At 68.5% G+C, this 57,122-nt stretch carries 45 protein-coding genes (2 of these 45 cut by a window edge); 24 read left to right on the top strand and 21 right to left on the bottom strand.

Features of this window, described 5'->3' with window-relative positions; all coding sequences use genetic code 11:
• On the bottom strand, positions 1 to 1,206 hold the 5' portion of the coding sequence (locus ACZ5LB_RS16770) for a bifunctional metallophosphatase/5'-nucleotidase (protein ID WP_464603349.1). The gene continues 405 nt to the left of window position 1, outside the view; the window shows 1,206 of its 1,611 coding nt (coding positions 1-1,206); the start codon lies at positions 1,204 to 1,206; its stop codon lies off the left edge, out of view.
• 113 nt (positions 1,207 to 1,319) lie between these two features.
• On the opposite strand from ACZ5LB_RS16770, the gene ACZ5LB_RS16765 reads away from it, so the two are divergent.
• The 7 genes from ACZ5LB_RS16765 (at position 1,320) to ACZ5LB_RS16735 (ending at position 6,245) form a co-directional block, all read left to right on the top strand.
• Entirely contained in the window at positions 1,320 to 1,787 is a 468-nt protein-coding gene (locus ACZ5LB_RS16765; RefSeq protein WP_464603348.1) for a DUF6941 family protein, read from the top strand.
• 65 nt (positions 1,788 to 1,852) lie between these two features.
• Complete coding sequence (locus tag ACZ5LB_RS16760) at positions 1,853 to 2,854, top strand: ThiF family adenylyltransferase (protein WP_464603347.1); 1,002 nt, start codon at positions 1,853 to 1,855, stop codon at positions 2,852 to 2,854.
• 4 nt (positions 2,855 to 2,858) lie between these two features.
• Positions 2,859 to 3,596, top strand: a complete 738-nt coding sequence (gene ftsE, locus ACZ5LB_RS16755) for a cell division ATP-binding protein FtsE (RefSeq protein WP_464603346.1) — start codon at positions 2,859 to 2,861, stop codon at positions 3,594 to 3,596.
• Between the two features lie 267 nt (positions 3,597 to 3,863).
• Positions 3,864 to 4,148: a 2-amino-4-oxopentanoate thiolase subunit OrtA gene (ortA, locus tag ACZ5LB_RS16750; RefSeq protein WP_464603345.1), complete on the top strand. Its 285-nt coding sequence runs from the start codon at positions 3,864 to 3,866 to the stop codon at positions 4,146 to 4,148.
• Positions 4,149 to 4,207: 59 nt separating this feature from the next.
• On the top strand, positions 4,208 to 4,798 hold the full coding sequence (yihA, locus tag ACZ5LB_RS16745; protein WP_464603344.1) for a ribosome biogenesis GTP-binding protein YihA/YsxC: 591 nt from the start codon (positions 4,208 to 4,210) through the stop codon (positions 4,796 to 4,798).
• Positions 4,799 to 4,915: 117 nt separating this feature from the next.
• Positions 4,916 to 5,224 (top strand): hypothetical protein, encoded by a 309-nt coding sequence (locus ACZ5LB_RS16740; protein ID WP_464603343.1) that lies wholly within the window; start codon positions 4,916 to 4,918, stop codon positions 5,222 to 5,224.
• Positions 5,225 to 5,237: 13 nt separating this feature from the next.
• Positions 5,238 to 6,245, top strand: a complete 1,008-nt coding sequence (locus tag ACZ5LB_RS16735; protein ID WP_464603342.1) for a hypothetical protein — start codon at positions 5,238 to 5,240, stop codon at positions 6,243 to 6,245.
• Here ACZ5LB_RS16735 and ACZ5LB_RS16730 read toward each other — a convergent pair.
• A complete protein-coding gene (locus ACZ5LB_RS16730) occupies positions 6,199 to 8,265 on the bottom strand; it encodes an ATP-dependent DNA helicase (RefSeq protein ID WP_464603341.1) in 2,067 nt (688 codons plus the stop codon). The genes ACZ5LB_RS16735 and ACZ5LB_RS16730 overlap by 47 nt on opposite strands.
• Before the next feature lie 156 nt (positions 8,266 to 8,421).
• Here ACZ5LB_RS16730 and ACZ5LB_RS16725 point away from each other — a divergent pair, with 156 nt between their 5' ends.
• Positions 8,422 to 9,861: a glutamine synthetase family protein gene (locus ACZ5LB_RS16725; protein WP_464603340.1), complete on the top strand. Its 1,440-nt coding sequence runs from the start codon at positions 8,422 to 8,424 to the stop codon at positions 9,859 to 9,861.
• Here the strand turns inward: ACZ5LB_RS16725 and ACZ5LB_RS16720 are convergent.
• On the bottom strand, positions 9,858 to 10,550 hold the full coding sequence (locus ACZ5LB_RS16720; protein WP_464603339.1) for a Crp/Fnr family transcriptional regulator: 693 nt from the start codon (positions 10,548 to 10,550) through the stop codon (positions 9,858 to 9,860). The genes ACZ5LB_RS16725 and ACZ5LB_RS16720 overlap by 4 nt on opposite strands.
• Before the next feature lie 111 nt (positions 10,551 to 10,661).
• Entirely contained in the window at positions 10,662 to 13,172 is a 2,511-nt protein-coding gene (locus ACZ5LB_RS16715; RefSeq protein ID WP_464603338.1) for a 2-oxoacid:acceptor oxidoreductase family protein, read from the bottom strand.
• 348 nt (positions 13,173 to 13,520) lie between these two features.
• Here ACZ5LB_RS16715 and ACZ5LB_RS16710 point away from each other — a divergent pair, with 348 nt between their 5' ends.
• The 3 genes from ACZ5LB_RS16710 to ACZ5LB_RS16700 are packed head-to-tail and all read left to right on the top strand — an operon-like array spanning position 13,521 to position 16,756.
• Positions 13,521 to 15,326, top strand: coding sequence for a 2-oxoacid:acceptor oxidoreductase subunit alpha (locus tag ACZ5LB_RS16710; RefSeq protein ID WP_464603337.1), 1,806 nt, complete (start codon positions 13,521 to 13,523; stop codon positions 15,324 to 15,326).
• An 8-nt stretch (positions 15,327 to 15,334) separates the two neighbouring features.
• Positions 15,335 to 16,216 (top strand): 2-oxoacid:ferredoxin oxidoreductase subunit beta, encoded by an 882-nt coding sequence (locus tag ACZ5LB_RS16705; protein ID WP_464603336.1) that lies wholly within the window; start codon positions 15,335 to 15,337, stop codon positions 16,214 to 16,216.
• Positions 16,217 to 16,228: 12 nt separating this feature from the next.
• Positions 16,229 to 16,756, top strand: a complete 528-nt coding sequence (locus ACZ5LB_RS16700; RefSeq protein ID WP_464603335.1) for a ferritin-like domain-containing protein — start codon at positions 16,229 to 16,231, stop codon at positions 16,754 to 16,756.
• A 344-nt stretch (positions 16,757 to 17,100) separates the two neighbouring features.
• On the opposite strand, the gene ACZ5LB_RS16695 is transcribed toward ACZ5LB_RS16700, so the two are convergent.
• The 6 genes from ACZ5LB_RS16695 to ACZ5LB_RS16670 all read right to left on the bottom strand — a co-directional run bounded on the left by ACZ5LB_RS16695 (position 17,101) and on the right by ACZ5LB_RS16670 (position 25,360).
• Positions 17,101 to 17,712 carry a MarC family protein gene (locus tag ACZ5LB_RS16695; RefSeq protein WP_464603334.1) on the bottom strand — a complete coding sequence of 204 codons (612 nt, stop codon included), beginning with the start codon at positions 17,710 to 17,712 and terminating at the stop codon, positions 17,101 to 17,103.
• 14 nt (positions 17,713 to 17,726) lie between these two features.
• Positions 17,727 to 21,002 carry a PAS domain S-box protein gene (locus ACZ5LB_RS16690; RefSeq protein WP_464603333.1) on the bottom strand — a complete coding sequence of 1,092 codons (3,276 nt, stop codon included), beginning with the start codon at positions 21,000 to 21,002 and terminating at the stop codon, positions 17,727 to 17,729.
• Between the two features lie 106 nt (positions 21,003 to 21,108).
• Complete coding sequence (locus ACZ5LB_RS16685) at positions 21,109 to 22,155, bottom strand: prephenate dehydrogenase/arogenate dehydrogenase family protein (protein WP_464603332.1); 1,047 nt, start codon at positions 22,153 to 22,155, stop codon at positions 21,109 to 21,111.
• A gap of 41 nt (positions 22,156 to 22,196) precedes the next feature.
• Positions 22,197 to 23,270: an OmpA family protein gene (locus ACZ5LB_RS16680; protein ID WP_464603331.1), complete on the bottom strand. Its 1,074-nt coding sequence runs from the start codon at positions 23,268 to 23,270 to the stop codon at positions 22,197 to 22,199.
• A 45-nt stretch (positions 23,271 to 23,315) separates the two neighbouring features.
• Positions 23,316 to 24,305, bottom strand: coding sequence for an aldo/keto reductase (locus ACZ5LB_RS16675; protein ID WP_464603330.1), 990 nt, complete (start codon positions 24,303 to 24,305; stop codon positions 23,316 to 23,318).
• A gap of 2 nt (positions 24,306 to 24,307) precedes the next feature.
• Complete coding sequence (locus tag ACZ5LB_RS16670; RefSeq protein WP_464603329.1) at positions 24,308 to 25,360, bottom strand: NAD(P)-dependent alcohol dehydrogenase; 1,053 nt, start codon at positions 25,358 to 25,360, stop codon at positions 24,308 to 24,310.
• 160 nt (positions 25,361 to 25,520) lie between these two features.
• Here ACZ5LB_RS16670 and ACZ5LB_RS16665 point away from each other — a divergent pair, with 160 nt between their 5' ends.
• Both ACZ5LB_RS16665 and chrA read left to right on the top strand, forming a co-directional pair.
• Complete coding sequence (locus tag ACZ5LB_RS16665; protein ID WP_464603328.1) at positions 25,521 to 26,084, top strand: TlpA family protein disulfide reductase; 564 nt, start codon at positions 25,521 to 25,523, stop codon at positions 26,082 to 26,084.
• A 52-nt stretch (positions 26,085 to 26,136) separates the two neighbouring features.
• Positions 26,137 to 27,261: a chromate efflux transporter gene (gene chrA / locus ACZ5LB_RS16660; protein WP_464603327.1), complete on the top strand. Its 1,125-nt coding sequence runs from the start codon at positions 26,137 to 26,139 to the stop codon at positions 27,259 to 27,261.
• Positions 27,262 to 27,346: 85 nt separating this feature from the next.
• Here the strand turns inward: chrA and ACZ5LB_RS16655 are convergent, their stop codons facing one another.
• The 7 genes from ACZ5LB_RS16655 to ACZ5LB_RS16625 all read right to left on the bottom strand — a co-directional run bounded on the left by ACZ5LB_RS16655 (position 27,347) and on the right by ACZ5LB_RS16625 (position 36,128).
• Positions 27,347 to 28,051: a mechanosensitive ion channel family protein gene (locus ACZ5LB_RS16655; RefSeq protein WP_464603326.1), complete on the bottom strand. Its 705-nt coding sequence runs from the start codon at positions 28,049 to 28,051 to the stop codon at positions 27,347 to 27,349.
• Positions 28,048 to 29,328: a glycosyltransferase family protein gene (locus ACZ5LB_RS16650; protein ID WP_464603325.1), complete on the bottom strand. Its 1,281-nt coding sequence runs from the start codon at positions 29,326 to 29,328 to the stop codon at positions 28,048 to 28,050. The genes ACZ5LB_RS16655 and ACZ5LB_RS16650 overlap by 4 nt, the downstream gene beginning before the upstream one ends.
• The gene (locus ACZ5LB_RS16645) at positions 29,318 to 30,160 is read right to left on the bottom strand and encodes an HAD-IIB family hydrolase (RefSeq protein WP_464603324.1); all 843 of its coding nucleotides are present in this window, start codon (positions 30,158 to 30,160) and stop codon (positions 29,318 to 29,320) included. The genes ACZ5LB_RS16650 and ACZ5LB_RS16645 overlap by 11 nt, the downstream gene beginning before the upstream one ends.
• A gap of 4 nt (positions 30,161 to 30,164) precedes the next feature.
• The gene (locus ACZ5LB_RS16640; RefSeq protein WP_464603323.1) at positions 30,165 to 31,379 is read right to left on the bottom strand and encodes a glycosyltransferase family protein; all 1,215 of its coding nucleotides are present in this window, start codon (positions 31,377 to 31,379) and stop codon (positions 30,165 to 30,167) included.
• Between the two features lie 15 nt (positions 31,380 to 31,394).
• Positions 31,395 to 33,563, bottom strand: a complete 2,169-nt coding sequence (locus tag ACZ5LB_RS16635; RefSeq protein ID WP_464603322.1) for an HAD-IIB family hydrolase — start codon at positions 33,561 to 33,563, stop codon at positions 31,395 to 31,397.
• Entirely contained in the window at positions 33,560 to 34,321 is a 762-nt protein-coding gene (locus ACZ5LB_RS16630) for an HAD family hydrolase (protein ID WP_464603321.1), read from the bottom strand. The genes ACZ5LB_RS16635 and ACZ5LB_RS16630 overlap by 4 nt, the downstream gene beginning before the upstream one ends.
• 346 nt (positions 34,322 to 34,667) lie before the next feature.
• Positions 34,668 to 36,128: a glycoside hydrolase family protein gene (locus ACZ5LB_RS16625; protein ID WP_464603320.1), complete on the bottom strand. Its 1,461-nt coding sequence runs from the start codon at positions 36,126 to 36,128 to the stop codon at positions 34,668 to 34,670.
• A 222-nt stretch (positions 36,129 to 36,350) separates the two neighbouring features.
• Between ACZ5LB_RS16625 and ACZ5LB_RS16620 the strand changes: the two genes are divergently transcribed.
• Positions 36,351 to 38,093 carry a chloride channel protein gene (locus ACZ5LB_RS16620; RefSeq protein WP_464603319.1) on the top strand — a complete coding sequence of 581 codons (1,743 nt, stop codon included), beginning with the start codon at positions 36,351 to 36,353 and terminating at the stop codon, positions 38,091 to 38,093.
• A 12-nt stretch (positions 38,094 to 38,105) separates the two neighbouring features.
• Here the strand turns inward: ACZ5LB_RS16620 and ACZ5LB_RS16615 are convergent, their stop codons facing one another.
• A complete protein-coding gene (locus ACZ5LB_RS16615; RefSeq protein ID WP_464603318.1) occupies positions 38,106 to 38,543 on the bottom strand; it encodes a MarR family winged helix-turn-helix transcriptional regulator in 438 nt (145 codons plus the stop codon).
• 135 nt (positions 38,544 to 38,678) lie between these two features.
• On the bottom strand, positions 38,679 to 39,155 hold the full coding sequence (locus ACZ5LB_RS16610; RefSeq protein ID WP_464603317.1) for a MarR family winged helix-turn-helix transcriptional regulator: 477 nt from the start codon (positions 39,153 to 39,155) through the stop codon (positions 38,679 to 38,681).
• 369 nt (positions 39,156 to 39,524) lie between these two features.
• Between ACZ5LB_RS16610 and ACZ5LB_RS16605 the strand changes: the two genes are divergently transcribed.
• From ACZ5LB_RS16605 to ACZ5LB_RS16570, 8 genes are all read left to right on the top strand, one after another.
• Positions 39,525 to 40,535 (top strand): chloride channel protein, encoded by a 1,011-nt coding sequence (locus tag ACZ5LB_RS16605; RefSeq protein WP_464603316.1) that lies wholly within the window; start codon positions 39,525 to 39,527, stop codon positions 40,533 to 40,535.
• 16 nt (positions 40,536 to 40,551) lie between these two features.
• Entirely contained in the window at positions 40,552 to 41,877 is a 1,326-nt protein-coding gene (locus ACZ5LB_RS16600) for a hypothetical protein (protein WP_464603315.1), read from the top strand.
• Positions 41,878 to 42,133: 256 nt separating this feature from the next.
• Positions 42,134 to 45,334, top strand: a complete 3,201-nt coding sequence (locus tag ACZ5LB_RS16595) for a serine/threonine-protein kinase (RefSeq protein WP_464603314.1) — start codon at positions 42,134 to 42,136, stop codon at positions 45,332 to 45,334.
• Positions 45,321 to 46,790: an aminotransferase-like domain-containing protein gene (locus ACZ5LB_RS16590; protein WP_464603313.1), complete on the top strand. Its 1,470-nt coding sequence runs from the start codon at positions 45,321 to 45,323 to the stop codon at positions 46,788 to 46,790. The genes ACZ5LB_RS16595 and ACZ5LB_RS16590 overlap by 14 nt, the downstream gene beginning before the upstream one ends.
• A gap of 165 nt (positions 46,791 to 46,955) precedes the next feature.
• Positions 46,956 to 49,934 carry an outer membrane beta-barrel protein gene (locus ACZ5LB_RS16585; RefSeq protein WP_464603312.1) on the top strand — a complete coding sequence of 993 codons (2,979 nt, stop codon included), beginning with the start codon at positions 46,956 to 46,958 and terminating at the stop codon, positions 49,932 to 49,934.
• 33 nt (positions 49,935 to 49,967) lie between these two features.
• Entirely contained in the window at positions 49,968 to 50,981 is a 1,014-nt protein-coding gene (locus ACZ5LB_RS16580) for a TlpA family protein disulfide reductase (protein ID WP_464603311.1), read from the top strand.
• Between the two features lie 256 nt (positions 50,982 to 51,237).
• Positions 51,238 to 51,624, top strand: coding sequence for a BlaI/MecI/CopY family transcriptional regulator (locus ACZ5LB_RS16575; RefSeq protein ID WP_464603310.1), 387 nt, complete (start codon positions 51,238 to 51,240; stop codon positions 51,622 to 51,624).
• On the top strand, positions 51,624 to 53,207 hold the full coding sequence (locus tag ACZ5LB_RS16570; RefSeq protein ID WP_464603309.1) for a M56 family metallopeptidase: 1,584 nt from the start codon (positions 51,624 to 51,626) through the stop codon (positions 53,205 to 53,207). The genes ACZ5LB_RS16575 and ACZ5LB_RS16570 overlap by 1 nt, the downstream gene beginning before the upstream one ends.
• Positions 53,208 to 53,254: 47 nt before the next feature.
• On the opposite strand, the gene ACZ5LB_RS16565 is transcribed toward ACZ5LB_RS16570, so the two are convergent.
• Complete coding sequence (locus ACZ5LB_RS16565; protein ID WP_464603308.1) at positions 53,255 to 53,455, bottom strand: hypothetical protein; 201 nt, start codon at positions 53,453 to 53,455, stop codon at positions 53,255 to 53,257.
• 262 nt (positions 53,456 to 53,717) lie between these two features.
• Positions 53,718 to 55,145, bottom strand: coding sequence for a tetratricopeptide repeat protein (locus tag ACZ5LB_RS16560; protein WP_464603307.1), 1,428 nt, complete (start codon positions 55,143 to 55,145; stop codon positions 53,718 to 53,720).
• Between the two features lie 135 nt (positions 55,146 to 55,280).
• Between ACZ5LB_RS16560 and ACZ5LB_RS16555 the strand changes: the two genes are divergently transcribed.
• Positions 55,281 to 56,495 carry a S1C family serine protease gene (locus ACZ5LB_RS16555; RefSeq protein ID WP_464603306.1) on the top strand — a complete coding sequence of 405 codons (1,215 nt, stop codon included), beginning with the start codon at positions 55,281 to 55,283 and terminating at the stop codon, positions 56,493 to 56,495.
• A gap of 163 nt (positions 56,496 to 56,658) precedes the next feature.
• Positions 56,659 to 57,122: the 5' portion of a hemerythrin domain-containing protein gene (locus ACZ5LB_RS16550; protein WP_464603305.1), read on the top strand. The gene runs 49 nt beyond the window's last position; 464 of the gene's 513 nt are visible here — the first part of the coding sequence; the start codon lies at positions 56,659 to 56,661; its stop codon lies off the right edge, out of view.

Here is a 57,122-nt window from a genome sequence, read left to right as displayed (position 1 = left end):
GGCCTTCAGCTGGCGCCCGTCGATGCGGATGCGGGCCACGGGCTCCTCGGTGGGGGCCAGGGCGTAGAACTGCCGCACGGAGGTGGGGCCCTTGGGGATGAAGAGCCGCGACGCCGGCGCGGGCACGGCGGTGATCTGCGCGCCGGTGGCCTGCCGCACCACGGTGTGCAGGAGGTGGGCCAGGGGCGTGTCCTCCATGCGGCACCAGCGGCCGTCCAGGTCCGTGGCCAGGTTCGTGGCCAGGGTGTTCAGATAGGTGTCGGTGAAGGCCCGCAGGTCCGCGGTGGCCAGCAGGACCGCTGGGTCCGGCTCCAGGTCGGCGCCGGGGGTCGCCAGGCGGGCCTCGCAGGCCGCAACCTCCCACCGGGACCGCGCCCGGCGCAGGACCACCTCAGCCACCCCGAGGGCCTGGCCCCCGGTGCCCGCCTGGAGGATGGGGACGCCGTTGCGCCGGATCGACACCTGCTGGCGCGTGTGCCCGGCCAGGATCAAGTCGATGCCCTTCACCTGATCGGCCAAGCAGGCAGCCTGGTTTTCCAGGTCCGTTCCGCAGGGCGCATCGCCCGCGCCCCCGTGGAGGGCCACCACCACCAGGTCCACCTTCTCGTGCTCCCGCAGGCGGGGGATGAGGTCCCTGGCCGCCTGCACGGGGTCCTGGAAGCTCAGGCCCTCGGTGGTCTCCCGCCCCACCAGGCTTGGCAGGGCCTGGGTCACCAGGCCCAGGATGGCCACCTGGACCCCGCCCACCTCCAGCTTGAGGTAGGGGGTGAAGGCGCGCTTGTCCGTGCCGGTGAAGAAGACGTTGGCGGCCAGCCACGGGAACTGGGCCTGCTCCTCCATGGTCCGCAGGAGCTTGAACCCGTTGTCGAACTCCTGGTGCCCCACGACCATGGCGTTGTAGCCCAGGGCGTTCATGATGGCCATGGTGGGCTCCGGGGAGGCGGGCTTGAGGCGGCTCCACACGTAGTTGATGGGCTCCCCCTGGGTGCCGTCGCCGCAGTCCACCAGGATCGTGTTGGGATTGGCCGCCCGGAGGGTCCGGATCAGGCTGCCCAGCCGCCCCCAGCCGCCCGGGGCCGGCTGGAGGGTGAAGGTGTCCTGGGGCAAAACGTGCCCACGCACGTCCGTGGTGCCCAGGATCTGCAGCCGCACCTCCTGGGCATGCAGGAAGGCGGCGCACAGCAGGATTCCGACGGCACGAAGCACCTTTCCCCCCATGAATCTTGGTCTCCCTAAGATAACCGGAGGAGGCTTCCGGCGCACTTTGCTTGGAGTGGCGGCACACTGGAGGTAGACTTGCAGTTCAACCAGGAGATCCCATGCAAGAAGTTCAGATCAAGGCGCCCAAGCACGAATTCACCCTCCTTTGCGACGACATCCGGCAGGAAATGGGCGGCAAGACCTCCCTCATGGGCCTCTACGACCACCACATCGTGGTGCCCCAGGTTCCCTTCGTCCTTCCCAAGGTGTGCTTCTACACCCGTTTCTCCCGCATGGACGGCATCTTCAAGTTCAGCTTCTCCATCGTCTCCCCCGGCGGCGAGCGCAAGGACATCATCCGCGACAGCGACGTCCAGATCCCCGACGGCGCCAAGGAAGGCACCTTCAACGTCATCGCCTCCCCCTTCGAAGTGGGCGGCGAGGGCGTCTACGAAGTGATCATCGGCCTCACCAAGGGCGCCGACCGCTTCGAGTACATCTACAAGTTCGCCATCTCCGACGGCCAGCGCCTCCAGAGCGACTACGAGAAGGCCATGGCTGAAGCGCAGAACGGCTCCGGCAACTAAACCCGGCAGACGCACGGACCCAAGGGACGGATGCCCATCCGTCCCTTGTTGTTTATGATGGTGGAATGTCCGACCGGTACGCCAAACAGCGCATCTTCCTGGGGGCCCCGGCCGATGCCCGGCTCCGGACCCGGCGCGTGGCCGTGGTGGGCCTGGGCGCCACCGGTTCGGTCATCGCGGGGTGGCTGGCCCGGGCCGGGGTGGGCCTCCTGACGCTCATCGACCGGGATATCGTCGAGACCTCCAACCTCCAGCGCCAGATCCTCTTCCAGGAGGGCGACCTCTTCAGGCCCAAGGCCGAGGTGGCCGCCCAGAGGCTCCGGGAGGCCAATTCGGAAATCCAGGTGGAGGCGGCCGTCACGGACCTCACCAGCGGCAACGCCCGGGAGCTCCTGGCCGGCTACGACCTCATCATGGACGGCACGGACAACTTCGAGGCCCGGTACCTCATCAACGACTACGCCATCCTCACCGGCACCCCCTGGATCTACAGCGGCGCCATCGGCGGCGAGGGCCTGGTGTGGCCCATCGACCCGCCCCGGACCCCCTGCCTGCGCTGCCTCATGGAGGAGCCGCCCCCCAGCGGGGACATCGACACCTGCGACACGGCCGGCGTCCTGGGCCCCACGGTGGGCATCGTGGGCAGCTGGGCCGCCCTGGAGGCCATCAAGCTCCTCACCGGCACCGAGCCCCACAAGGAGTTGGCCCGGTTCGACTTCTGGCAGAACGAGCGCCAGTTCCTGAGCCTGCCGGCCACCCGCTGCCGCTTCTGCACGGACAAGGTCACCGAGTTCCTCAACGCCCGCTGGACGGTGAAGGCCTCCCGCCTTTGCGGCCTGGACGGCGTCCAGATCCGGGTGAACCCCCCGGGCGCCCTGGACCTGGAGTCCCTCCGGACCCGGGTCGAGCAGCGCACCGGCAACACCTGGAAGCTCAATCCCCTCTCCCTCTCGGGCAAGGAGGGCGAACTGAACATCATCCTCTTCCGGGACGGGCGCGCCCTGCTCCACGGGGACATCAGCCCCGAACGGGCCCGTGGCTGGTACACCGAGGTTGTGGGATGCTAGGGGCATGATCACCCTGACCCACGTGGGCAAGCAGTACGGCCGCATCCATACGGCCCTGGCGGACGTGAGCTTCCACATCGACTCCGGGGAGTTCATCTTCCTCACCGGACCCAGCGGCGCCGGGAAGTCCACCCTGCTCAAGCTGCTGTTCCGGGAGCAGGTTCCCTCCACCGGCGAGATCCGCGTGGCCGGGCACCGCCTGGCCTCCATGCCCCACAAGGAGATCGCCGTCCTGCGGCGCAAGATGGGGGTGGTGTTCCAGGACTTCAAGCTCATCCGCACCATGACGGTGTTCGAGAACGTCGCGTTCGTGCTCAAGATCCTGGGCGTGAGCCACGCCGAACAGAAGCAGCGCACCTTCCGCGCCCTCAAGATGGTCGGGCTGCAGCACAAGCTGGCCAGCTATCCCATGCAGCTCTCCGGCGGCGAGCAGCAGCGCGTGGCCATCGCCCGGGCCCTGGTGAACGATCCCCTGGTGCTGGTGGCCGACGAGCCCACCGGGAACCTGGACCCCGACCTGGCCCAGGAGATCATGTCCCTGTTCGAGCGCATCAACGGCCAGGGCACCACGGTGCTGGTGGCCACCCACGACCGGAATCTCATCCAGCGCATGCGCAAGCGCCTCATCGGCCTGGACCACGGCCGGGTGGCCTTCGACTATCCGGCGCCGGCCAGCACGGTGGTGCTGGGTCCGCCGCCCGAGGCGATGCGCCCCCTGGACGGCCCCCCCGCCTTGACATAGCGTCAACGGGCAGGACGATTTCCCCGGCGACCCGGCCCCCGAGGACCGGTGCGCCCCGGGGTCGGCTGGACGATTGGTAAAGCCGCCATTGCACATGCGAAGGTCCCTGGCCCGAATCCCTTTTCAAATGCAAAACATTGGGGGAAATGGTTATCAATTTGTGCCATGATTTTCATTGAAACCAGCTTTCCCGCAGCCGGCAGAAGCCGGACGGTCTGAACGGTTGAATGCATTTGAATCAGGAAAAGCCTTCGAAGAGGTGGTCTGGTGTGCATCGTAGCCAAAGGAACCTGGGTTGAAGTGGAGCGGGTCCTCTCCCGCCCCGGGGAGCGGCTGCCCGCCCTTCCCAGGGACGGCGCGCGGACCCCGCAGGTGGTGAGGGTTTCGGGCTTCCTCCTGGAGGACGCCGAACTGGGCCAGCTGGTGCGCATCCGGACCATCATCGGCAACGAGCACGCCGGCAAGCTCCGCATCGAGAACCCCGGCTACGGGCACAGCTTCGTGAACACCTTCCCCGAACTGCTGCGGTCCACCGCGGGCGGCGCCGCCTGATCCGGTTCCGGTAGCGCCTCCGGTTGTGCCAAGCTGGACCTGGAAACGAGAGAGAACCCATGGCCCAGCCCCTTCGAGATGCGCGCTTCGTGACTTCCGCCGCCACCGTGCGGACCCTGGGGGTCTGCCACGCCGAGGTGGCCTTCGTGGGCCGGTCCAACGTGGGCAAGAGCTCGCTGCTCAACGCCCTGTGCATGCAGAAGGGCCTGGCCAAGACCTCCAAGACCCCCGGCCGCACCCGCCTCATCAACGTCTTCCTCACCGGTCCCGACCGGTGGATCGTGGACCTCCCCGGCTACGGCTTCGCCACCGGTCCTGCCAAGGAACGTGCCGCCTGGCAGGAGATGATCGAGTCCTACCTCACGGGCCGCCGGACCCTGCGCATGGTCTACGTGCTGGTGGACGCCGAGGTGGGCCCCACGAAGCTGGACCACCAGATGCTGGAATGGCTCCATTCCGTGGACCTGCCCTACCGCATCGTGGCCACCAAGTGCGACCAGGTGAAGCCCTCCCGCCAACTGGCCCAGCGCCGGGACGTGGCCGCTGACCTGCACCTGGAGACCGGCGACATCGCCTGGGTGAGCGCCGAGAAGGGCACGGGCATCCCCGACCTGCGCATGGAAGTGGCGGGGCTGCTGGATCTGCTTTGATTTTTATTCATATGAATTGATACATTCATTTAATAATGCCATTTTTATGGCTTTTTGGGCCTATTTTTGACCCTCCGGTTCCATCTACAATCTCCTTTTCAACACCAAGGAGCTTTGATGACCCTTTTTAAGACCCTTATCCCCACCCTGGCCCTGGCCTGCCTGCCGCTGGCCGCCCGAACCGCCGAGGCCCCCGGCCATCGCCGCGTCCCCACCCAGGACCCCGCCCCCGATCCGGCTCCCGCTCCGGACGGCCTGGCCGAAGGCTGCGTGGCCACCGGCTGCCCCAAGGCGGACCAGCACGGCCACGCGCCCGTGAAATGCGAGTTCAAATCCAGCCTGGCCACCGGCTTCCGCTGCATCCTCTTCTGCAGCTACCCGGATTCCCAGTGGGGGAGCATCGTCGATTCCTCCCAGTGCAAGTGACGGCAGGGGCCCCATGGCGATGCTCCCCCCTTCCCACGTATGCCTGGTCCTGAGCCTCCTGTGCGGGGGCGGGCTGGCGGGTCAGGAACCCCCGGCCAGGCTTCTCACGGGCCGCTGCGCGATCGACCTGCCCCTGGACGCCGGCCAGGACTTCGGCCACCGCCGCTTCCTGGTGCTGGGCGACCGCACCTGCCTCATCGACCCCGCCTGGACCTCCCCGGAGGCCCCGTGGCGCCTCGCCTCCCGGTGGCATGAGCCCGGGCCCGCCACCGCGTCGGGGCTCCTGCGCACCCGCCGGAAGTGGCGGGACGGGGCCCTGTGGATGCAGTCGGACCGGAGGATCCTCCGGCGGGATCCGGACCTGGGCCGCTGGGTGGTCAAGGCCGAACCCGCCCTGGAGTTCATGGACTTCGAGGTGGACATGACCGGGCGGATCCTCCTGGTGGCCACCGCCGACCCCCGGACCCGCGCGTACCGGGCCCTCCTGGAGACGGTGGCCCCCAACGGCCGCGACACCTCCATCCTGGCCCCCTACCCCGACCCGGGCTGCCTGGAGTGGGGCCGGAAGGTGCCCCCCGTGGCCGCCGCCACCCTCCAGGCCGGCTACGAGTCCGTGCAGATCCTCGAGTTCATGGTGCTCTTCAACCCCCTGGCCCGCAGGCTGTTCGTGTTCAGGCCCCTGGAGGACCGCCTTCGGGAGGTGAAGCTGGGGTTCCCACCCCGGGACTACCCGGACCTGGCCAAGGCCGGCCCCCTGGAGGACCTCTGCTGGCAGGTGCTCCCCAAGGACGCCACGGAGGCCTGGCTGGTCATGAACCGCCATGGCCCCGGGCTCACGGCGACGCCCCTGGACCTCTTCGAGGCCAACGCCGGCGAGCCCACGGACCTGCCGGACCTGAGCCTGCCCGTCTTCCCCGACGCCACCGGCCGCCTCGCGGGCCTGGAAGCGGCCCTGGCCTCCTTCACTCGCAAGCCTAAAGGGCTCTCAGGAACGCCTCCACCTGCGCCCAATCCCGACTGAGCGGAAAGGGAGGCAGCGCCGCCCGCACCTGGGCGGCGTAGCGCTTGCCGCTGGGATCCTCGTGGGGAAGCATCATGCGCGGGTCCAGGATGCACACGGCCCCCTTGTCCGTGCGGGTGCGGATGAGGCGGCCGATGCCCTGCTTGAGCTTGAGCGTCATCTGGGGCACCTGGATGCCCACGAAGCCCAGGCCCTGCTTGAGGTTGTCCGCCTCCCGCACCCGGGCCTGGAGCACCGGGTCGTCGGGGGGCGTGAAGGGCAGCGCGGTGACGATCACGAGGCTGAGGGCCTCCCCGGGCATGTCCACACCCTGCCAGAAACTGGCCAGGCCGAGCAGGGCGGCCTGGGGGGTCTTCTTGAAGCGCTCCATCATGGCCGACCGGGTCATGCCTTCGCCCTGCACGAAGAAGGTGATGCCCGGCAGGGCGGCTTCCAGGCGGGGGCGGAAGGCGGCCAGCATCTTGCGGCTGGTGAAGAGCACCAGGGCCCGGCCCCGGCTGGCGGTCATGAGCCGGGCCATGGCGTCCAGGCTGGCCTCCACCCAGGCAGGGTCCCCCACCGCGTCCCGGCCGGGGCGCCGGGCGGGGAGGTCCGGGGGAATGAAGAGGAGACCCTGGTTGGGGAAGTCGAAGGGGCTCTCCACGTGGCGGCTCTGGTCGGCCTCCTCGTCCGTGAAGCCCAGGCGCAGCTTCAGGCCCTTGAACCCCTTGCCGTCGCGAAGGGTGGCCGAGGTGAGGATGACCGTCTCGAAGCCCCTGCGCAGGTGCTGGTGGAAGAAGGGCCGCACGTCCACGGGGTTCGCCTTGAAGAGCACCATGTGCGGGCCCTCCCGGGTGATGGTGGAAACCCACCCCGCCGGCTGGGCGAAGATCCGCTCCATGCGGTCGAAGGCGACCCCGATGCGCTCGGCCACCTTCCGCCAGGCCATGTCCTCCGGGTTGCCGTCCACGCGGCGGGCGGCGAGGCGCTTCGCCTCCTTCCAGGCGGCCTGGCCGGCTTCCACCCAGGCCCCCACGGCGTCCGCCAGGGGCTTCAGGTCGAGCCGGTCATCCTCGAAGCCGAAGGTGCCGCTGTCCAGGGGCACCGCGGCCATCAGGGCGGACCACGCATCCTCCCAGGGCCCCAGGTGGGCGTCCATCATGGCGCCCTCGGGCTCCTTGGAGGCCTCGTCCGCGATGTCCCGGAAGAGCATGGTCATGGCGCGGTTGCTCCACTGCTCCGAGCAGCTGTCGGTGAGCTGCTCCTCGACCTCGTGGGCCTCGTCCAGGATCAGCACCGGCGCGTCGGGCAGCACCTGCCCGAAGGCCGACTCCCGCAGGACCCGGTCCGCCAGCAGCAGGGCATGGTTGGCCACCACCAGGTCGGCCTCCAGGATCTCCTGGCGCAGGGCCGTGAGGTGGCAGTCCTCGTAGTGGGGGCACTGGCGGCCCGTGCACCGCTCGGCCCGGGCGTTCACGCGGTCCCAAAGCTCGGACTCCCCCTCCCCGTACCGCCCCAGCTCCTCCCGGTCCCCCGCGACGGTCTCCTTGGCCCAGCGGGCCATGGCCAGCCAGAGGCCGTGGTCGGCCAGCGCGAACTCCGCCGGGGGATGGGCCTCCAGGGCCTCCCAGGCGCTCTTGCACAGGTAGTTGCTGCGCCCCTTGGCCAGCACAGCCTTGACCTCCCGGCCCAGGATGCCCCGCGCCCGGGGAAGGTCCTCGTCCAGCAGCTGCCGCTGGAGCTGCTTGGTGCGCGTGGCCACCACCACCGGGCGCCGCCCCGAAGCCAGGGCCGGCACCAGGTAGCCCAGGGACTTCCCGGTGCCCGTGCCCGCCTCGATGGCCTGCACCAGGGCGTCGGGGCGCGTGTCCTTGCTGCCCCCGCCGTTGCGCCAGGCATCGAATCTCGCCGCCCCCTCCCGGATGGCGTCGTCCACCAGTTCCGCCATCTCCTTCTGTCCCTCCCGGGCCTCCGCCCCGGGAAAACAGCTGAATATGCGGCCTTCCGGCGGCGCGAAGTAGGGATCCATCGGGTGCTGCATGGTTCCAGAATGGCGGAAATTGGGCGAAACCGGAAGCCCTCCCGTTCCAGACCTCACTCGCGCACATTTAAAATAATTTACTTGATTTTTATGATTATCGAACCTAGTTTTATTTCAAGCAAGCCAACTTTAAGGTTTTGCCCAGGAGAATGCGCCATGGTCAACGACAGCCTCAGGACCTTCCTGGAGATTCCCTACGACACCCTGGAGGAGATGAACCTCCACGCCAAGCAGCAGCGCCTGGACCGGGTGCCCCTGGACCAGATCCGCGAGGAGCGCATGGCGTACCTGGCCGGCGAGAAGCGCATCAAGGCCGTGACCGTGGCCTTCACCGACATCGAGGGCCGGCTCCACATGCTGGACTACGACAAGAAATTCCTCCTCAAGTCGTACGACAACCTCACCTTCGACGGCTCCTCCATCCGCGGCTTCTCCGCCCAGGCCGAGTCCGACCTGCGCCTGGCCATCGACTGGCCCGCGTTCTACTGGCTGCCCGCGGACATCTTCGGGGCCGGCAAGGTCCTGGTGTTCGGCTTCGTCATGGAGAAGGACGGCACCCCCTACGCCTCCGACTTCCGGGCGCGGCTGCGGGACATCACCGAGGCCCTCTACGCCAAGGAGGGCATCGTCATGAACGCCGCCAACGAGATCGAGGGGTTCCTCTTCAAGGGCCGCGACGCCGAGCGCCACTATCACGAGACCAACGCCTTCGAGTTCATCTCCACGGGCGGCTACTACCACTCCCTGCCCGGCGACAGCCTGCGCGCCTTCATCGACACCTCGGCGGAAGCCCAGCGGGCCATGGGTTTCTCCAACGAGAAGGACCACCCCGAGGTGGCCCCCTCCCAGTTCGAGATGAACTACAAGTATGCCGAGTTGAACGTCGCCGCCGACCAGGTGCAGCTCTACAAGCTCCTGGCCCGCCAGGTGGCGGCCCAGATGGGCCTCACCGCCTCCTTCCTGCCCAAGCCCGTGGCCGGCGTGAACGGCAACGGCATGCACACGAACATCTCCGCGAACAGGGACGGGAAGAACCTCTACTTCGACGCCGCGGGCCGGGACGGGCTCTCCCCCACGGCCTGGGACTTCGTGAACCGCATCCTCGCCAACGCCGCCGAACTCTGCCTGGTGCTCAATCCCAGCGTCAACGCCTACCGCCGCCTGGACCCGCACTTCGAGGCGCCCAACCAGATCAAGGTCTCCCCCACGGACCGCGGCTCCATGATCCGCATCCCCCTGGGCAACGAACAGTCCGCGCGCATCGAGGTGCGCTCGGTGGGCCCCGACGCGAACCCCTACATGCTCTACTACGCCCTCCTGAAGACGGGCCTGGAGGGTCCCGCCGGCGAACCCGAGGACGGCACCAAGCGCCCCCGCACCCGGTTCCTGCCTGACAACATCTTCGACGCCATCCGGCTCTTCAAGAGTTCCCGGTTCCTGGCCGAGGCGCTGGGCGAGGACATCCACGCCAAGTTCGCCGAGGTCAAGCTCCTCCAGGCCGAGCGCTGCCCCAAGGCCCTGGGCTCCATCGTCAAGGCCTGCGAGATCCAGTTCCACCACGAGGTGACGAACCAACTCCTCTGGAATCAGTTCTAACGATGATCCGGGACCTGCCCCAACCGGCAGAGTCCCGGAAAGTCCGCGATGTCCAGTTCGTTCTTGGTGAAGCGCCGGATGATGCCCTGGTCCCTCAGGCGCCCCACGGCCTTGCTGACGCTGACCCGGTGGAGGCCCAGGAGCCGGGCCAGGTCGCCCTGGGTGAGCTCGGCGTTGATCGTCACTTCCTTGCCCATGGGAGCGCCCCCCAATTTCCAGCGCACGAAGTAGACCAGGATCCTGCAGACCCGCTCGAAGAGGTCCTGGCTGAGGCTGTCCTGGAGCCAGACGCCGTACATCCGCACGATGTGGCCCAGGAGCCCGGCCATCTCCAGGAGCAGCTCCGGGTGCTCCCGGGCGATGGGGCCCTCGATGGTCTCCTTGCGGAAGAAGTGGAGGGTGCAGTTGGTGTGGGCCCACACCGTGGCCTCGCCCGTGGTGCCGGTGGAAAAGCAGCAGGCCTGCCCGAACAGGCACCCCTCGCCCACGCTGTAGAGCACCTTCTCGGGCCCGTTGAGCGTGTAGAGGGCGGTGTCCACCATACCCTCCTGGACGTAGTAGACCCCGTCGGCGGGCTGGTCCATGTCCAGGATGAGCGCCCCCTTGGCGTGCACCTGACGCGTGGCCAGATGCGTCACCTTGCCCCAGGAGGGGCAGAGGTGCTCGAAGATGGGGAACTCGTATTGCATGGCGCCCTCGGAGGGATCCTGCCAGGGCGCGTCCGGAAGCCCCGGACGGCCGCCCGGGGCCTCGACCCCTCCAGTCTTGGGCCCAGGGGGCCCGACTTCAAGCCCCTTTGATCACCGGCTCCCCGCGGTCTCCACCGAGGCCCCGCGGCCGGCGTTGAAGGCGGCGTAGTTGGCGGACCACACCGCGGCCTTGGGGTTCACCTCCCGCAGCGCCTTCCACCACAGCTCCTCGGGGAACCGGTCGAAGGGTTCCAGGGTGCTGAGGATGCCCATGAGGACGACGTTGGCGATCCTTCCGGTGGGGTCGCCCAGGGCCAGGGCCTTTTCCAGGAGGTCCACCTCGATGAGCTTGAAGGGCTTCAGCACGTCCTTGAGCTGCGCGTCGGTGGGGTAGGCCTCCGCGGCCAGGCCCTCGGGGAGGATGCGCGTGTTGGCCAGCAGCACCGTGCCTCCGGGGCGCAGCAGGTCCAGGAACCCGGGCCGCAGGACTTCGCTCTTCTCCATGACGATCAGGCAGTCCACGGTGCCCGGCAGGAGCACGGGGCTCACCACGTCGCCGCACCCGAAGGTGCTGATGACGGGGCCGCCCATCTGGGCCATGCCGTGGGTGTCGCCCTTGACGATGTTGCGCTCGCCGTAGCCCGCGGCCAGGGCCAGCTGCGTGAGGACGCGCCCGAGGAACAGGTTCCCCTGCCCGCCCACGCCTCGGATGGCCAGGGACAGACGCCGGGGAAGCCCCCGCGCGGGGACGTCGGGGATCGTCTCGGGGCCCGGCGGGAACGCCCCGCCGGCGGCGGCCACGCCCAGGTCGTCCAGGGTCACGGCCTTGAGCACCCGGGTGGGGCACATCTGGCTGCAGGCGGGCTCGTGGCCGCCGCATCCGGAGCAGAGGTTGGTCACCTCGGGCACGCCGGCCTCGCCCTTGGCCAGGCCCGGGCAGATCAGGCACAGGTCGCACCGCTTGCAGGCATCGGGATCCACCTGCACCCGCTGCCGGCTGGGCTTGATCTTCTTGAGACAGGCCCCGTCCCGCACCACGATGGTGGTGAACACGCCCGCGTCGGCGTCGGCCAGGGCCTTGCGGAGGGTGGCGCGGATGGTCTTGCGTTCGTAGGCGCCGATCACCTCGACCTTGGCGCCGTGGGCGGCCAGGGACGCGGGGAGGTCGAAGCGGTTGGGCCGGCCTTCGAGGGTGCTCGGGGAGGTGGGCGAGGGCTGGCCGCCGGTCATGGCGGTCCACTCGTTGTCCAGGATGATCTTGACGCCCGGAACGTTGCGGTAGACGGCGTTGCGCGTGGCGTCCATGCCGCTGTGGCACTCGGTGCTGTCGCCGATGATGCTCACGCACCGCGAGGCCTGCCCGGGACGGGAAAGCACGTACCCGGTGCGCTTGCCTTCACTGGCGCCCATGGCCAGGCCCGTGTCCATGGCGTCCATGAAGTAGAGGAGCGCGTTGCAGCCGATGTCGCCGAAGATCGCGTCCAGGGTGCCCTTGCCCTTGGCGTAGCTCAGCTCCTGGGCCATGAGGCGGTAGGGGCAGCCGGGGCAGATGAGGGGAGGCCGCACGACGCCGGCCACGGGCAGGGCCGCCTTGGGCACCTCGAGGCCCAGCAGTTCCGCGATGAGCGCCGGGGTCCATTCCGTCACGGGGCTGTAGGGCAGCTTGCCCCGCACCTTCAGGCCCGCGGCTTCCATGGATTCCTGCAGGTGGCGGTAGCCGTCCTCGATGACCACCACCTCCTCGACGGTGGCCGCGAAACGCTTGATGAGTTCCAGGGGCAGCGGGTTCGAGAAGGCCAGGCTCAGGACGTCCAGGTCCAGGCCGCGGGCCTCCATGACCTCGCGCAGGTAGAGGTCGCACACGCCGTAGGTGACCACGCCGATCTTCCCCGAGCCCTTGTCCCAGCGGTTGAGGGGGCTTTCCTCCACCATCGCCACCAGGCCCGGCATGCGGGTGGCCATGACGTCGAGGTAGGCCTTGCCGCAGATGCTGGGCAGGACGTTGTACCCGTGGAGCCCGCCGGGCATCTGCACCGGCTCCCGGGTGGTGACGGGGTTCAGGCGCACCAGGCCTTCGCTGTGGCACAGGCCCCCGCTGGGCATGACCACCACCTGGGTGTTGAAGGCCCGCGCGATGTCCACGGCCAGGCGGGGCGCTTCCAGCATCTCCTGGTGGTTGCGGGGCTCCAGGACGGGCACGAAGCAGCTCTTGAAGAGCGGGCGCGGATCCACCAGGTGCTGGGTGGAGCTGGGGGTGAAGTCGCTGGCGATGAAGTAGACCAGGGCGCCGCGCTCCTTGATGATACCGGAGCCGCTGGTGAAGATGTCACCGGCCTGGAACAGGCCCGGGATCTTCATCGTCACCACGCAGTCGCGCCCGGCCAGCGTGTGGCCGAAGCCCACCGCCGCCGCCGCCGCCTCGTTCACCGACCACCCCACGGTGATCAGGTCCTGCACCTGGGCCAGGCCCCGGTCGATGACTTCCGAACTGGGCGTTCCGGGATAGCCGTCGGCGGCGTGGACGCCGGCGCGGACGCAGCCCACGGCGAAGGCGAGGTTGCCCTGGAGCACCTCGGCGTGGCCTTCGGGCGCATGGCAAAGCTGGCGGATGGTCTGGGACATGCGAGGCTCCATGGCGATACGTGATTCTTGGCCAAGCGGCCCGCCGGGAATGTAGCTGGGGCTACCAAACACTTAAAAACGCAGAAAGAATCCCTAGTCGTGACCTTGGTCACTAAAAAGATGACCTTTAGATCCTTTGATGGCTTTTCCGGCCCTTCGCCTTCTTACGTAACGACCTTTCAATTCCCTTTCCCCCGCGCAATTTTCTATCTGGCGGCCGGGCCCGGCCCGCATTGCCCGTCCCCGGCCAGATGCCCATTTCCCCGGCCGCCTCCGCTGGTTACCATGGGTCGGACGCATGGAAAACCCGGATCCGACCCGACACCCCCTTTCTGAAGGGCATCAGCCATGAGCGACCAAAGCCCGGCGCACAACCTTGTATTCGGCATGGCCGGCTCCGGCGGCGACGGTATCGTCTCCGCGGGGGATTCCCTGCTCCAGGCCGCGGCCGCCGAGGGCTACCACGGCGTCATGACCAAGAGCTTCGGCTCCCAGATCCGCGGCGGCGAATCCAGCTGCCGCGTGCGCATCAGCACCGAGCCCATCCTCAACCCCGGCGGCAACCTGGACGTGGCCGTGGCCCTGAACTGGGAGGACTTCCTGAAGTTCGGCGCCGAGCTGCCCGTGAGCGGCAACACGGTGGTGATCTACGAGGCGGCCACCCTGATTCCCCCGGAACGCATCCCCCTGGTGGGAGTGGTGCCCCGGCAGGTGATCCCCGTGCCCATGACCCAGATGGCCAAGGACACCGCGGGCACCGAGCGCGCCAAGAACACCGTGGTGCTGGGCCTCATCGCCGGCTGGTTCGGCATCGGTGCGGTGGCCGTCATGAAGGGCATCCGCAAGAAGCTGGCCAAGAAGGGCGAGGAGCTGGTGGAGGCCAATCAGCGCGCCTTCGATGCGGGCCGGGCCTTCGCCCTGGCCAATCCGCTCAAGGTCTGCATGAACATCGCGCCTTCCGAGGCCAAGGGCGCCGCCAAGCTCATCACCGACGGCAACGACATGTGCGCCGCCGCGGCGATCTTCGCGGGCTGCCGGTTCTTCGGGGGGTACCCCATCACCCCTTCCACCGAGATCATGCAGTTCTTCACGGACCACGTGTGGAAGTACGGCGGATCGGTGCTCCAGGCCGAGGATGAGATCGCCGGCATCGGCGCGGCCGTGGGGGCCTCGTTCGCGGGGGTCAAGGCCATGACCGCCACCAGCGGCCCCGGCCTGTCCCTGAAGACCGAAATGATGGGCCTGGCCACCATCGCCGAGCTGCCCCTGGTGATCGTGGACGTGCAGCGCGGCGGCCCCTCCACGGGCCTGCCCACCAAGAACGAGCAGGCCGACCTGTTCGCGGCGTGCTTTTCCGCCCACGGCGACGTGATCCGCCCCGTGCTGGCCCCCACCTGCGTGGCCGACACCTTCCGCATCACCGTCGAGGCCTTCAACATCGCCGAGCACTACCAGACGCCGGTGATCATCCTGTCGGACCAGGAGATCAGCCAGCGCAAGGAGACCCTCGACCCCATCGACGTGAGCGGGTTCGAGGTCATCGAGCGCCTGAAGCCCACCGCCCAGGACCTGAAGGACTACAAGCGCTTCGCCCAGACCGGGAACTTCATCAGCCCCATCAGCCATCCCGGCATGCTGGGGGGAACGTACCTGGCCTCGGGCATCGAGCACACCGAGGGCGGCGCTCCCACCAACAGCGGCACCGTCCACGCCCGCATGAACGAGAAGCGCACCCGCAAGTTCGATCCCCTCAAGGACCGCAAGGACCTCTTCGAGGTGCTGGGCGATCCCGCCGCCCCCCTGGCCATGGTGGCCTGGGGCAGCGTCGCCGGGGTCTGCCGCGAGGCGCTCCAGATGGCCCTGGCCGAGGGCCTGAACGTCAAGCTGATGGTGCCCTACCTGCTCTACCCCGTGGCCGAAGGGGCCTACCAGGACTTCTTCGCTTCCGTGCGCTCGGGCCTGGTCATCGAGCAGACCCACCTGGCCCAGTTCCACAAGCTCCTGCGCATGCATCTGGACCTGCCCGCCGGCATGCGGCCCCTGGCGCGCAGCGGTGCGAATCCCTTCCTGCCCGGCGAGATCGTCGCGGCCCTCCACAATCTCCTCTCGGAACTGCAGCGCAGGCACGAGGGCAAACTTCAGCCCCAGGAGTGAGGTCGACCATGAACGGTAACGCCACCTGCGATTTCCAGCCCAAGGACTACAAGAGCGACCTCAAGCCCATCTGGTGTCCCGGATGCGGCGATTTCGGCGTGCTGCAGGGCATCTACCGGGCCCTGGCGGCCATCGGGAGACCCCCCCACGAGATCGCCTTCGTCTCGGGCATCGGCTGCTCCAGCCGCATCCCCGGCTACACCACGGCGTACGGCTTCAACAGCGTGCACGGCCGCAGCCTGCCCATCGCCCAGGGCATCAAGATGGCCAACCCCGACCTGCTGGTGCTGGCCGCGGGCGGCGACGGCGACGGGTTCTCCATCGGCGGCGGGCACCTGGCCCACATGGTGCGCCGCAACATGGACATCACCTACATCGTGATGGACAACCAGATCTACGGCCTCACCAAGGGCCAGCTCTCGCCCACCTCGCACAAGGGCCTCTCCACCTGCACCTCCCGGCACGGAAGCCTCGAGGAACCCGTGAATCCGCTCCTGTACATGCTGGCCTACGGCGCGGGGTTCGTGGCCCAGGCCGCCCCCACGGACCTTCCGGGCATGGCCGCCATCATCGAGGCCGCCATCCGCTACCCGGGCTTCGCCTTCGTCAACATCCAGTCCCCCTGCGTGACCTACGGCATGGAGGAGCAGCAGCTCAAGGGCCTCAAGGCCATGCAGGAAAACCTGGAGAGCCTCGGCCACGACGCCACCAACCGGCTCGCGGCCATGGACCTGGCCCAGCACTACGGCAGCAAGCTCCACCTGGGCGTCTTCTACCGCAACCCCGAGCCGCCGCCCACCTACGGCGACCTCGTCAAGGCGCGGCAGGAGGAACTGGCGAAGAACGCCCTCCCGGTGGAGCGCATCCTGGACCTCTTCATCAAGAAGTGAACGGGAGCAACCATGACGATCCACGGCATTGATCTGGCCGCCCTGTCCCTGATGGACGCCCTTGACCTCGCCATCCTGGTGGAGGACGAGGCCATGGAGCGCTACCAGGAATTCGCGTTCCAGATGGAGCAGCACCGCACCCCCGAGGCCGCGGCGTTCTTCCGGCACATGATCGAGAACGAGGCCAAGCACGGCCGCGACCTGAGGGCGCGCCGGGCCCAGGACTTCCGGGACGCCCCCTCCCGGATCACCCCCGCCATGATCTGGGACGTGGAGGCGCCCGACTACGACGCCGCCCGCGCCTTCATGACCCCCCGCCGCGCCATGGAGGCCGCCCTCACCTCCGAGATCAAGGCCCACGCCTTTTTCGAAGAGGCCCTGGCCTCCATCCAGGACCCGGCCGTGGCCGCACTTTTCCTGGAACTGAGGGACGAGGAACTCCAGCACCAGGCCCTGGTCCGCGCGGAAATCGCGAAACTGCCGTTGAGCGACGGCCTGGACGACGAGGATTTCGTCGATCCCCCGGCGGCGGTGGATTAGTACTGCTGGTCTTGCGGGGTGAATGGGGTGGCTGAAAGTGGATCGCGCCGGTGAATGGTGGGTTCAGATCATGGTTTCCGTCTTCGCATGAACCTGGCGAATCGGGAATACTGGGCAAAAAAATAAACGCTGGGGCGCTGGGGACTCGCTGGGGCGCTGGGTGAAAAGCCTTGTGTGTGAACGGCTCGGTGCACCTTGTCATTCTTCTTCTTTTCCCAGCGCCCCAGCGAGCCCTCAGCGCCCCAGCGTTTGATCTTTTCGCTGGTTCTTCCGACCTGCCTGGAACAGGCAATGCCATGGAAAATCCTTCTCGTTTCTCACGATCCTTTCTGACCGTCCCCGCCTCAGCCCGCCATCACCTGCCGGGCGAATTTCTGGATTCCGGACAGCAGCATCTCCACGGCCATGGCCGTCAGCACGAGCCCCATGAGCCGCTCGAAGGCCATGGTCACCTGCTCGCCCAGGAAGGCGGCGATGCGTTCGGCGAATACCAGCACCACGGCTGAGATGGCCATGGCCACGCCGATGGCGCCGAGCCACTCCCAGAGCCGGGCCGGGTCGCCGGACACGAGCAGCAGTACGGTGGCGATGGCGCTGGGGCCCGCGATGAGGGGGATGGCCAGGGGCACCAGGAAGGGCTCCCCCTTGCGGGCGGATTCCGCGTGGCCCTCGGGGTGGGGGAAGACCATCTTCAGGGCGATGAGGAAGAGGATGACGCCGCCGGCGATGCCCAGGGAGGTGTCCGACAGGTGCATGAGCCGCAGGACGCCCTGGCCGAACAGGGCGAAGAACACGAGGATCACCGTGGCCAGGAGCACTTCCCGGATGATGACCCGGCGCCGGCGGGCCGGGTCCACCTGGCGCAGGATGCCGATGAAGGGCGGGATGTTGCCCAGGGGATCGGTGACCAGGACCAGCAGGATGAGGGCGGAGGTGAAGGAATTCGGGGAAGGCATCATGGTCCACCAGTCTACCGGAACTGCCCGGGGGGGCTTCCCCCGGCCAGCAGGTCCCGGATCCGGCCCACCAGTTCCTCCAGGGAGTAGGGCTTGGAGAGGGCCAGCATGTGGCCGTCCGTTTCAAGCAGCTCCTGGGTGCGCGAATCCAGGTGGCCCGTGGCCAGGAGGATGGGCAGGTCCGGCCAGCGCCGGCGGATGTGGCGGTGGGTTTCGATGCCGTTCATGCCCGGCATGTTCAGGTCCAGGATCACCAGGTCCACGGGCGGCCCCGACCCCAGGAGCACCAGGCCCTCCGCCCCGCCCGCCGCGGTGGCGACGCGGTGGCCCCGGGCCTGGAGCATGCTGGGCACCGCCGCCCGGATGAGGTCGTCGTCGTCCACCAGCAGCACCGCCAGGGGGGTTTCCGCCGACGGAAGGTCCGCCGGCCCCTGGGCGGGCGCCACCTCCCCGGCCGCCGCGGGCAGGCGCAGGCTCACCGTGGTGCCCCGGCCCTTCTCGGTGGCGATGGCCAGCGTTCCCCCGTGCGCCTTGGCGATGGCGTAGGCCATGGCCAGGCCCAGCCCCGTCCCCTTGCCGATGGCCTTGGTGGAGAAGAAGGGATCCATGGCCCGGGCCGCCACTTCGGGGGGCATGCCCGTGCCGTCGTCCTCCACGGCGATCTCCACCCGGCGCCCCGGCAGGTTCCGGGTGCGCAACACGAGCGTGCCGCCATCGGGCATGGCGTCCACTGCGTTCACGCAGAGGTTCATCAGGATGCTGGCCAGGGAGCCCCGCTCGCCCGACACGGGCAGGAGCCCCTCCTGGAGATCGGCCACCAGGCGGTACTTCTGCAGGGTGGTGCGCTTGAGCAGGTCGAGCTCGTCCCGCACGAGGGCGTTGAGGTCCAGGAGTTCGGGCTGCTGGAGGTTCTTGCGCGAGAACTTGGTGAGCCCCAGGACCAGGTCCCGGCCGCGGGTGGAGGCCTTCTCCACCAGGCCCAGGGCCTCGACCAGGGGGGCGTCCCCGGCGTGGGTCAGCCTGAGGGTCTCGACGACGGCCTGGATGGCCGCCAGGATGTTGTTCATGTCGTGGGCCACGCCCCCGGCGAGGCTCCCCAGGCTGTCGAGCTTCTGCGACTGCTGGATCTCGGCGTCGAGCTTGCGCTGGAGCTCCTCGGCTTCCTTGCGCAGGCTGACGTCCCGGAGGATGTGGCTGGTCCGGGACTGGCCGAAGCGGTCGGTGAAAAGCACCGAGGAGGTTTCGCACGGGAACTTCGTGCCGTCCCGGCGAAGGAAGATCAGTTCACCCGTCCACCGTCCGGTTCGCCTCCGTTCCTCGATGGCCTCGGGAACCCGCGGATCCGTGAGGTCGATGACGCCCTCGCGGCCGCAGGCCCGGAGCTCCTCCACCGTCCGGCCGAACAACTCACAGGCTGCGGGGTTGGCGTCCAGGATGGCGCCGTCCGGGGCCGCCAGGAGGATGGCGTCCAGGCTCCGGTCGAAGAGCATGCGGTACTCGGCCTCGCTCTCCCGCAGGGCGCGTTCCAGCGCCCGGTGGGCGGAGACGTCCCGGGTGATGGAGATGTGCACCCGCTCCCCATCCCAGGTGATGATCCGGGAGGAGACGAGGCAGGTGATGGTGGCGCCGTCGGCCTTGCGGAAGTCCAGTTCCAGGTTGTCCACCCGGCCATCCCGGTCCAGGACCTCCATCCACCGTCCCCGGTCCCGGGGATCCACCCAGGCGCTGATTCCGAAGGACGTGTGGCCCACGACGTCACCCATGGGCCGGCCCAGCAACTGGGCGAAGCGCTCGTTCACCAGCAGGTAGAGGCCGTCGGCCATGCGGCTGATGGCGATGGCGTCCGGACTGGCGTGGAAGATCAGGGCGAACCGCTCCTCGGAGCGCCGGACCACCGCCTCGGCCTCCTTGCGGGCGGTGATGTCGTGGGCCATGGTCATGACGGTGCGGCGCCCGTCCACCAGCGGACCCAGGGCCACGGAGGAGAAATCCCACACGCGGGTCGAGCCGTCCCGGCACCGCATGGGGTATTCCCGGCTGCCCTGCCGCCGGGGTTGGTCGAAATGAGCCTTGGCGGTTTCCAGGATCTCGTCGCCGTGGTCCGGGAAGGCCTGCCCGGCCCATGCCGCAAGGGTGGGCATGTCCTCGCGCGCATACCCGCTCAGCTCCGTGAAGACGCGGCTCACCATGAGGATCTCCCCGTCCTCGGCGTAGATCATCATGGGAAAGGGCACCTCCTCCACCGCATGGCGGAAGCGGCTTTCTCCTTCGCTCCGCACCCGCTCGGCCGCGAACTGCGCCCGGAAGTAGTTCGCCCGGCGGTTCCGCCAGTGGGCCGCGGCCGCGGCGATCACCGCCAGGCCCGAGGCCAGCGCCAGGAGGACCGTGTCCCTCCGCCGCCGCTGGAACAGCGCCATGGCCTCGTCCTCGTTGATGCGCGCCACCAGGAACCAGGGCGATCCGGGGATGGGCCGTACGTCCGCGAGGAGTCGCGTGCCGCGGTAGTTAAGGCTTTCCACGATCCCCTCCCGGCCGAGGATCGCCAGGACCGACGCCCGGGTCCGGTCCGCCATGGGGACCCGCTCGGTGAGGGCGGTGCCGGCGCGTGTCCGCATGTCGTTGAGGACCACCGCATCCTCCCCCTCCCGGCGCACCAGCAGCGTGTCGGCGGTGGCCGAGGGCGTGGGCCAGCGCAGGAGGATCGGATAGAGGGTCCGCGCCGGGTCGATGCGAAGCACGAACAGACCCAGGGTCCGCCCCGGGCGGAGGGTGTCCAGGATGGGGACGAGCAGATGCAGGTGGATGCCCTTCCCGTCCGCGTCCCGGGCGAGATCCAGGAAGCGGGGGCGGCCCTCGGCGAGGGCCTCCCGGGCCTCCCGCTTCAGGCTTTCGGGCAAGGGCGGCAGGCCCTCCGGAACCACCAGCCGCTCCTCGCCTCCGGTGTCCAGCAGGCGGAGTTCGTCGTACTGGCTTTGCTCCGACAACCATCGCTCGAGCGGCACGGTGGAATCCGGCAGGCGGGTTCCCGCCGCCGGCCCCACCAGGCGCGTGAAGGCCGCGATGTGGGACAGGGTCCCGGCGTCGGCCAGGCGTTCCTGGCGCCAGAGGGCGATCTCGCTGGCCTTCAGCTTCCCGACGGTGGAGAGGTGGTGTTCCACCGTGGCCCGCTCCTGGTGCCACAGCCCCCGGATGTGGCGGCCGGCCGCCAGGGCGATGCCCAGCACCAGAAGCCCCGCCAGTGCGAGGAGGGGGATGGGTGGGCGCCATTGCACGGGGGAACGGGGAGCCATGGGTCGGAACACGATCCGGGAATTGGGGTCAGGGGGTACAGGCCCAGGGTACCGTCAACCCGCCGCGGATGCGCGGGATTTCAGCCCCGCCCCACGCGATGCCCCGTCAAGCGCCGTCCGGTCCCTGCACGCGGCGGCTTTCCCGGAGTATGGCCTGGAAGACCCCGTCCACCACGTCCGGATCCAAACCCCCGGCCTGGGCCCAGTCCCTGCGGTCCCGCAGGAGCGCGGCTTCCCGGCCGGGATCCAGCACCGGCGCGCCCAGCACCGCCTTGGCCCGGCCGGCCCGGCGGCTGAGCTCGGCCCGGCGGGCCAGGAGTTCCACCAGCTCGCGGTCCAGGGCGTCGATCATGGCCCGGGCCTCCACCAGGGCCGGGGACCGCTGGCCCAGGTCGGGCATGGCGGACAGGGCCGGCAGTTCGTCCCCGCCCCCGGGCGCGGCCAGGCCCGCGTCGATGGCCTGGAGGGCCTGGAGCAGCCTGGCCCGGGCCTCCGCGGCGAAGGGGTTGAGGTTCTGGATGGAGGTGAAGAGGTGGCTGGCGTCCTCCCGCACCGCGTCCAGGGTGCGCTGGATGGCGTGGAAGGAGGGCGGCGCGAAGGGGAGGTCCGCCCCCGCGCCCACCTCCAGCAGGCCCCTGGCCAGGAAGAAGGTGATGGCGTGGGTGCTGGCCATGAGGCGGTCGTGGTCCGCGGCGCTCTGCTCCAGCACCTCGCACCCCAGGCCCCGGAAGAGCGCGGTCACCCGGTCCGCGGCGTCCTGGAACCCGGGGACGGCGCACACCACCGTGCGCAGGGGCCGCTCGGCCCGGGCCAGGCTCACGGGCCCGAAGAGGGGATGGACGCCCACGTGGGGCCCCCGCAGCCGCTCGGCCATCCATTTCGCCGGGAGCACCTTGACGCTGGCCACGTCGAAGACGATCTGTCCGGGTCCCACCCGGGGCGCCACCCGGTCCAGGGCCTCGGGCAGCGCGCCCACGGGCACGGCGAGCGCCAGGAAATCCGATTCGTCGACCAGGGCCTCCAGGCTCGGGGCGCGCACCTCCCCGGGAACGGGGGCCACGGGATCCAGGGCCCGGAAGGCGCACCCCCCCTGCTCGAGAAGCCCTCCCAGGGCCTGACCGAACTTCCCGAAGCCCAGAATCCCCACGCGCACGGACAGCCCTCCAGACCCCATTGTGACCTGGAAGGCGCCGCTTACTGGACCTTGGTTTCCTGCTTGCGCACCTCGACCTTGGCGTCGGCGACCTGGACGTCGATCTCCACCCGCCGGTTCCGGGCCTGGCCCTCCTTCGTCTTGTTGTCGGCGATGGGCTTGTCGGGGCCTACGCCCACGGTGGAGATCCGGGCCGCGGGAATCCCGCCCGCCACGAGGATCTTCGCCACCGCATCGGCCCGGCGCTTGCCCAGGGCCATGTTCAGGGCCCTGCCGCCCACCGAGGAGGTATGCCCGCTCACCACCAGCGTGTAGTCGCCGGCGTAGTCCTTGAGGCCCGCGGCGACCTTGGCCACCGCCGCGGCGCCCTCGGCGTCGATGTCCGCCTTGCCGTTGGCGAAGTGCAGCATCGCCTCGTCCAGTACGATCCGGGCCGGCGGCGGCGGCGGAGGCGGCGGGGGCGGCGGCACCGGCTTGATCTCCTCCCGGGGCGGTTCCGGGGCCGGCGGCGGGGGCGGGGGCGGAGGTTCGGGCTTGGCCACCGGTTCCGGGGCGGGAGGCGGAGGCGGGGGCGGCGGCGCGGGCGCGGCCTTGCGGGCTCCGCCCCAGGTGTACCCCAGGCCGACCAGGGCGAGAAGCTCGCTGGAATGGCCGCCGTTGGTGTTCACCCGCAGGGCCTTCAGGTCACCCTGCACGATCACCCGCTCGGTCAGGTGGGCCATGAGCCCCACGCCCGCATGGTAGTTCAACTTGTTCTTGTCGCCGTCCACCAGCGGCGCGTGCATGCGCGTGAGGCCCGTGCCCACGGCCAGGTAGGGGTACCAGTTAGGCGCGCCGGGGTTGAGATTGTAGAGCGCCGACACCAGGCCCTGGTACTCGTGGGTGCCCTCGTTCGTGACGCGGACGTCATGGTTGGTGCGCAGCGCCTTCAGGTCCAGCGACCAGGTGTCGGAGAACCAGTGTCCCGCTCCCAGGCCGAAGGTGGCGCCGTCGTTGAAGTAGTTGGTGACCTTCCGGAAGGCCGCCCCGCCCTGGACGGTGCCGTAGGACTGCCCTTCCTGGGCCATGAGGCCGACCGCCGATGCGGCCAGGAGAAGGAGAAGGGATTTCCGCATATCGCCTCCTTGTATGGATTGCCTGCGCAATCATACATCACGTCTTCACCGCCCCGTGATGCGTTCCAGGGCCTCGGGATACCTCGCCCCGTGGACCTCGATCGCCTTCAGGGCGGCCTCCACGTCGCCCAGGTCCCCGGCGGAGAGCTCCAGGTCCACGGCCCCCAGGTTCTCCTCCAGGCGGGCCAGGCGGGTGGTGCCGGGGATGGGGACGATCCAGGGCTTCTGGGCCAGAAGCCAGGCCAGGGCCACCTGGGCGGGCGTGGCGCCCTTCCGGGCGCCGATGCGGCCCAGCAGGTCCACCAGGGCCTGGTTGGCCTTCCGGGCCTCCGGGGCGAACCGCGGGAGGTTGTTCCGGAAGTCCCCCGGGGCGAAGGAGGTCGTGGCGTCCAGGGCGCCCGTGAGGAAGCCCCGGCCCAGGGGGCTGTAGGGCACCAGGCCGATGCCCAGCTCCTCCAGGACGGGCATCACCTGGGTTTCCACCCGCCGCTCCCAGAGCGAGTACTCGCTCTGCAACGCCGTGACCTTCTGGACCGCGTGGGCCCGCCTCACCGTGGCCGCCGAGGCCTCCGAAAGCCCGAAGTGCCGGACCTTGCCCGCCTGGATGAGGTCCTTCACGGCCCCCGCCACGTCCTCGATGGGCACGGCCGGGTCCACCCGGTGCTGGTAGAAGAGGTCGATGACGTCGGTGCGCAGCCGCCGGAGGGAGGCCTCGGCCACCCGGCGGATGTTCTCCGGCCGGCTGTCCAGGGCGGGCCCCTCCGGGGTGGGGGGAACCCCGATGGCGAACCCGAACTTGGTGGCGATCACCACCCGGGAGCGCAGGGGCTGGAGGGCTTCGCCCAGGAGCTCCTCGTTGGTGTAGGGCCCGTACATCTCGGCGGTGTCGAAGAAGGTGACGCCCCGGTCCACCGCCGACCGCAGCAGGCCGACCATGGCGGCCCGGTCCGGCACCTCGCCGTAGGCCCAGCTCATGCCCATGCAGCCCAGGCCCAGGGCCGACACCTCCAGGTTTCCGATCCTCCGGGTGCGCATGGTCAGCTCCTCAGCGACGCGATGTCGATGACGAAGCGGTACTTCACGTCGCTCTTGAGCATGCGTTCGTACGCCTCGTTGATGTCCTGCATGCGGATCATCTCCACGTCGGACACGATGCCGTGCTCGCCGCAGAAGTCCAGCATCTCCTGGGTCTCCCGGATCCCGCCGATGAGGGAGCCCGCCACGGACTTCCGCCCCAGGATCATGGGCACCGAATGCAGGGCCGGCTCCAGGGGTCCCAGGTAGCCCACCAGCACGAGGGTGCCGCTGGGGGCCAGGGTGGGCATGTAGGGGTTCAGGTCGTGGGCGTAGGGCACGGTGTCGATGATGAGGTCGAAGCGCCCGGCCACGTCGGCCATCTGGGCCGGGTCCGTGGAGAGCACGATGCGGTCCGCCCCCAGGCGCCGGGCATCGGCCTCCTTGCCCTTGGACCGGGTGAAGAGGGTGACCTCCGAACCCAGGGCCTTGGCCAGCTTCAGGGCCATGTGGCCCAGGCCGCCCAGGCCCACCACCGCCACGCGGCTGTCCTTGCCCGCCTTCCAGTGGCGCAGGGGCGACCAGGTGGTGATGCCCGCGCACAGCAGCGGCGCCGCGGCCTTCAGGTCCAGCCCGTCGGGGATGCGGAGGACGAAGGCCTCCGACACGAGGATCTTCTCGGAATAGCCGCCCTGGGTCTTGGTGTGGTCGTGGCGGTCCTCGCCGCCGTAGGTGCCGGTGAAATCGCCGCAGTACTGCTCGTCGCCGTCCTGGCAGGGCTTGCAGTGCCGGCAGGAATCCACCAGGCACCCCACGCCCACGGCGTCGCCCACCTTGAACTTCGTCACCTTCTCCCCCACCCCGGTGACCCGGCCGATGATCTCGTGCCCGGGGACGATGGGGTACGTGGACCAGCCCCAGTCGTTGCGGGCCGTGTGCAGGTCCGAGTGGCAGACGCCGCAGTAGAGGATGTCGATGACCACGTCGTCGGGCCGGGGGTCCCGGCGGTCGAAGCGGTAGGGAGTCAGGGCGTCCGTGGGGGACGTGGCGGCATAGGCGCGGACTGGGGTGGGCATGGGTTCCTCCGATGGGTGGTGCACCTCAGAGTTTAGGAACCGACGGCCCGAATGGATTGCCCAAAGATCCGGAGTTTTAGCCTGATCCTCCGGTTGCCGGTCCGGACCCGGATCCCCCCCCGCGCCCGAACCGGGTAAGAATGGTCGGAAGGAGGCGACCATGGCTTCGTTGGGCGAATGGATCGAGGAGAAGCGCACCGAGGGGCTGGGCACCGGGCTCTCCCTCCTGTTGATCGCGATCGGGGTGACCGGGCTGGGCTGGATGGCCGTGCGCGCCTTCCGGGGCGGGGACGCCGGCTCCTCCTTCGTCGGCCGCAACGTCTCCGCCCTCGCCCTGCGGGACGCGGAGGGCCGCACCCGGACCCTGGCCGAGTTCCGGGGCCAGGTGGTGGTGCTGGACTTCTGGGCCACCTGGTGCCCCCCCTGCCGCATGAGCCTGCCCGAACTCGCCGCCCTGCAGGCCGCCCAGGGCCCCGCCTACGCCGTGGTGCCGGTATCCCTGGATCGCACCGGCTTCGGGGCCGTGACCCCCTTCTTCGCCGCCAACCCCACCATGGCCCTGAACGCCATGGTGCCCTCCGACCCGGCAGGCCTGGCCAAACAGGTGGGCGAGATCCGCGCCATCCCCACGACCCTCATCGTCGGCCGGGACGGCAAGGTGAAGCGGGCCTGGATGGGCTTCAGCCCGGGACGTCTCGACCGGGAGCTCAAGGCCGAGCTGTGATCCGCCGGGCGTAATGGGCAGCGGCGCCATCCCACAATCTCCCGGCGGGGACATGAACCCGGCGCAGGGAGCGTCCCCCACCGGACGGCTCAAGGAAGTCGTCCTCCTTTTCCTGCGCCTGGGCTTCACGGCCTTTGGCGGGCCGGCGGCCCACATCGCCCTCATGGAATCGGAAGTGGTGCGCAAACGCCAATGGCTCACCCGGGAGGAATTCCTGGACCTCCTGGGCCTCACCCAGCTCATCCCTGGACCCAACTCCACGGAGATGGCCATCCACCTGGGCAGGCTCCGGGCCGGGTGGTGGGGGCTGGTCCTGGGCGGCGCCGCCTTCATCCTGCCCTCGGCCCTGATGGTCGGAGGCCTGGCCTGGGCCTACGTGCGGTACGGCAGCCTTCCGTCGGCCCAGGGCTGGCTGTACGGGCTCAAGCCCGCCCTCATCGCCGTCGTCCTCAAGGCCCTGTGGGGCTTCGGGGAGACGCTCCTGAAGGATCGGCTCCGCTGGGCCGTGGCCCTGGGCTCCCTGGCCGCCGCCGCCCTCGGAGTCAACGAGCTCTTGCTCATCGTCCTCGCGGGGGCCGCGGTGCTTTTCGTGCGGGAGGGGCTGCGGGGCCGCCGCGCGCTGTCCCTTTCCTGGCTCCCGGCCCTGGGCGTTCCCGCCCTGGGCACCGCGGGCCTGTTCTTGACCTTCCTGAAGATCGGCTCCGTGCTCTACGGTAGCGGGTACGTCCTCCTGGCCTTCCTGCGCGCCGAGTTCGTCATCCGGCATCCCATGCTCACGGAGCGCCAGCTCCTGGATGCGGTCGCCGTCGGCCAGTTCACGCCCGGCCCCGTCTTCACCACGGCCACCTTCGTGGGGTACCTGATGAAAGGCTGGCCCGGCGCCGTGGCGGCCACCCTCGGCATCTTCCTTCCGTCGTTCCTCTTCGTGACCCTCGCCCACGGCCTCATGGAGAGGCTTCGCGGCTCCGCGCGGGTGCGGGCCTTCCTGGACGGCGTGAACGCCGCCAGCCTCGCCCTCATGGCCATGGTGCTCCTGGAACTGGCCCGGGCCGCCGTCACGGACCTCTGGACCGTCGCCCTGGCGATCACCTCCGGCGTCCTGCTGTGGCGGACCCGGTGGAACCCCACGTGGATCCTGCTGGGCGCGGGGGTCGTGGGCATGCTGGCGCGAAGGTAGGGCCAGGGCCGGCGGGATCGGCTCAGCGGTTTTTCAAGATCGGAGGTTCCCCGCCAACCCCACCCGAACGGGTCCGCACGTCCCGCTAGACGTGACGCATGCCGTCGGATCCTTCGCCCTGGGGCTCGGGTCCCCTGCGGGAAAGGAAATCCCGGGCGAGGTCCCGCCCACCGAGCCCGAAGGCGATCGCCAACGCGAGCATCGGCGCCCCGAAAGCGATGCCGAAGGCCAGGGACGCGGTGGAGGCGGCGATGCCGACCTGCTCCAGGGCCATGGTCAGGGAGAGCAGGTTCACCAGCATCCGGACCATCCCCCCGAGCAGGCCCGGGTGGGGCAGGTCCTCGTTCACCGCGAGCAGGAGGGCGGCACGGGCCAGGAAGTTGGCCGACAGGAACCCGATGGCCAGGATGACCAAGGCCACGAAGAACCCGGGCAGGAAAAGGAAGAAGGCCGCCACCATCCGGTCGAGCACAGGCATCTCCATCGCACTTGCGGCCAGGATTCCCCCGGACAGGAAAACGACCCAGAATGCGAAGCGGGCCAGGAGTTCCGCCGGCGACCGCACCAGCCCCGCCCGGCGAAGGGGAAGGCCCAGGCCCGAGCGCTCGAAGCGCTGATCGAAATGGACCAGCCTCAGGCTCCGGAGCAGGACCCTTCGCACGACCACCGCGAAGGCCCACCCCACCAGGATCAAGGTCAGCGCCGCAAGGAAACGGGGAAGCGCGTGCTGCACCTTTTCGTGGAACGCGAACCACACGCGGGACAAGGTTTCAATTAGGATTCGATTCATGGGAGCCTCCTGATTTCGTTCCAGGCCTGGATCAGGTCCGGCTTGAGGGCCTCGAAGACCTGGCAGAGGCCCTCCTCGATCTCCTCCACCCCCTCCGCGCCGGTGTCCCGGGTCTCGAGCACGAAGGAGGCGACCCGGCCCAGATAAAGCGGCGTGAGGGCCTGCAGCAGGTGCTCCCGGTCCATGCCGCCCGCATGGAACCGGAGGGCGAAGGTGTGGATGAGCCGGACCCATAGTTCGGCCGGGAGGTTGAACCCGGCCGCGTCCTCCGCCGCCAGGCGCCTGAGCTGCCCGTTGTCCTCCGGACTCAGGATGAGTCGCCAGATGCCGTCCAGTTCCCGGACGCCCTTGCGGAACAGGTGGAGCATGCGGTCGGCGTTCGCCTGCACCGGCTCCAGGCCCACAGCGTGCTCCAGTCCGAACAGCGGCACCGGCCGGGAACCCTGGATGCCCTGCCAGGTGGCGGCGTGGGTCTCCATGAGTCCGAAGACCGACCCCACCACCTGATGGAGCATGTGGGACAGATCCACGGCGGGGTCCTTGGCATCGTGGATCTTCGCGCCGAGGAAGGCCTGGCAGACCCTGAAGCCGCCGGTGATGGCCGTGGTGGTCATCCAGGCGTCGATGCCGAACCTCGCCACGTCGGATTCCCACACGTCCTGGGCCAGGTACTGGCGGGCCAGCCGCCCCGAGAATCCGAAATCGCCCCCGATGGGCTGGCGCACCCGGAGCCCATACAGGGACCGCGTCAAGGGATAGACGATGCTGTTGGTGATGGTGCCGTCGTACTTGTGGCGAAGGTAGAGCGGGGCCACGAAATCGAACCCTCCCCGGAGCACGGGGGCCAGCAGGAGATCCATCCAGGAAGGCTGGATGCTGCGCAGATCCGCGTCCACAACGGCGCAGGCTTTGGCATCCAGCGCGTCGGCCACCGCGAATACCGTTCTCAGGGCGCTCCCTTTGCCGGGAAGGCCATGGTAGGGCGTGACGATCCGGTGGACCGGGTGGATGGGGAAGGGGGCCAGGAGAAGCGGGTAGTCCTCAAGGGGCGCGCCCTGGACGGCCTCCTGGGTTCCGTCCGTCGAGCCTCCGTCCGAGTTGAGGATCACCGCGCGCACGCCCGGGAAGAATTTGGCGAGGCCCGCCTGGACGGCCCGGACCACGTGCGGAATCGTCCGGGCGTTGTTGAAGCTGGGGATCCCCACCACCAGATCCGCGGGACCGTTGGCGTCCAGCTGGTCCCGGAGCCCCCGGGGGAGGAGGGTTTCACTGTCCATGGCCGCGGCCCCGGGCGATCAGATCCATCACGGCGGCACTCCATCCCGCGGGCCCCACTCCAGGTGCGCGCTGCACGCCGGGGACCGCCTCGACGACCCGCGGATCGTGGGCCCCTCCGGGCCGGCGCACCACCACGGGCCGGGTGACCGCGCCCAGCATCAGGATATCGTTCGGGCTGTCGCCGATCCCCACCGTGAAGAGGTCCATCCTGCTCCGGGACAGGAGTGCCTGGACCCGGCGGACGGCCCGGCCCTTGTCGCTGCCCCCGGCCACGTGCAGGAAACGCCCGCCGCGGACCACCGTAAGGCCATGCAGGCCCGCAAGCAGCTCCAGCTGGGCCAGATCGCCGGGTCCGCCCGGGACGAGCCGGATGGGTTCATCGAACTCCCGCAACGCCGCCCACCTGGCCTCCTCCAGGGGAAGCCCGCATTCATCGGCGATTTCGGAAGCATCCATCTGGGCGAAACCGCGGACCTCCACCTTCAGGCCCTTCCGGATGCTCTCCAGCCGGTCCAGCACGATCGGCCGGGGAGTGCCCAGCCGGATGCTGAGCCAAGCCCCACGAGCCGTCACGGTCTCGTTGCCCGGATCGAGCTGGCCCGGCCGGAAGTAGATGGCGCCCCCATTCTCCACGATGAACGGGTCCGCCACCCCGAGGGCGGCCTGGATCGCCAGCGTCTCCGGAAACGTCTTGCTGGTGCAGAAAATGATGGGGATCCCGCGCTTCTGGAGCTCCCGGACGGCCCCCAGAGCGGGTTCGAAGGCATAGGCCTCCTCCTCCAGGAGCGTCCCGTCCAGGTCCGTGAAGAGAAGGTCCATGGGTGGCCGCATGGCTTCAGGCCCTCCCGTTGTCCAGGTCCACCTGGGCCTGGATCTCCTCCAGGAAACCCGGCAGGGCCGCGGTGATCCGGTTCCAGTTGGGCAGGAGCGGCTGGCCCAGGGGATCGGAGAGGTAGCTTTCCGAGGCCATGCGGATGGCCTTGGCGAAGCATTCCACGGTCACCTCCTCCTGGTGGCGGTCGAAGACGAGGCCGTCGATGAGCGCGTCCGCCTGATACCGGGTGATGGTGTCCTCCGCGGTACGCACGTAGGTGGACTGGAGGGCCCGGAACAAGCCGGAATCCAACCTCGTCCCCTCGGCGGAAAGGATGCGGAACAGCGTCTTGCAGATGTCCACCGCCATCTTCATGAGCCCCCTGGCGGGATCATCCGGGGAAAGGCCCTGGTGCTTGTGCTCGTAGGTGTCGCACAGCTCGGACTGGCAAACGCGCTTGACCGAGCAGTTGCGGAAGACTTCGCCCAGGACCCCCACTTCCAGGCCCCAGTCGGAAGGAATGCGGTTGACCCGGGCCAGGTCCGCCTTCATGCAGAACTCGCCGGCCAGCGGATACCGGAAACTGTCCAGGAAGGCGAGGAACGGCACGGGCCCCAGAATGAGTTGAAGTGAACGGACCAGCGGCGTCACCAGCAGCCGCGTGACCCGCCCGTGCATGCGGTCGGTGACCCGCGCGTAGAACCCTTTGCAGAATTCGAAGCTGATGTTGGGGTTGACCACGGGATAGCAGAGCCGGGCCAGGAATTCCCGATTGAAGGTCAGGACATCGCAATCGTGCAGGACGATGACATCGGCCTTCTGGCTCACGAGCACATAGCCGAAGGCCAGCCAGCAGGAGCGCCCCTTGCCGTCCGCCCCCACGGGCAGGTTGTTGGCGATCAGGCGCTCGTACATGGCCTGGATGCGTGGCCCATCGTTCCAGACGAAGGTCACCTCCTGGGGAAGCCGGGACGCCATCTCCCGCGCCTTCGCGAACTGCCCCCCGTCCGCACCGCTGATGGTGAAAACGACCTGGGCCAGGTAGGGGACCGACTCCAGCTCCTTGAGAATCCGCGGCAGGGCCGGGCCCTCGAATTCCCGCCAGAGGGCGGGCAGGACCAGGGCGATGGGACGGTTCCGGGAATAGGTCGCGAGTTCGCGCTCGAGGCGGTCATGGCCCGAATCCACCAGCCGGTGGAGGGTGGCGACGACGCCGGTCTGGAAGAAGTCCGACATGATCTGCTCCTCAAGCTATACCGGGCCTTCCGGCAGGCATGCTTCCGAAGGAAAGATGCCGTAGTGCACGAGGCCTTCCATCACCCCGGCGGCGAAACCGGCCTGCGAGAAGTGGATGCCGCTCCGCCCCGCAAGGTGGTCCAACTCGGGGCTGTGGTTGGCCACGACAATGGCGAGGGGCTCCCCGGTCAGCATGTCCAGATCGTTGCCGGAGTCCCCTGCCACCACGAACTGACTGAGGGGCATGCTCCATTTGAAAGCCAGGTACCTCAAGGCCTGCCCCTTGGAGGCCCGGCTGGGCAGCACGTCCAGGAAGCGGGCCTGCGAATAGACCAGCCTGGCCCGCAGCCCCTCAGCCGTCAGGGCCTCGCGGATCCTGGCAAGGTCAGGAATCCTTCCGGGGCTGACGTGATAGCTGACCTTGTAGGGCCCGAGCTTGCGCTGGGCCTGGAGCCGGAGCCCGGGAAGGGCCCCCAGGACCCGGGCCACCTCCTCCCTTCTCCAGCCGCTCCGGATATGGCTCTCCCACCCCAGATCCTGCCGCCATTCGGGCCCGTAGTGGATTTCCGTTCCCACGCTGGAGACCAGGACGTCGGGCGCGTCGATGCCCCAGTCCCTCAGGACCCACAGGGCGCTGTCCAGGCGCCGGCCCGTGACGACCCCGAACGCCAACCGGTGCCGGTTGTTCCGGATCCAGCCGCACAGGGGTTCGATGGAGGCCCGGTCGCCGATCAGGGTTCGGTCGAGGTCCACCATCAGGGCCCATTCCGCGCGCAGGAAGGGGGAGGAGCCTCCGGGCTGCGCCATGGAAAGCTCCCGCCGGTGCCCCTTGAGGTTCCGCTTCAACACCCTTTTCACGGCCTTGAGGTACCGGTCCGCATGGGCCTCCCAGGTGTAGTGGGTGCGCACGCCCCGGAGACCGTTGCGGGCCCACGTCTCCCAGCGCCGCGGATCGGAAAGGGCGTCCTTGAGCGCGCCGGCCATCGCCGGGGCCTGGAGGACGTCCACCAGGAGTCCGTTCCGGCAGTTGGCGACGATGTCCCGGGGGCCGCCGTACCCGGTCACCACCAGGGGCAGGCCCGACGCCGCCGCCTCGATGAGGGTCAGCCCGAAGGTTTCCGACAGGGCGGGGTTGGCGCACAAGCCCTTCCGTCTCGCCGCCAGGCGGTAGTAGTCCGGAATGTCCCCGGGGCCATGGGCCTTGGGAATGGCCACGTGCCCATAAAGGTCATACACGTCGATGGCGTGGAGGAGTTCCTCCCAGGTGGACCGGCAGGCCTCTTCCAGATCCCTGTAATCCCCCCGGTTTCCCGCCACCAGCACGAGGTTGGCCCGCTCCCGGAGTTCGGGGTCCTCCCCGAACGCCTTGACCAGGCCCAGGAGGTTCTTGCGGGGGACGGGCCTGCCGATGCAGAGGACCATGGGCTTGGCCGGCTTGCGCAGGAAGCGGTCCACGGAAGCCGCCACGTGCTCCAGCGGCGTCCTGGGGCCCGGGGGCGAAAAGCGGGAGGTGTCCGTCCCGGGAGGCAGGACGATCGATCTCCGCGCATCGAAGCTCGTGTAGGCCCCGTACTGTTCCGTGAGTTCCTGGCCGGTGCTGGCGATGACCAGGGAAGCGTGGGCCAGGACCTCCTCCTCCGCCTGGATCCGGCGGGAGAAGTGGAACGTCCGCTCCAGGGAAGCCTCCCGGCCCCCCGCGGCCAGGAGGCTTGCCTTCTTGCAGCGCCCCAGGGAGTGCCCCGAATGGACGAAGGGGATGCCCAGGAGGCTGGAGAGCCTCATGGCGACGTAACCGGCATCGCCATAGTGGCTGTGGATGAGGTCGGGCAGCCTCGGCAGGGTTCGCGCCAGGGCGAAGTAGCCGTCCACGAGATCGTCCAGGTGGTCCCAGAGCAGTTCCTTGCGGATGTAGCGGGCGGGACCGAACGGGATTCGGAGGATCCGGGCATGGGGCCCCAGGGCCTCCTCGGGCTGGGCATAGTCCCTCGAAAGGTCGGGAGCCTCCACGAGCCGGGTCAGCAGGTCCACCTGGGCCACTTCGGGATGCGCGGCCAGCGCCCTGGCCAGCTCAAGAACATAGAGCACCTGTCCACCGGTGTCGGGATCCCGGCCCAGTTCGGGGGCGGTTCCCCGGATGAGGCCGTGGACGCTCACCAGGAGGAGGTGGAGGCCCTCGGCCTTCAAGGCGTCCTCCCCTGGCATACCAGGGACTGGAGGGCCTCCAGGATTCCCTTGGGACCCGGGTGCCGGGTCCGGTGGACGCGCTCCCAGGGCAGAGCCTTTGTTCTTCTGTCCAAATGGCTGTCCGCCATCAGGACGGGAAGGTCCGCCATGGCCAGAAGTGCGACATCGTTCTCCGAGTCTCCGCAAGCCATGACCGGGGGGGGTGAGTCGAAGCGTCGCTGCAGGAAACCCGCGGCCGTGCCCTTGTTGATGCCTACGGGCAGCACGTCGAGGCAGCGTCCGGTGGCGAGCACATCTGCGATCATGCCGATGCGGCCCAGGGCCTCCCGCAGTTCCTTTTCGGCCCTCGGAACATCCCGCCAGGACTCCACCTCCAGGGCCAGACGCCGGACCGCGAAGGAGCCCGGCTGTGGACGCACCCCCGCCGGAAGCCAGTTCGGACCGGCTTCCAGCAGAGGCCTCACGTCCCACCTCCCGTCCACCCAGGCGGCATATTCGCCGTCCTCCACCCAGCCTCCCCCCAGCCGGGCATGGAAGACGGACGTACCCACATCCACGATGAAGTGCCGGGGCCAGACCCGGAGAAGATCCCCGAACGTCCGCAGGGCCGAGCGCAGGGAGCGGCCGGTGGCGAAGGTCAACCTGAGGTCCGGGCGGGAGGTGAGGTAGGTCTCGAGCTTGCGCAGGGCTCCCCGGTGATGATCCCGGGGAATCCAGGTGCCATCGAGATCCGAGATCAGGTGGAGGGTGGTTTCCATGGCCGGTTCCGGCATCACGGCTGGGTGCGCCGCCTCCGCTGGAGAATCCGGCGAAAGGCGTTTCGAAGGTGTTCAGAATCAAGGTTCCCCGTTTCACGGGGAGCCGTGGCGACTCCCCCCGAGGGGCCCCAGGCATTCCGTTTCACGGCGCGGTGAAGGCAGGATTTCAAGGTCCCTCCATTCGGGGATTGTCGTCCCCGGAATGGAAGGCGGCCCGACCTTCGCTGAACCCTGCGATCCGTGGACCGCACCCTTTGGTTTCGTGCGTGCTTCCCAATTAGTTTGGATTGCAAATCAAATCCCGTCAAGCCGAACAAGCTGCCGGCAATCGGTCCGGAGGGTCCCGTCACGTTCCAAGCCCTGGATTCCCAGGTGGCTCCAACGCGAACAGGGTTGTGGACGACAGTTCGATTTCCGCGCTCTCCACAAAGATGCCCAGATTCCGCCCGTTGAACTGGGCATCCACCAGAGTCAGGCGAACGACGCCGTCGATGGAGAGCTCCAGGTAGCTTCCCCAGCGGATCAGACTGAAGGCGCAACCCCCATCCTGGGAGGGCGGGAAGGTCCCCAGCTGGAGGTCCTCGTAGATGTAGTTCCGGAAGACCCGTTCGGGCTTGCTTCCCCAGGCCCGGATCTGGACGACCCCGCGAACCGAATCGAGAGAGATGAAATAGCCGCCAAGATGCTCATCCAGGCCCAGGACCAGGCCGCACTGCCCCTGCCGGTGGACCCGGAGCCTTCCGCACCAGAGAAAGGCACCGTCATCCTCGGGTATGGTGAAAATCTCATAACCATTGACGCTGGAAAAGGTCACGCCCCGGGAACCCGCCTCGCAGGAGGCCTTGGGGTTGGCCAGATGGGCCCGGAATGCCTCCGGGGCCACGGACCGGGTCCCCCGCTTCTTCTCCTCCCAGCGGTGATAGCTGACCAGTTCCAGGCCGCCGTGAACGCTCCGGCGCAATTCCTTGGGAGGGGGGATCGAACGCACCCCGCTCTCCACGTCCAGCCCGTCGATGAAGACGTTGAAAACCAGCGTGTGCGGCCCGTCCTTCATGATCCTCGCGGCATAGTTGCCTCGGGGCAGAAGCACGTTGTGGCGGAAGGACTGGTAGTCGCCCTGGAAGGAGGTGCTCCACCAGTAGTGGACTTCCACGTCCTCGCGCACGGATCCGACCAGGTAGAACCAGTCGTCCAGCTTGACCAGGCAGGGGCACTCGATGTCGTCGTACATCCGGGGAAAGAACAACGGTTCCACCAGCGCATAGCCCTCCGGCATCCGGTGCACCAGCCCGACGCAGCCCCTCCGGCTTCCGATCCCATGGGCCACGCGCGCGCAGATCAGAAGCCATTCCTGATCCCCGTCCCGGAAGAGGAACGGGTCGCGGAAGGAGATCCAGCCGCGATCCCCCTGCCCCGCCGATTCGTAGATCAGGCCCTGGGGCGCCAGGGGCAGGCCCTGGTCGTTGTCCTCCTTCCAGTGCAGGAGGTCCCGGGATACGGCCCGGCCGATCCGCTGGATGTGGCCGTTCTCCGCCCGGTGGAGGCCGGTGAAGAACATCTCGTACACCTTCCGCCGGGGATTGCGGGAGACATGCATGGTCCAGAGCATGTCGTCGTCCCAGGTTCCGGGTTCGCCCGTGAAGAGCGCGTTCCGGATCCGGGACCAGTTCATGCCGTCCCCGGAGACGGCATGGGCGATGTAGTCGTGGTTGGGCAGGACCAGGTGGAACAGGTGGTAGAGGTTCCCACGACGGATGACGTCGATGTCGCCCACTTCCCATTCCCTGAACCCGCGCGAACTGTACACGAATGCGTCCCATCCGGAGAACAAGCCCATTGATGCCCAGGCGGGGAAATTCGGAACCACCTACCCGGTGCTCAACCTGATTTTTATTATTTGATTTGCAAATCAAATTTGTCAAACATTCTTTCAGGGGTTCACTTCGGGGGAATTGCCAGTGCACACCTTGACCCTCCTCGCCACGGACGTTTCAGGAAGGCTCCAATCGCCGGAAAGCGAGGCCCAGTAATGGGAAAGTCCGCCGCAACCGATTTCCGGAACCTGTGGCGAGTCCCCATGAAGCAGTGGGCGACCCTTCTCCAGGACCGGGAGGATCAGGTCTTCCTCTTCCTGACGCTGGTCATTGGCGCCCTGATCGGCCTTACCGTGGTCGCCTTCATACTGTCGACCGAAAGGTTCGGTCTCCGACTCTACCCGCATGGGGGCTCCCCCTGGAGGCGCCTCCTGATCCCCGTCGCGGGGTCCCTGTCCATGGGGTATCTCCTGTCCCGCCACTTTCCCCATGCCCGGGGCAGCGGAGTGCCCCAGACCAAGGCTGCCCTCTTTGTGCGGGAAGGCCACATTTCCCTGCGCACGGTCCTGGGGAAGTTCTTCTGCACCTGCGTGACCCTCGCCAGCGGGATTCCGCTTGGCAGGGAAGGGCCCTCGGTCCAGGTGGGCTCCGGGATCGCGTCCATTCTCGGGCGCCACCTGGGCCTGAAACCCGACAAGGTCCGGGCCCTCATTCCTGTGGGCGCCGCCGCGGCCATCGCGGCAGCCTTCAATACGCCGCTCGCGGCGGTCTTGTTCGCCCTGGAAGAAGTGATGAGCGACCTCCACGCCCCTGTTCTTGGGTCCGTCGTCCTCGCCTCGGCGACCTCCTGGATGGTCATGCGGCTTTTCCTGGGGAATTCCCCCCTCTTCGAGGTTCCCCAGTACCAGTTGGTCCATCCGCTCGAGTTGAGCCTGTACGCCCTCCTCGGCGTGGTGGGAGGCCTGGTTTCAGTCGCCTTCACCCGGAGTCTGCTCTGGATGCGCCAGCGCTTCATGGGCTTCCCGTCCTGGACGGCCTGGTTCCAACCGGTGGCCGGTGGACTTGCCGTCGGGCTCATGGGCTGGTTCGTCCCGGAAGTCCTGGGCGTCGGTTATGGGTATGTGGGCGATGCGCTCAACGGCAGGATGGGGCTCGGTCTCATGGCCCTCCTGGTCTTCCTGAAGCTCCTGGCCGTGACCTCGAGTTATGCGTCGGGGAACGCGGGAGGGCTGTTCGGGCCGAGCCTGTTCATCGGCGCGATGGTGGGTGGATCCGTTGGGTGGGTGGCCCACCACTTCCTCCCCCTCCATACGGCGAATGCCGGAGCCTACGCCCTCGTGGGCATGGGCACCGTGTTCGCCGGCATCGTCCGGGCCCCAATGACGTCCGTCCTGATGATCTTCGAGACGACACGGGATTATGCGGTCATCGTCCCCCTGATGATTTCCAACCTTGTGAGTTTCTTCATTTCCTCGCGGCTTCAGAAGCTCCCGGTCTACGGAGCCCTCGCGCGTCAGGATGGTATCCACCTGCCCAGCACGGAAGGCCGCCAGGAGCATGACCGGGTCAAGGTGCACTCCGCCATGAAACCCGCGACCGAGGTTCTTCCTTCCACGATGACCATGGCCGAGGCCCTCGAAACGACCGCGGCGAGCCGGCTCCAGGCCTGGCCCGTCGTGGATCCCCGAGGTGTCATCGGCGTCGTAAGCATGGCCATGCTCGAAGGCGGTGCGGGAGGCAATGCCCGCGCCCCGAAGCTCGGGGACCTCTTTGACGGGCGCACCTTCCCGCATGTGCATCCGGACCATTCGCTGACGTGGGCCCTCGAGCGGATGGGCCTTGCCAAGCTTGATCTCCTCCCGGTTGTCGGCCGGGAGAACATGAACCGACTGGAAGGCGTCATCACCCTGAAGGACGTGATGGACAGCTATGGCATCCCGGCCGGTGGGAACCGCTGACGGATCCCCCGGTCATTCGCTGGCGAAGAAGAATGGGACTTCCAGGTGCTCAGCCTCCAGGACTTCCACCAGCGTGTTCAGGGACTGGTTGAGGCCCTCCACCTTCTCCCGGCCGAGGACCTCCAGGCCCGCGAGAAGGTGGCCCTGCGCAGGATGGGGAGCGGCCGCCAGGATCCTCCCCCCCGCCGGGGTGAGCTTCACGGAAATCCGCCGGCGGTCGTGGGTGTCGGGGCTGCGAAGCACCAGGCCCTTCCCAACCAGCCGGTCCACGACCCCTACCACCGTGCTGGAATCCAGTTTCATCTTTCCCGCCAGATCCTTGAGGGCGCAGGGACCCAGGCGCCCGAGTTCCCAGAGGGCCCACAACTGCGGTCCCGTGAGTCCGAAACGCTTTTCCACCCCCACCGAGTAATCCTCAAGAACCCGGAAGATCCTCCTGAGATCTTGCATGCACTCCTGGATGAGTTCCTGCTGGCTTCGCGTCGGGTGGATCCTGGCCATGGCATTTAATTTGGGTTGCAAGACAAATTCTGTCAATCCAACTTCCCCCCGTCACCGTTCGGAAGCCGCAGGGGAGCGCCGCTTCTATTCCTTGGCGAAAAAGAAGGGCGCCTCCAGGTTCTCCGCTTCAAGGACGCCCACGAGCATGTTCAGGGAGCCGTTGAGATTTTCGACCGTCTTGCGGTCCATCTTCTCGAGCCCCACGAGGAGGTGCCCCTGCGCCGGATGGGGGGCGGCGGCAAGCACCTTCTGCCCTCTGGCGGTGGGAGTGAGGGAAATCCGCCGGCGGTCCGCGGGATCGGGATTGCGGACCACAAGTCCCTTGTGGACCAGCCGGTCCACGACGCCCACCACGGTGCTGGGATCCAGCTTCATCTTCCCGGCGAGATCCTTGAGGGCGCAGGGCCCGAGCCTTCCCAGCTCCCAGAGCGCCCAGAGCTGGGGACCCGTGAGGCCGAAGTGCCGCTCCACGCCTTCAGAGTACATTTCCAGGACCTTGACGATCCGCCGCAGGTTCTGCATGCAATCCTGGATGAGATGGGCTTTGGTGACGACAGGCATTTCGTTCCCAATGCATATTGTTTGCGTTGCAAACACAATTTTCGAGCGCTAGCCTAAAGATCGGAACTGCATTCATTCATGTCTATCACACAACAACCCGGATTGACGCCCCTTCCCCTAAGAAGGTTTCTGCCGAATCGTACAAGCAGGCTTCGCATGCTGGCCCATACCCGGCATATTGTCCTGGTAACCCTCCCCTTGGGTGCGGTGACCGGGTTCCTCGTGGCTCTGGCGCTCAGGGGCCTCGGTTCCTTCGAACCGATGGTCGTCCGGGTTGGCGGGAAAACCGGCCTTACGATCCTCCTCCCGGCCATCGGCCTGTTCCTCACGACCCTTTGGCTGACCGTCACGGGAATCGGAGAGGTTTCCTTGTTCAAGGATCTCGACCTTGCCAAGAAGGATCCCTACAAGGTCTTCCCCCTGGCGGCCACCTTCGGGAAGGTCGTGGCCTGCGCCCTGACCATCGGGTTCGGCGGAAGCGCCGGCATCGAAGGACCCGGGAAATGGTTCGGCGCGGCCCTGGGCCTCCAGTACCACAAGTTCCTGCGGAGGGCAGCGACCCGGCTGAAGCATTTCAGGCACCTGGTCCGCCCGGCCCGGGTCATGGTGCGCAGCGGCGCTTCCGCGGCCCTGGCCGCCGTGTTCCGGGCACCCATCTCCGGCGCGCTCATGGCAGCCGAACACAACGGGAGGCTGGATTCGGCCGCCCTCATTCCCTGTCTGGTGGCAGCCGCTTCGGGCTACGTCGCCTTTTCGGGCCTGATGGGTCACAGCCCCCTCCTGCCCCTTCCCAAGATCTACCCCTACGCCCTGAGGACCCGCGAAATCTTCTGGGCGCTCCTACTGGGCATGGCGTGCGGGGTTTCGGCGTCGACCTACCTGTGGCTCAAGGCCCGATTCCAGCTTCTGCTGGGCGATATGCCCCTGCTCTGGAGAGGCCTCGCGGCTGGCGTGGGATTGAGCCTCCTGGCCCTGCCGAGCCACTTCCTGTTCAAGGACCTGGCCGTCACCCAGGGAGGAGGCCTGGAACTGGTTCAGCACCTCGTGCAGGGGGATTCCCTCCCAAGGGATGCCGCGCTCTTCCTCGGTTTGAAACTGATGGCCACCGCCCTGACCTTCGCGGGCGGCGGAATCGGGGGCCTCTGGCTTCCATCCCTGGCCATGGGCGCCGCGGTGGGCGCCGGTTTCGACGGCCTGCTTGGAATCGGGCAGACAGGCTATCTGACCATGGTCGGCGCCTCCGCCCTGGCGGGCGCCACCCATGGCACCCTGCTGGTGCCTGTCGTGTTCCTGGCGGAAACCACAGGCCAAGCCTCCCTGGTCGTGCCCGCCCTCATCGGCACGACCGTTTCCTACCTGATGGTACGGGAAGCTTCCTGATGGGAACCGGAACGCCATGAGGATCCGGCCGTGGGGAGCGATCGTCACGCTGGCCCTGGCCACGGCGGGCCTGGGGGCCCCCGCCGGGGAAAAGGGACCGGACGGGATCGGTCTCTCCGCGCTTCCAAGCCTGGTCTTCCTCCCGCTTTCCCTGGAGGGTGCCAACCCGCCGACCTGGGCCAAAGACTTTGAAACGACTTTGATCCAGGATCTGGCCCATTCCCGGGCTTTCCGTTTGCTCGGTCCGGCGAAGGCAGGGAAGGGACCCGAGGGCTCCCTGTTCAGGCATTGGAGGGCGTCCGGGGCGGACCTGCTCCTGCGCGCTGTGCCCCGCCCCACGACCCGCGGCAGGCTGATGCTCGAAGGTGAATGCATCTCCCTGGGCGCGCAGTCGGTCCTGATGAGCAAGGTCTTCGTGGGCGAACTCAAGGCCGTGCATCGAATGGCTCACCGCCTGGCGGACTTCCTGGTGGGCAAGGCCACGGGCATCCCCGGCTGCGCGGATTCGACCTTCGTCTTCGCGCGCCAGACTGCCCCCGGAATCCAGGAAATCTTCGGACAGGACCGGGACGGGCGAAACCTCCGCCAGCTTTCGGCCTTCGGAAGTCTCTCCACCCATCCGGCCCTTTCCCGCGATGGCAAGCTGGCCCTGGTGACCTACAAGGGAGGCCCGCCCGAGATCTGGGGCCAGGCCCAGGTCATGGGCCCGATCAAACGCCTGCATCCCCGCGGCCATGGCACCGGCGCCGGCATTTCCGATCTGGCCTGGGCCCCCGACGGCAAACGGCTTGCCTTCGTGCAGGAGGACCGGAAGGGCGCTTCGGCGATCCTCCTGCTGGATCCCGGGTCCCAGAAGACCACCCCCACCGCGGCCGGGGGCCAGATCAACCGGGGACCTTCCTGGAGTCCGGACGGCACCCGGATCGCCTTCATTTCGGACCGAACGGGTACGCCCCAGGTCTTCGTCATGGGCAGCGACGGCACCCAGGTGCGCCAGGTCACCACCGACCCTTCTCCCAAGCTCTGCGTGGCCTGGTCCCCGGTGGAAGACCGCCTCGCCTGCATCGACCGGGCCGAGGGCCGGTACAACCTGTGCACCCTGACCCCGGACGGAACCACCATGAAGAAGGTCCAGCTCGGCGCCAGTCCCGTCGAAGCCATCGCCTGGGCCCCCGATGGGCGCTGGCTGGTCATGGGCTTGGGCCTCGGCCAGGAGACCCGGTTCCGGATCGTGGACCCGGACGGTTCGGCCCAGGACCTTCCGGGTGGCCTCGCCGGCGGCCACTACCCCCAGTGGGTTAGGAATCGCGCAACCGCCGGTTTCCTTCCCAAGGCGGACTGAGTCTCCGCCGCACGGACACCAACTCCTCCCCAGCCTGAGGAGCTTTGCAGCACTTATCCAGGGGTCCCACCCAAAGTGGCTATCGCAAAGGTGTTGGCAGAACTGGAAAATCGAAAATCCCCGGAAACCTTTATGGGGCCGGGGAGTTCTCGTCTCAGTCGTTTGAACTTCGGTAAAGACGACAAATACCAATATTTAAATCAAAAGTCATAACAAGCAGGGGTAGGTATAGTGATCTATACCCATCCGCCCCCCCATGCCAAGCATCCTCCCGAACCCTCGCACTGGCGGACCGCCCCTTCCGGCGGATGAGCCGAGTTCTGGGCAGGACAGCCTTTGGCACGAGCGCCTGGCCTCCCTGGCGCAAACCGGGCACCTGAACGCCTTATCCTCCGGCGCGGCCTCGGCCTGGGACGCCCTGGACGCCCAGGCCGGGTCCTGGGTGGACCCCGTCGTCCAGGTCCCCGCCCCGGTGAAGGACCTGCCGGGGTTGGGGGACCGCTACCAGGACCTGGCCTGGGTCGGCGAGGGCGCCACAGCCCGGGTGTACAGGGCCCTGGACACCCTCCTCCAGCGCCAGGTCGCGCTCAAGGTCCTCAAGGGCGATCCCGGCCCGGCCCTGGCCGAGGCTCGGGCCCAGGCGAAGGTGGAGCATCCGAACGTCTGCCGGGTCTACGAGGTGGGCCGCGGCCACATCGTCCTCCAGTTCGTTGAGGGGCCCACTCTGGCCCATTTGGCACCCGGGCTCTCCCTGCCCGCGAAGGTGCGCCTGCTCCGGGACGTGGCCTTCGGGGTCCACGCCGCCCATCTCCAAGGTCTCGTGCACCTGGACCTAAAGCTCAACAACGTGCTGATGCAGCGCGGAGGCCCGGAGGCGTGGACGCCCCTGGTGAGCGATTTCGGCATGGTGCTGGCCCACCCCCACCAGCCCGGCCCCTGTCCCATGGGGACCCCGCCCTACACGAGCCCCGAGCAGTTGGCCGGCGACAGGGGGGCCATCGACGGCCGGGCCGACGTCTACGCCCTCGGCGTCATGCTCTACGTCCTCCTCTGCGGCACCGCCCCCTTCCCCGCCCAGGACCTGCACGGCCTCCTGGCGGCCATGGCCCACCGCGCTCCCGTTCCGCCCCGCACCGTGATCCCGGCCCTCCCCCGGGACCTGGAACGGGTGGTGCTCCGCTGCATGGAGAAGGCGCCGGACCGGCGGTACCCCACCGCCCAGGCCCTGGCCGAGGAACTGGACCGTTTCCTGCGCTCCGAACCCCTGGTATGCATGGGGGTGGCCCCGGCCTACCGGATGGCCCGGTTCCTGAAGCGAAACAGGAAGCTGGCCTTGTTGGCGGCGGGCGCCTTCGCGATCCTCCTGGCCAGTTCGGGCGCCCTGGCCAGCAACGTCCTTTTCCTTCGCAGACAGATGGACTGGAACCACCATTTCCAAGGCCTCGTGGAGGAGATGCGAAGCCGCCTCAGCCACGCCCAACGCCTTCCCCCGCACCCCATCGAACCCGAGCTCCTGAGTCTGGAGGCCCAGGTCCGTGCCCTCAAGGAGGAGCTCCCGGGCATGGACCGCGCCGCCCACGGTCCGGGCGAGCTGGCCCTGGGCGAGGCTCTGCTGCTGCTGGACCCGGACTCCCCCGAGGCCCTGGACCACTTCCAGCGGGCCTGGGACCTGGGCTTCCGCACGGGCGCGGCCCGGGCCTGGCTGCTGCTCACCCGGGTCAGGGACCTGGAGCAGGCCCATGCGCGGGCCCTCGGTGACCCGCGTTCGGCCAACGCCCAGGCCGCCATCGCCCAGGCCCGGGCGGCCCTGCTGGCCACCACAGAGGACGACGGGGAGTCCCGTCCCGGCCCGTACCAGGCCCGGGCAAAGCACATCCTGCGCCTGGCCGAGCTGGAAAGCCGGCAGGTCCCGGACCATGACGCCCTCATCCAGGAGGCGCGCGCCTACCGGGAACGCTTCCCGGACGATGTGACGGCCCTGCTGGAACTGTCGCGGCTTCTGCGCTGGAAGGCTTACTCGATCTGGCAGAAGGCCCTCACGGCCTCGCGAACCTGGCCGCCTCCCGGCCTGGAAGCCACGGCCCCGCTCATGGAGGAGGCCGGACAGCTCCTGGATGAAGCCCTCCGCATCGCCCCGAGCCACCCGGAGGTCTATGCGGAGCGGGTGCAGTTCGCCCTGGCCCGGGACCACCAGCCTCTCCGGACCACCCCCCCCACTCCACGCCTGGCGGAGGAGATCGAGACCACCCTCGCCCAGGGCCGGGCCGTGGCCCCGCACGATCCCGCCCTGCTCTGGGCCTACATCGAATTCGCCGGCACCCTGGGCCTGGAGGGGTGCCTCGCCCGCAACCAGGCGCCGGAACCCGTGGCGGAGGAGTTGCTGGCCCTCCTGGATCAGGGGCGGGCCCGGGGCGACGGCTGGGCGATGGGCTTGGCCTTGAAAGGGCTGTTCTCGTACGCCCGGACCTGCGCCCGGCATGGCCTCCCGGCCTCCCGCGCCCTTCTGGAGGCCATCCGCCGGGTTCAGGATCCTCCCCCCTTTAGGACCGGGGCAGATAACCTGCGCTATCACCAGAAGAACCTGGCCGCCGACCTGGGTGAATTCCTACTGACGAGCGGCCAGGATCCCACCCCCGCCCTGGCCTGGATCGCCCACGACTCCGACCCTGAGATCGTGCGGTTGTCCCGGCTGGCCCGGACCAACCTCGTGGCAGCGCGGTTCGCTCTGGCCCGGGGCGGGGATCCGGGGCCCAGTCTTGAGCACCTGGAAGGGGCCCTGGCGTCCCTGAAGCCCCTGCCTCCGGGCCTGCGCGGGCTGGAGTTCGAGGGCCAGGCCCTGCGGGCCGCCGCCCGGAACCATCCCGAGGCCTGGCGCGCCCTCCGGGCCACCCTCGAGGCCCAGGCGCCGTCCCTGGTCCAGGATCCCTCCGCCGACCTGGGCGCGCTCCTGCAAACCCAGTTGGCCGTGGCCCGCCATCTGCCGGACACCCCCCTGCAGGCCGCCCGCACCACCCTCCAGGCGATCCAGGACCGGCATGCCATGACCGCCACCCTGATCCACGAACTCAGCGCCGAGTGCCACCTCCTGGAAAGCCGGAGCCTGGCCGACCCCGGACCGGCCCTCCAATCCGCCCTCCGAGAAACCGAGCTGGCCCTGGCCTACCCCAAGGGCCCCGCGGACCCGAAGCGCTGGTTCCGCCCTCCCGCCAACATGCCAGCCCCGCCGCCGCACCAGGGAACCACCTGGGCCCTGCGGGGCGAGGCCTGCCTGGCCCTCGCCGAGGCCAGGCCCGGCTCCCGCCGGGAATGGACCGGCCAGGCCCTCCGGGCCTTCCGGCGCGCCCTGGACCATGACGCCAACCTAACCCTGCGTTTGGCCCCCCTCCAGGCCCGGGCGCAGACTTGGTCTCGGGCCTCCGGCCCGGGCCCCGCCGAGGAGGGCCATGCGCACCCGTGATCTGCTCCTGACCCTGGAGGACGCCGAGGGGCCGACCCTGGCCCTGCGCATCGTCGACGCCCTCCAGCGCGCCATCGTCGAGGGCCGCCTGGAGGCGGGCAGCGCCCTTCCCGGCTCCCGGTTGCTGGCCCAGTGCTTCAAGGCCAACCGGAACACGGTCATCCTGGCCTTGCGCGAAATGGAGGCCCAGGGCTGGTTGTTCACCGAGCCCAAGCTAGGGACCTTCGTAGCCCGGGAATTGCCCTCGGGCTACCGGACCCGGGCGGCCGCAACGCCGGAGGACGCGCCCCTGGGCTTCGATCTCCCCAGCCTCCTGAATCCGTCCTCCCTGGCCGCCACGGACGCCGTGCACCTGGCCGACGGGGTCGCGGATTCGCGCCTGGTCCCCACCGACGAACTGGCCCAGGGCTACCAGCGGGCCTTGCGCCGGCACGGGGCCCGCCTTCTGAGCGACCGTGATCCCCTGGGCACACCCTTGCTGAGGGAGTCCATCGCCGCCTGGATCACCGAGCGCCACGGGGTGCGCATGGACCCCGCCCGCATCATGATCACCCGGGGCAGCCGGGGCGCCCTGGCCCTCCTTGCCATCTCCCTTTTCAGGCCCGGCGAGGCCGTGGCGGTGGAGGACCCCGGCAATCGCGGCGCCTGGGAGATCCTGCAGCAGGGCCCCCGGCTCGAACTGCACCCCGTGCCGGTGGACGCCGAAGGCCTGGTGCCGGATGCCCTGGCCGCGCTGCTGGAGCGGCGCAAGATCCGCATGCTCTACCTGACGCCCCGCCGCCAGTTCCCCACGGGCGCGAGCCTTAGCCGGGAGCGGGGCCAGGCGATCCTGCGCCTGGCGGCCCAGCACCGGGTCCCGGTGGTGGAGGACGACTACGACGGGGAATTCAGCTACGGCCAGGACCGCCCCCAACCTCTGCTGGCCCTGGACCGTTCGGGGCAGGTGATCCACATCGCCTCCCTTTCCCGGCTCCTGGCCCCGGGCCTGCGCCTGGGCTACGTGGTCCTGCCCTCCCCCCTGGTGCCCTTCCTGGCGCGGGCCCGGACCAGCCGCGAGGAACAGGGCGACCCCGCCCTGGAATGGACCGTGGCGGACCTGATCCGGGACGGGGAACTGGGCCGGCACGTGCGCCGCAGCCGCAAGGTCTACGAGGCCCGCCGGGACCACCTGGTGAACCGCCTGCGCGAGCGGCTTGGGGACGCCCTGGAAGTGACGCCCCCCGCCGGCGGCATGGGCCTGTGGCTGAAAGTCCGGCCGCCCCTGGACGCGGCGGCCTGGGTCCGGGCGGCCCGGGCCCACGGCCTCGCCCTCAATCTCCCGGCGCACTTCTTCCTGGGCCCGCCGGAACCGGCCTTCCGCATGGGGTTCACGCAGGCCGACGAAGGCGAACTGGACCAGGCCGTGGAACGCCTCGTCCAGGCCCTGGGACACCTGCGCGCCCAGCCCGGGACCTGAAGGCCTGGATCATGCGCCAGCCCCGGAACTGGACTACCCGGAGGAAGGGGAAGGGCCTATAACTGCAGAAGGCAATCCCCCTCAACAAACGGCCACGCATCGCGGTCCTGGTCCATCCAGGCCCCCGCGTCAGCCTCACCCCCTGCAACCCCAGGAGCCAAGCCGATGTACGCCAGCGCCCGAACCACAACCCGCCTTTTCATCGCCCTGGTCTGCGGCGCCCCCCTGATGGCCCAGACCCTGGAGACGGGGGCCCTGATGGGCACCGTCCGGGATGAAACGGGCAAGCCCCTGGCCGGCGCCCAGGTGATTGCCACCTCGGGCCAGACCACCCGCACCGCCACCTCGGATACCCAGGGCCGATACCGCCTGAACCTGCTCGGCCTGGGCCGGTGGAACCTGAAAGTGGTCGCCGGAGGCCGGCAGACCGTCACGGCCCAGACCAAGCTCGGCATCAACCAGGTCGAAACCATCAACTACAAACTGCTGCCCATCGCCCGGGCCACCGTGGAGGTGGAAGCGCGAGCCGAGGCCCTAGACCACACCAGCACGCAGGTGGTTTCGTCCTTCCAATCGGAAACGCTGACCACCCTGCCCGGCGACTACGCCAGCCTGAACGCCCTGGACGCCATCGTGACCACCGTTCCCGGCGTCCAGAGCACGGGGGGCAACGCCTTCCAGTTCTTCGGCGGAACCCATGACCAGAACCTGTTCGTGGTGGACGGCAACAGCACCAACGCCACCAAGGGCAACACGGCCCAGAACCGCATGAACGGACTGCCCCCCCGTGAATTCATGGAAAGCATCGAAGTGGTGACCGGGGGCTTCGGGGCGGAATACAACGTCCTGGGGGGCGTCATCAACATGGCCACCCGCAGCGGCTCCAACACCTGGACGGGGGAGGCCTTCTGGTACACCAACTTCCCCAACGCCAGCGCCCGCAATCACACCGGCAACGGTGCCGGCCAGAGGATCGAGACCCCCCCCACCACCAACACCCGCTTCGGCGCCACGGTCGGCGGACCCCTCCTCAAGGACAGGCTGTTCTTCTTCCTGGGCCTCCAGGGGTCCAAGACCTGGGCCCCCTCCACCGGATCCTCCGGCCCCAACTGGAGCGGCTACACCTCCAGCCCCTACACCCAGAAGGGCCCCAACACCCTCTCCGCCAAGGTCAACTGGATCGTCAACCCCGACCACGAATTGATCCTGGCCACCACCAACGTCCGCATGGACTACGATTTCGGCAACGCCTACCCGTCGGACGCCTCGATGTCCACCGGCCCCGGCAATTCCGGTAGCCATGGCTACACCTCGAACCAGACCACCAACCTCACCTGGAACTGGACCCTCAATTCCCGGATGTACCTGGTCACGAGCGTGGGCAACCGCACCGATCCCACCCACCGGTTCACCAACGCGCCGATGGTGGACGGAGCCATCGAGGGGTTCATGGACTACAGGTACTTCCTGGAGGGCCCCGGAGCCGCAGCCCCCAACAAGCCGCAAGGCTATGAGAACTATGGCTATATCGGCGGGAACATCGGCTACGCCAACTCCCAGTCCAACCCCAACCGCCAGTTCCGCATGGACTTCACCTGGACTCCGGCCAACCACACCATCAAGGCCGGCTACAGCCTGCAGAACAGCCGCTACGACAACACGGCCTCCCGGGTCAAGGGATGGGCCATCTTCTCCCCCTATATCAACTACGGCTACACGGGCGACCCCGCTGATCTGGAACTCTACACGTCCGAGGGGGATGCGGTTTCCCAGAAGGGCACCTACGCGGGGTACTACGTGAAGGACCTGTGGGAGGTGGCGCCCGGCCTGCGGGTGGACCTGGGCCTTCGCTTCGACAGCATCCGGTTCGTGGGCAACAACCCGCCCATCGCCGGCCAGCAGCTTCTCAACTTCAGCCGCCTGGGCCGACAGATCCAGCCGAGGGTGGGCATCGCATGGGACGTGAACCGGGACGGCCGGACCAAGCTCTACGCCAACTACGGGCGCTTCTTTCAGACCATGCCCCTCAGTTCGTTCGCCTGGGCCAGCGCCACGGCCATCACCTGTGAGTATTGGCGGGCCGACCAGTGGACCTACAACCGCAACTACACCGGCGACCAGGCCCCCTTCGCCCTGGGCATCGACCCCGCCACCGGCAAGGCCTATGAGCCCTATGCCGTTTACAATATCGGCAGCTTGACCACCAACCCCCCCATGGCCAACGATCTCCGCTTGCCCCACAAGGACATGGTCCTGGTGGGCATCGACCGGGCCCTCCCCGGGGGCTGGACGGTGGGCGCCAGCTGGCGCTGGTGGACCCTCAAGGACCCTATCGTCACCAGCATGTTCACCAACCCCGACGGCACCAGCGCCTTCCCCGAACAGGGGGCCGCCGGGGTGGTGTGGAACCCCGGCCCGGGCCCCGTCAACTTCACCACCGGCGATGGCCAGACCCGGACCTGGGACAGCAAGTTCCCGGATCCCAAGGAGGTCTTCATCGCCCTCAACCTGAACGCGCAGGTCACGGGCCGCCTGGGATACCTCAGCGCCAACTACACGTGGACCCACCACTATGGGAACTATCGCGGCCTGAACATGGCGATGACGACCCAGCTGGCTAGCCAGGGCACCTGGGGAGGCAACGCCAACGCCACCTCGGACTGGTACTACTACCAGACCATCAACAGCGGCAACAACGAGGCCAACCCCGTCCACGAACTCAAGCTCAACGGCGCGCTCAAGGTTCCCCTTGGCCCCCACAAGCTGGAGATCGGCGCCGCTTTCGGCTGGCAATCGGGCTATGGTCTGACGTCCCTCGTGCCCATCGTGAACAAGCTTCCCGGGGCCTATACCAATGGCTCAACCGTCACCTCCAGCAACCTCATCATGAGCAACTACGGTCAGACCCCCAGCATGATGAACCTGGACCTGAACCTGACCATGACCATGGCCGTCGGCCCCTTGCAGGTGACCCCGTCCCTGGCCATCACCAACCTCTTCAATAAGCGGGCGGTGACCACCTACCACATGACGAAGGAATATCCCAGCTACGGCAACACACCCGTCCCCGACCCCTACTTCGGTAGGCCCCTCGCCTGGCAGCAGGGCCGGACCCTCACCGGCGGCGTCTCCGTCAAGTTCTGATCCCCCGTCAATGAACCCCGAACAGGAGCCGCCATGGTCCCTTACATCCTCATGCCCGCCCTGGCCGTCCCGGCCCCGGTGGACTACCCCGCCCTTCGGCGCATGGCCGAGGAAGCCATCGCCGCCGTCCAGTCCGATCTGGAGGCCAGACGCAAGGCCGGCGAGCCCCGCGAGCAGCTGCGCCCCGACCTGGACAAGGCCTTGGTTCACCTACGGCACCTTAAGGCGAGCGCCCAAGGGGAGCTCAAGGAAGCCTGCCTGGTAGCCGAATTGCAGGTGGTGACCCGTTACCTTTGGAAGTCGGACCTGGCCGATCAGATCTTCCAGGCCGTCCCCCCGGAGTCCCCAGCCTGGCAGGCCGCCAATGCCGAAATGCTCATGAACCTCGCCCCCCTGCTGGGAAGCCAATCGAGCGCCTTCATCCAGCGCATGGAGGCGAAGGGCCTGCCCTCCCTCCGCCCCGCCGTGCTGGCCGGCATGGTCCTATTCCACCTGGAGGAGGGCCGCCCGGCGGAGGCGGAGAACCTCCTGGCCCGGCTGAAGGCTGCCTGGCCCAAGGATCCCTCCGTCCTCCAGGCCGCGGAATTCCTGGAGGCCGACCGGGCCACCGCCGTCGGCGCCCAGGCCCCGGATTTCAGCCTGGCGAGCCTGGATCAACCGGATCGGAACTTCACCAAGGCCGCCTTCAAGGGCCGGTACCTGATGCTGGAATTCTGGGCCACCTGGTGCGGGCCTTGCATGAAGGAGCTCCCCGCCACCCACAAGGCCTATGCCAGATTCCACGGGAAGGGGCTGGAGATCCTATCCCTGTCCATGGACCGGTCCCCCGCAGACGTCACCAAGCAGAGAAATCGCCCGGAAACCCCAATGCCCTGGAACCACGCTTTCGTGGGCACGGGAGGCTCTCAGCCTCCTGTCGTGCGGGCCTACCGGGCCGATGCGATCCCCGCCTTGTTCCTGATCGGTCCCGACGGACGGATCGCCGCCAGGGGCGAAGAGCTCCGCGGCCCCATGCTAGAGAAAACGCTGAGCCGCCTCCTGGAATAGCGGGTACGGGGGTGTTGGGGATGATGAGTGGCCGCTTTGTCATCCGTCGGAAGCCTCCGCTCTTCAGATCCAGGTTCCGGGAACAGATTTGGCTGTCCCGACTTAAGTTCCAACTGGTTTGAGCAAGTCTGCAGGTGGTCTGAGACTTGTCCATTTGGTTTGAGACCCGACAGACAAGAAGACCCTCTTCAAATTTCCCCTTGCCACCTACGAAAAAGAACGTACACATATCTTCGTAGACCAAGGAGCCCCCTCCATGAACCATCCCCTGCCCCGGCCCACGGACGGTGAACTGGCCATTCTCCGGGTGCTCTGGGATCGCGGGCCGTCGACGGTCCGGCAGATCCACGAGGTGCTGGCGGGGGGGAAGGATCTGGGGTACACCTCGGTGCTGAAGCTTCTCCAGGTCATGACGGAGAAGCACCTGGTCACCCGGGACGAGCGCGAGCGGTCCCATGTGTATGCGGCGGCCCAGAGCGCGGAACGCACCCGGGAGCACCTGGTGGGCGATCTGCTGGACCGGGCCTTCGAGGGCTCCGCTGCGAAGCTGGTCATCCAGGCCCTTTCCTCCCGGAAGACGTCCCGGGCGGAACTGGACGAGATCCGCGCGCTCCTGGACGCGGCTGAACGGAGGCAACCCTGATGCTTACGGCCTCTCCCCTCTTCCAGGCCCTGGGGTGGACGCTCGTCCATTCCCTGTGGCAGGGCGCGGCCCTGGGCCTCCTGGCCTGGGCGGGATCCCGGTTGTTGCGGAGCCGGACGCCGGGATCCCGGTATCTCCTGTCCTGCGCGGCGCTGGCGGCCTTGCCGCTGGCGGCGGCGGTCACCTTCGCGCTCTGCTGGCCGGCGCCCCTTCAGCAGGGGTTGGCGCCGGCGGCCGAAGGGCTCCAGCCCGGGGGCTGGCGCGGTGCGCTGGGACCCCACCTGCCCCAGGCCTGCGCCTTCTGGATGGCGGGGGTCTCGGTCATGGGCCTGCGGCTCCTGGGGGGCTGGTACTGGATCCAGCGCCTGCGGCGGGTGGGCGCGGAACCCGCGCCCGACGTGTGGATCGACCGGGCCCGGAGCCTGGCGGGGCGCATGGGGATCACCTTCCCCGTGGGCCTGCTGCGCTCCTGGACCGTGGACGCGCCCATGGTCATCGGCTGGATCCGGCCGGTGATCCTGGTGCCGGCCGCGGCGCTGGCGGGCCTGGACGCCGCGGCCCTCGAGGCCGTCCTCGCCCACGAGCTGGCCCACGTGCGGCGCCACGACTACCTGGTCAACCTCCTGCAGTCGATGGTGGAGGCGCTCTTCTTCTACCATCCCGCGGCCTGGTGGATCTCCCGCCAGATCCGCACCGAACGCGAGCACTGCTGCGACGACGCCGCGGTGGAGCTCTGCGGCGACCCGATCCTCTACGCCCGCGCCCTGGAGCGCCTGGAGGACCTGCGCCATTCCCTCGAACCCAATCCCGGCCTCGCCCTGGCGGCCAACGGAGGAATTCTCATGAACCGCATCAAACGCCTCATCCTGCCCAACCTGCCGCCCTCTCCCCTCGGCCGCGCGGGCCTTCTGTCCGTGCTGGCCGTCACCGCCCTGGGCGCCGCCTCCGGCCTGGGCCTCCACCAGGAGGCCGCGCCCAAGGCCCCCGAGGCTGCGCCGAAGGTGGAGAAGCACACCCTTCGCATCGAGAAGAAGATCGAGCTGGACGCCAAGACCAAGGCCTTCGAAGCCAAGGCCGAAGCCTTCGCCAAGAAGTTCCAGAGTACCCGCAAGGCCGCCAAGGCCGATCCCGAGCTGGACCACCTCCAGAAGGAGATGCAGGAAAAGGCGAAGGAACTTGCCGAAGAGGCCCGCAAGGTGGCGCTCCTCGGGGTCCGCCTGCCCCGCCTCAGGGTGATGGAAGGCGAGGCCATCGATCTGGGCGACCTGGAAACGCTGCGGGAGATGGACGGCGGCCCCGGCGAGCGCCACATCGTCATCCGCAAACGCCCCGGCGGCGATGAGAAGCCCGGCGAAGGCCGCGTCATCACCATGCGCGTGGGACCCCGCAGCGCCGAGGTGGCGGAACTCAAGGCCGAGCTGGCCCGCCTCAAGGCCCGCCTCGACCGCCTGGACCGCCTGGACCTGGGTGGTCCCGCGGCCCCGACTGCGCCGACTGCCCCGACTGCCCCGACTGCACCGACTGCGCCGACTGCGCCCACCGCGCCGCCGGCGCCTCCCGCACCGCCCGCGCCGAACAACTGAGGAGCGCGCACCCGCAACGGCCCGGGGGTCATGCGCCCCCGGGCCGTCTAGATGAACATCGCCTCGGCCAGGTCGTCCTCGGACGAGCGGGCAGGGCTCCGGAACAGGTCACCCAGGGACCGGAATTTCCGGCGCACCTCGCGGCCGGTGCGGGGGGTGGTGAAGGCAACCGCCAGGGCGCCGAGGGCGGCGCCGCCCAGGAGGGTGAGCAGCAGCTTGTCGTAGGGGATGGAAGTGCGTGCGTTCATGGGCGCATCCTTTCCGGGGAAAAGGGAATCCAGCTTACGCCTGGGCGTCCCGGCGTTGAAGCCTCCGGTGGGGGCCGACTTTCTTATATGAACGGGGCCTCCGGGTGACCTTTCGCAAATACTCGGGCCCCAGGAAGATGAGGATCAGCAAGCTAAGAATCAGCACAACCCCTAACAGAGCATTCATACGCACACCTCCGGGCAGGCCGCGGCAACGGTGAAGTCAAGGTGCCGCGCGTGCGTCCCAGGTTCCTTGGCTTTTTCAAAACTGGAACCGGCGCCTGGGGTAGGCCGCTTCCATGAGGGCCAGGCGCTCCTTCAGGTGCTGGTGCAGGGCGGTCCAGCGCGGGGTGCCGCGGGCCTCGGCGAGGAAGGGGCTCTGGTCGTACCAGCGCAGGCACCCGAAACCCTGGGCGAAGGCGCGGTTCGCCACGTCCTGGGCTTCGCCCGGGCTGCCCAGGAACCCGAAGGCCTCGGCCAGCTTGAAGGTGAACTCGCCGTCGGGAATGCGGATGGGAATGCGCTCGGCCCAGAGCCTGCGCAGTTCCGCCAGGGCCTCGTCCCGCCTGCCGGCCAGCCCCAGGCCGTAGACCCCGGCCAGGTCCATGAAGGCTCGATTGCCGCCCGGCGTCGTTTCGGCCCGGTGGAAGTGACGGGCGGCTCCCGGGCGGTCCCCCCGCAGCAGCCGTGCGTAGCCGCGGTAGAAATCCCGGAGCGTGTCGGGGCCCTCGTCGGACCCTGGGCCCAGGACGGTCTCGAAGCGGTCCAGCTGACCCAGGTAGAGGTAGGTATTTTCGGTGATTTCGGCCTCGCCGCGGCTGGGGCCGGAAAGGGCGTCGCGCCGCGCCAGGGCCCGGGAAGCGCCCTCCAGGAGACCCGCGCTGCGGGCGGCGTAGGCCACGGCCTCATAGAGCCGCGGGACCCTGGGATTCCGGCGGACGGCGTCCAGCAGCAGGTCGAGGGCCGCGCGAGGGTTCCCGATCTCCGTGCGGAAACGCCCGAAGAGCGTGGAGGCCCGGGGGAAGTCGGGGGCCAGCGCGAGGGCCGCGAGGAAGTCCTGTTCGCAGCGGTCCTGCAGGAGGGCGGGAGCCCGGTTGTCGTCCAGGATATGGTTGTTGAGCAACCGCGCCCGGGCGAGCCAGACGTTGGCGCAGCCGGGCTCCCGTTCCAGGATGCGGGCGCACGTCTGCAGGTCGCCCTCGATGGATCCGATGGGGCGCGACGCGGTCATGCGTGCCAGGTCCCAGAAGAAGGCCGGATCGCGCGGCAGGAGGAGGCCCCGGGCGCGGTCCTCCAGCCCCAGCCACGCCAGGGCGGCCCCCACGACCTCCGAGGGGGTTTCGGCGGTGACATCGCCTGCCCTCCGAGCCCTTCCCGCTCGCTCCAGGGCCAGGTGCAGGGCGACCTTCCCGTCCCGCCGTTCCAGGGACACCGTGAGGGCGTTCCGGGGCCCGCCCGGCAACGCGGATTCGCCCTCCACCACCGCCAGCCCGGTGCGGTACTCCAGGCAGTCCTTGAACAGGACCCCGAAACCGCGGCGCTCCAGCGGCGTCAGCCCCGGGAAGGCCTCCGCGGGCCCCAGGCGAAGCTCCAGGGGGGCCATGGCGGAAGGCCGGCGGTTGCGGCGGTACTCCAGCACGCCCGCGAAGGCGGCCGCAAGGAGGGCGAGGATCAGGACGATGCGTCGCATGGGGTGAGGCTGTTCTCCAGGATGGCTGATTATCCGCCCCCCAGGACCTTCCCGCGCGACTTATTCGGCGGCGGGTAGGGGTGGGCGCGCTCCCCGGTTTGTCGCATCATGACTTAGGCGAAGAGGAGGATGGACATGGACCTGAGGCGAGTCGCGATGCGGGCGGTCCTGGCCCTTAGCCTGCCCCTGGCCGCCCAGGAACTGTACGAACGGCCCCACACCAAACTTACCCCCGCCGAGCAGGAGACGGTCGACTTCAACCGCCGGCTCGCCAAACCCCGCACCGTCACGGCCCGCCCCCCCCTCACCCCCGCCGAACGCGCCCGGGCCGACGCCTTCAAGCGGGCCCGCAACTCCGTGGTGTTCATCCGCTCCATCACCAGCGGCTACTTCGAGAACAACCAGGGCGACCAGTTCGCCATCCCCCCGGCTTCGGGCACCGGCTTCGTGTGGGACAACCTGGGCCACATCGTCACCAACCACCACGTCATCACCTTTGAGGACGTGGCCGTGGGCGCCCCCCGCAGCGAGGCGGACAACCTGCAGGTGACCCTCGCGGACGGGCGCATCTTCAAGGCCGTGGTCATCGGGCGCAACCTCGCCCAGGACATCGCGGTGCTCCACGTCTTCGCGCCCCTGGACGCCCTCAGGCCGCTGCCCATCGGTTCCTCCAAGGACCTCATCGTGGGCCAGGACGTCCTGGCCATTGGCAACCCCTTCGGCCTGGACCACACCCTCACCTCGGGAATCGTCTCGGCCCTGGGCCGGCCCATCACCACCAGCTTCGGCACGCACATCTCCGGCGCGGTGCAGACTGACGCGGCCATCAACCCCGGCAATTCGGGCGGACCGCTGCTGGACCGTGCCGGACGGCTCGTGGGCATGAACACCGCCATCACCTCCACCACCGGCGGCAGTTCGGGCGTGGGCTTCGCCATCCCGGTGGAGACGCTCAACCGGGTGGTGCCCCTGCTCATCGCCAAGGGTCAGACGTACCGGCCCGTCCTGGGCTTCGGCACCCTGCCCTCCCACTGGGCGCCGGACTGGGGCATCACCCAGGGCATCGCGGTGCGGGACGTGGACCCCGGCGGCATCGCCGACAAGGCAGGCCTCCGGGGCATCACCCTCAAGCCGGGTCTGGAAAAGGCCAACCGGGTGGAGGACTGCGTCCTGGGCGACCTCATCATCGGCGTCAACGGCGTGAAGATGGAAACCGATATCGATCTCATGGACTTCCTGGAAATGATCCCCCCCGACCAGACCCTGGAGTTCGAGGTGCTGCGCGAAGGCAAATCCATGAAGATCCTCATGAAGCCTGGCGAGGCCACCGCTGCCGACCAGAAGACCTGATCAGAAAAAACCGCACGGCCGGTTCTGATTCAAATGAAATATTTGCTATTATTACGTAAATTTTATACGAGAAAGATGAACGAATTTCCAAGGGGTCCTTTATGATTGGGGAACCCCCGGAGCGCCATGCGACCGGGCGGATCGACCAGCCCCCGGAGGCCGTGTGCAGCTCGATGAGAAGCAGGAACGCGAGGCGTGGAAGGTGATGCCGGTGCCGGACCTCGTGCGGCACCTGGTGGCGGTCTGCCACCTGGAGTGCCGCACGGACATGGCGGACCTGGAGACCCTGGCCGAGCTGGCCGCCCTGGAGGAGGGTGACAGCAACCCCGCGCTGGTGGAGATCCGGGACCTGATCACCCGCTTCTGCGACGCCATGCGCGTCCACCTCCTCCAGGAGGAGCGCAGCCTCTTCCCCCACATCCTGGCCCTGGAGGCGGGACGCGCCCCCGAGAGCGGCAAGGCGCACCTGGATACCGTCAAGGCCCTCCTGGAGGGCGAGCACGAGGCCGAGGCGGGCCTGCTCCGCAGCATCCGGGGCCTCGCGGCGGCCCTTGCCGCCACGTCCCATCCCGGCGGGCCCCAGAACCGGCTCCACGCCTCGGTCAAGCACCTCTCGGGCCGGCTCCA

This window comes from Mesoterricola sp. MK458 (assembly GCF_055384935.1).
Note: the sequence above shows the minus strand (reverse complement) of the source record. Positions and strands in the feature narration are given on the sequence as shown.

Excerpts from the sequence above, each read along its gene's own strand:
- ACZ5LB_RS16675 (WP_464603330.1), bottom strand. The coding sequence starts at position 24,305 with ATGCGCACCCGGAGGATCGGAAACCTGGAGGTGTCGGCCCTGGGCCTG.
- ACZ5LB_RS16720 (WP_464603339.1), bottom strand. The coding sequence starts at position 10,550 with ATGCAATACGAGTTCCCCATCTTCGAGCACCTCTGCCCCTCCTGGGGC.
- ACZ5LB_RS16690 (WP_464603333.1), bottom strand. The coding sequence starts at position 21,002 with ATGGCTCCCCGTTCCCCCGTGCAATGGCGCCCACCCATCCCCCTCCTC.
- ACZ5LB_RS16705 (WP_464603336.1), top strand. The coding sequence starts at position 15,335 with ATGAACGGTAACGCCACCTGCGATTTCCAGCCCAAGGACTACAAGAGC.
- ACZ5LB_RS16620 (WP_464603319.1), top strand. The coding sequence starts at position 36,351 with ATGGGAAAGTCCGCCGCAACCGATTTCCGGAACCTGTGGCGAGTCCCC.
- chrA (WP_464603327.1), top strand. The coding sequence starts at position 26,137 with ATGAACCCGGCGCAGGGAGCGTCCCCCACCGGACGGCTCAAGGAAGTC.
- ACZ5LB_RS16555 (WP_464603306.1), top strand. The coding sequence starts at position 55,281 with ATGGACCTGAGGCGAGTCGCGATGCGGGCGGTCCTGGCCCTTAGCCTG.
- ACZ5LB_RS16610 (WP_464603317.1), bottom strand. The coding sequence starts at position 39,155 with ATGCCTGTCGTCACCAAAGCCCATCTCATCCAGGATTGCATGCAGAAC.
- ACZ5LB_RS16710 (WP_464603337.1), top strand. The coding sequence starts at position 13,521 with ATGAGCGACCAAAGCCCGGCGCACAACCTTGTATTCGGCATGGCCGGC.
- ACZ5LB_RS16600 (WP_464603315.1), top strand. The coding sequence starts at position 40,552 with ATGAGGATCCGGCCGTGGGGAGCGATCGTCACGCTGGCCCTGGCCACG.
- ACZ5LB_RS16570 (WP_464603309.1), top strand. The coding sequence starts at position 51,624 with ATGCTTACGGCCTCTCCCCTCTTCCAGGCCCTGGGGTGGACGCTCGTC.
- ACZ5LB_RS16730 (WP_464603341.1), bottom strand. The coding sequence starts at position 8,265 with ATGCAGCACCCGATGGATCCCTACTTCGCGCCGCCGGAAGGCCGCATA.
- ACZ5LB_RS16760 (WP_464603347.1), top strand. The coding sequence starts at position 1,853 with ATGTCCGACCGGTACGCCAAACAGCGCATCTTCCTGGGGGCCCCGGCC.
- ACZ5LB_RS16630 (WP_464603321.1), bottom strand. The coding sequence starts at position 34,321 with ATGGAAACCACCCTCCACCTGATCTCGGATCTCGATGGCACCTGGATT.
- ACZ5LB_RS16595 (WP_464603314.1), top strand. The coding sequence starts at position 42,134 with ATGCCAAGCATCCTCCCGAACCCTCGCACTGGCGGACCGCCCCTTCCG.
- ACZ5LB_RS16665 (WP_464603328.1), top strand. The coding sequence starts at position 25,521 with ATGGCTTCGTTGGGCGAATGGATCGAGGAGAAGCGCACCGAGGGGCTG.
- ACZ5LB_RS16700 (WP_464603335.1), top strand. The coding sequence starts at position 16,229 with ATGACGATCCACGGCATTGATCTGGCCGCCCTGTCCCTGATGGACGCC.
- ACZ5LB_RS16615 (WP_464603318.1), bottom strand. The coding sequence starts at position 38,543 with ATGCAAGATCTCAGGAGGATCTTCCGGGTTCTTGAGGATTACTCGGTG.
- ACZ5LB_RS16560 (WP_464603307.1), bottom strand. The coding sequence starts at position 55,145 with ATGCGACGCATCGTCCTGATCCTCGCCCTCCTTGCGGCCGCCTTCGCG.
- ACZ5LB_RS16740 (WP_464603343.1), top strand. The coding sequence starts at position 4,916 with ATGACCCTTTTTAAGACCCTTATCCCCACCCTGGCCCTGGCCTGCCTG.
- ACZ5LB_RS16765 (WP_464603348.1), top strand. The coding sequence starts at position 1,320 with ATGCAAGAAGTTCAGATCAAGGCGCCCAAGCACGAATTCACCCTCCTT.
- ACZ5LB_RS16585 (WP_464603312.1), top strand. The coding sequence starts at position 46,956 with ATGTACGCCAGCGCCCGAACCACAACCCGCCTTTTCATCGCCCTGGTC.
- ACZ5LB_RS16575 (WP_464603310.1), top strand. The coding sequence starts at position 51,238 with ATGAACCATCCCCTGCCCCGGCCCACGGACGGTGAACTGGCCATTCTC.
- ACZ5LB_RS16715 (WP_464603338.1), bottom strand. The coding sequence starts at position 13,172 with ATGTCCCAGACCATCCGCCAGCTTTGCCATGCGCCCGAAGGCCACGCC.
- ACZ5LB_RS16695 (WP_464603334.1), bottom strand. The coding sequence starts at position 17,712 with ATGCCTTCCCCGAATTCCTTCACCTCCGCCCTCATCCTGCTGGTCCTG.
- ACZ5LB_RS16680 (WP_464603331.1), bottom strand. The coding sequence starts at position 23,270 with ATGCGGAAATCCCTTCTCCTTCTCCTGGCCGCATCGGCGGTCGGCCTC.
- ACZ5LB_RS16735 (WP_464603342.1), top strand. The coding sequence starts at position 5,238 with ATGGCGATGCTCCCCCCTTCCCACGTATGCCTGGTCCTGAGCCTCCTG.
- ACZ5LB_RS16640 (WP_464603323.1), bottom strand. The coding sequence starts at position 31,379 with ATGTCGGACTTCTTCCAGACCGGCGTCGTCGCCACCCTCCACCGGCTG.
- ACZ5LB_RS16655 (WP_464603326.1), bottom strand. The coding sequence starts at position 28,051 with ATGAATCGAATCCTAATTGAAACCTTGTCCCGCGTGTGGTTCGCGTTC.
- ACZ5LB_RS16725 (WP_464603340.1), top strand. The coding sequence starts at position 8,422 with ATGGTCAACGACAGCCTCAGGACCTTCCTGGAGATTCCCTACGACACC.
- ftsE (WP_464603346.1), top strand. The coding sequence starts at position 2,859 with ATGATCACCCTGACCCACGTGGGCAAGCAGTACGGCCGCATCCATACG.
- ACZ5LB_RS16670 (WP_464603329.1), bottom strand. The coding sequence starts at position 25,360 with ATGCCCACCCCAGTCCGCGCCTATGCCGCCACGTCCCCCACGGACGCC.
- ACZ5LB_RS16590 (WP_464603313.1), top strand. The coding sequence starts at position 45,321 with ATGCGCACCCGTGATCTGCTCCTGACCCTGGAGGACGCCGAGGGGCCG.
- ACZ5LB_RS16580 (WP_464603311.1), top strand. The coding sequence starts at position 49,968 with ATGGTCCCTTACATCCTCATGCCCGCCCTGGCCGTCCCGGCCCCGGTG.
- ACZ5LB_RS16645 (WP_464603324.1), bottom strand. The coding sequence starts at position 30,160 with ATGCGGCCACCCATGGACCTTCTCTTCACGGACCTGGACGGGACGCTC.
- ACZ5LB_RS16565 (WP_464603308.1), bottom strand. The coding sequence starts at position 53,455 with ATGAACGCACGCACTTCCATCCCCTACGACAAGCTGCTGCTCACCCTC.
- ACZ5LB_RS16650 (WP_464603325.1), bottom strand. The coding sequence starts at position 29,328 with ATGGACAGTGAAACCCTCCTCCCCCGGGGGCTCCGGGACCAGCTGGAC.
- yihA (WP_464603344.1), top strand. The coding sequence starts at position 4,208 with ATGGCCCAGCCCCTTCGAGATGCGCGCTTCGTGACTTCCGCCGCCACC.